The 56,705-nt window shown below is 69.8% G+C and carries 50 protein-coding genes (2 of these 50 running past the window's edge); 24 read left to right on the top strand and 26 right to left on the bottom strand.

The window, feature by feature from the left end; all coding sequences use genetic code 11:
- On the top strand, positions 1-235 hold the 3' portion of the coding sequence (locus tag ACWDR4_RS02215) for a FadR/GntR family transcriptional regulator (RefSeq protein WP_450402756.1). Its footprint begins 497 nt before the window's first position; 235 of the gene's 732 nt are visible here — the last part of the coding sequence; its start codon lies off the left edge, out of view; its stop codon occupies positions 233-235.
- 78 nt (positions 236-313) lie between these two features.
- On the opposite strand, the gene ACWDR4_RS02210 is transcribed toward ACWDR4_RS02215, so the two are convergent.
- Both ACWDR4_RS02210 and ACWDR4_RS02205 read right to left on the bottom strand, forming a co-directional pair.
- Positions 314-1,252 carry a hypothetical protein gene (locus ACWDR4_RS02210; RefSeq protein ID WP_450402753.1) on the bottom strand — a complete coding sequence of 313 codons (939 nt, stop codon included), beginning with the start codon at positions 1,250-1,252 and terminating at the stop codon, positions 314-316.
- A 74-nt stretch (positions 1,253-1,326) separates the two neighbouring features.
- Positions 1,327-1,881 carry a SigE family RNA polymerase sigma factor gene (locus ACWDR4_RS02205; RefSeq protein ID WP_450402751.1) on the bottom strand — a complete coding sequence of 185 codons (555 nt, stop codon included), beginning with the start codon at positions 1,879-1,881 and terminating at the stop codon, positions 1,327-1,329.
- A gap of 103 nt (positions 1,882-1,984) precedes the next feature.
- Between ACWDR4_RS02205 and ACWDR4_RS02200 the strand changes: the two genes are divergently transcribed.
- Positions 1,985-2,428, top strand: coding sequence for a protein-tyrosine phosphatase family protein (locus tag ACWDR4_RS02200; protein ID WP_450402749.1), 444 nt, complete (start codon positions 1,985-1,987; stop codon positions 2,426-2,428).
- A 20-nt stretch (positions 2,429-2,448) separates the two neighbouring features.
- On the opposite strand, the gene ACWDR4_RS02195 is transcribed toward ACWDR4_RS02200, so the two are convergent.
- A complete protein-coding gene (locus tag ACWDR4_RS02195) occupies positions 2,449-2,970 on the bottom strand; it encodes a GNAT family N-acetyltransferase (protein WP_450402746.1) in 522 nt (173 codons plus the stop codon).
- A 75-nt stretch (positions 2,971-3,045) separates the two neighbouring features.
- Here ACWDR4_RS02195 and ACWDR4_RS02190 point away from each other — a divergent pair, with 75 nt between their 5' ends.
- The 7 genes from ACWDR4_RS02190 to ACWDR4_RS02160 all read left to right on the top strand — a co-directional run bounded on the left by ACWDR4_RS02190 (position 3,046) and on the right by ACWDR4_RS02160 (position 13,450).
- On the top strand, positions 3,046-3,843 hold the full coding sequence (locus tag ACWDR4_RS02190; protein ID WP_450402743.1) for an SCO2525 family SAM-dependent methyltransferase: 798 nt from the start codon (positions 3,046-3,048) through the stop codon (positions 3,841-3,843).
- A gap of 39 nt (positions 3,844-3,882) precedes the next feature.
- Positions 3,883-5,724, top strand: coding sequence for an SCO2524 family protein (locus ACWDR4_RS02185; protein ID WP_450402741.1), 1,842 nt, complete (start codon positions 3,883-3,885; stop codon positions 5,722-5,724).
- A gap of 3 nt (positions 5,725-5,727) precedes the next feature.
- On the top strand, positions 5,728-6,645 hold the full coding sequence (locus tag ACWDR4_RS02180) for an SCO2523 family variant P-loop protein (protein ID WP_450402738.1): 918 nt from the start codon (positions 5,728-5,730) through the stop codon (positions 6,643-6,645).
- Positions 6,642-7,598 (top strand): SCO2522 family protein, encoded by a 957-nt coding sequence (locus tag ACWDR4_RS02175; RefSeq protein WP_450402735.1) that lies wholly within the window; start codon positions 6,642-6,644, stop codon positions 7,596-7,598. The genes ACWDR4_RS02180 and ACWDR4_RS02175 overlap by 4 nt, the downstream gene beginning before the upstream one ends.
- Position 7,599: 1 nt before the next feature.
- Positions 7,600-8,550: an SCO2521 family protein gene (locus ACWDR4_RS02170; RefSeq protein ID WP_450402732.1), complete on the top strand. Its 951-nt coding sequence runs from the start codon at positions 7,600-7,602 to the stop codon at positions 8,548-8,550.
- 326 nt (positions 8,551-8,876) lie between these two features.
- On the top strand, positions 8,877-9,656 hold the full coding sequence (locus ACWDR4_RS02165; RefSeq protein ID WP_450402731.1) for a hypothetical protein: 780 nt from the start codon (positions 8,877-8,879) through the stop codon (positions 9,654-9,656).
- Positions 9,563-13,450 (top strand): P-loop NTPase fold protein, encoded by a 3,888-nt coding sequence (locus tag ACWDR4_RS02160; RefSeq protein ID WP_450402729.1) that lies wholly within the window; start codon positions 9,563-9,565, stop codon positions 13,448-13,450. The genes ACWDR4_RS02165 and ACWDR4_RS02160 overlap by 94 nt, the downstream gene beginning before the upstream one ends.
- Positions 13,451-13,463: 13 nt before the next feature.
- On the opposite strand, the gene ACWDR4_RS02155 is transcribed toward ACWDR4_RS02160, so the two are convergent.
- The 6 genes from ACWDR4_RS02155 to ACWDR4_RS02130 all read right to left on the bottom strand — a co-directional run bounded on the left by ACWDR4_RS02155 (position 13,464) and on the right by ACWDR4_RS02130 (position 19,950).
- Positions 13,464-14,498 carry a 2-hydroxyacid dehydrogenase gene (locus tag ACWDR4_RS02155; RefSeq protein ID WP_450402726.1) on the bottom strand — a complete coding sequence of 345 codons (1,035 nt, stop codon included), beginning with the start codon at positions 14,496-14,498 and terminating at the stop codon, positions 13,464-13,466.
- Complete coding sequence (locus tag ACWDR4_RS02150) at positions 14,495-15,529, bottom strand: pyridoxal phosphate-dependent aminotransferase (protein WP_450402723.1); 1,035 nt, start codon at positions 15,527-15,529, stop codon at positions 14,495-14,497. The genes ACWDR4_RS02155 and ACWDR4_RS02150 overlap by 4 nt, the downstream gene beginning before the upstream one ends.
- A 119-nt stretch (positions 15,530-15,648) precedes the next feature.
- Positions 15,649-16,422, bottom strand: coding sequence for a hypothetical protein (locus ACWDR4_RS02145; protein WP_450402721.1), 774 nt, complete (start codon positions 16,420-16,422; stop codon positions 15,649-15,651).
- 634 nt (positions 16,423-17,056) lie between these two features.
- Complete coding sequence (locus ACWDR4_RS02140; RefSeq protein ID WP_450402719.1) at positions 17,057-18,088, bottom strand: ABC transporter substrate-binding protein; 1,032 nt, start codon at positions 18,086-18,088, stop codon at positions 17,057-17,059.
- Positions 18,089-18,134: 46 nt separating this feature from the next.
- The gene (locus ACWDR4_RS02135; RefSeq protein WP_450402716.1) at positions 18,135-18,905 is read right to left on the bottom strand and encodes an ABC transporter ATP-binding protein; all 771 of its coding nucleotides are present in this window, start codon (positions 18,903-18,905) and stop codon (positions 18,135-18,137) included.
- A 4-nt stretch (positions 18,906-18,909) separates the two neighbouring features.
- Positions 18,910-19,950, bottom strand: coding sequence for a FecCD family ABC transporter permease (locus tag ACWDR4_RS02130; protein ID WP_450402713.1), 1,041 nt, complete (start codon positions 19,948-19,950; stop codon positions 18,910-18,912).
- A gap of 255 nt (positions 19,951-20,205) precedes the next feature.
- On the opposite strand from ACWDR4_RS02130, the gene ACWDR4_RS02125 reads away from it, so the two are divergent.
- Positions 20,206-22,398: an acyltransferase family protein gene (locus ACWDR4_RS02125; protein WP_450402710.1), complete on the top strand. Its 2,193-nt coding sequence runs from the start codon at positions 20,206-20,208 to the stop codon at positions 22,396-22,398.
- Between the two features lie 461 nt (positions 22,399-22,859).
- On the opposite strand, the gene ACWDR4_RS02120 is transcribed toward ACWDR4_RS02125, so the two are convergent.
- The gene (locus ACWDR4_RS02120; RefSeq protein WP_450402708.1) at positions 22,860-23,777 is read right to left on the bottom strand and encodes an SDR family oxidoreductase; all 918 of its coding nucleotides are present in this window, start codon (positions 23,775-23,777) and stop codon (positions 22,860-22,862) included.
- 187 nt (positions 23,778-23,964) lie between these two features.
- Here ACWDR4_RS02120 and ACWDR4_RS02115 point away from each other — a divergent pair, with 187 nt between their 5' ends.
- Positions 23,965-24,858, top strand: coding sequence for a LysR family transcriptional regulator (locus ACWDR4_RS02115; protein WP_450402706.1), 894 nt, complete (start codon positions 23,965-23,967; stop codon positions 24,856-24,858).
- A gap of 2 nt (positions 24,859-24,860) precedes the next feature.
- On the opposite strand, the gene ACWDR4_RS02110 is transcribed toward ACWDR4_RS02115, so the two are convergent.
- Positions 24,861-25,610, bottom strand: a complete 750-nt coding sequence (locus ACWDR4_RS02110; protein WP_450402704.1) for a DUF6215 domain-containing protein — start codon at positions 25,608-25,610, stop codon at positions 24,861-24,863.
- Between the two features lie 416 nt (positions 25,611-26,026).
- On the opposite strand from ACWDR4_RS02110, the gene ACWDR4_RS02105 reads away from it, so the two are divergent.
- Positions 26,027-28,303, top strand: a complete 2,277-nt coding sequence (locus ACWDR4_RS02105; RefSeq protein WP_450402701.1) for a M4 family metallopeptidase — start codon at positions 26,027-26,029, stop codon at positions 28,301-28,303.
- Here the strand turns inward: ACWDR4_RS02105 and ACWDR4_RS02100 are convergent.
- Entirely contained in the window at positions 28,293-29,105 is an 813-nt protein-coding gene (locus ACWDR4_RS02100) for an enoyl-CoA hydratase/isomerase family protein (RefSeq protein ID WP_450402699.1), read from the bottom strand. The genes ACWDR4_RS02105 and ACWDR4_RS02100 overlap by 11 nt on opposite strands.
- Positions 29,102-29,902, bottom strand: coding sequence for an SDR family NAD(P)-dependent oxidoreductase (locus tag ACWDR4_RS02095; protein ID WP_450402696.1), 801 nt, complete (start codon positions 29,900-29,902; stop codon positions 29,102-29,104). Before ACWDR4_RS02095 ends, ACWDR4_RS02100 begins: the two co-directional genes overlap by 4 nt.
- 206 nt (positions 29,903-30,108) lie before the next feature.
- On the opposite strand from ACWDR4_RS02095, the gene ACWDR4_RS02090 reads away from it, so the two are divergent.
- On the top strand, positions 30,109-31,200 hold the full coding sequence (locus ACWDR4_RS02090) for a 3-oxoacyl-[acyl-carrier-protein] synthase III C-terminal domain-containing protein (RefSeq protein ID WP_450402694.1): 1,092 nt from the start codon (positions 30,109-30,111) through the stop codon (positions 31,198-31,200).
- Positions 31,201-31,202: 2 nt separating this feature from the next.
- Here the strand turns inward: ACWDR4_RS02090 and ACWDR4_RS02085 are convergent, their stop codons facing one another.
- Both ACWDR4_RS02085 and ACWDR4_RS02080 read right to left on the bottom strand, forming a co-directional pair.
- A complete protein-coding gene (locus ACWDR4_RS02085; protein ID WP_450402691.1) occupies positions 31,203-31,472 on the bottom strand; it encodes a DUF397 domain-containing protein in 270 nt (89 codons plus the stop codon).
- Entirely contained in the window at positions 31,454-32,290 is an 837-nt protein-coding gene (locus ACWDR4_RS02080) for a helix-turn-helix domain-containing protein (protein ID WP_450402690.1), read from the bottom strand. The genes ACWDR4_RS02085 and ACWDR4_RS02080 overlap by 19 nt, the downstream gene beginning before the upstream one ends.
- Positions 32,291-32,410: 120 nt before the next feature.
- Between ACWDR4_RS02080 and ACWDR4_RS02075 the strand changes: the two genes are divergently transcribed.
- From ACWDR4_RS02075 to ACWDR4_RS02060, 4 genes are all read left to right on the top strand, one after another.
- Positions 32,411-32,626 (top strand): hypothetical protein, encoded by a 216-nt coding sequence (locus ACWDR4_RS02075; protein ID WP_450402687.1) that lies wholly within the window; start codon positions 32,411-32,413, stop codon positions 32,624-32,626.
- Positions 32,623-32,874: a hypothetical protein gene (locus tag ACWDR4_RS02070; protein WP_450402684.1), complete on the top strand. Its 252-nt coding sequence runs from the start codon at positions 32,623-32,625 to the stop codon at positions 32,872-32,874. Before ACWDR4_RS02075 ends, ACWDR4_RS02070 begins: the two co-directional genes overlap by 4 nt.
- Positions 32,875-33,019: 145 nt before the next feature.
- A complete protein-coding gene (gene recO, locus ACWDR4_RS02065) occupies positions 33,020-33,769 on the top strand; it encodes a DNA repair protein RecO (protein WP_450402681.1) in 750 nt (249 codons plus the stop codon).
- 30 nt (positions 33,770-33,799) lie between these two features.
- Positions 33,800-34,648, top strand: a complete 849-nt coding sequence (locus tag ACWDR4_RS02060; RefSeq protein ID WP_450402678.1) for an isoprenyl transferase — start codon at positions 33,800-33,802, stop codon at positions 34,646-34,648.
- Between the two features lie 103 nt (positions 34,649-34,751).
- Here the strand turns inward: ACWDR4_RS02060 and ACWDR4_RS02055 are convergent, their stop codons facing one another.
- From ACWDR4_RS02055 to ACWDR4_RS02030, 6 genes are all read right to left on the bottom strand, one after another.
- Positions 34,752-37,187 carry a M4 family metallopeptidase gene (locus tag ACWDR4_RS02055; RefSeq protein WP_450402676.1) on the bottom strand — a complete coding sequence of 812 codons (2,436 nt, stop codon included), beginning with the start codon at positions 37,185-37,187 and terminating at the stop codon, positions 34,752-34,754.
- Positions 37,188-37,401: 214 nt separating this feature from the next.
- Positions 37,402-38,598, bottom strand: a complete 1,197-nt coding sequence (locus tag ACWDR4_RS02050) for an MFS transporter (RefSeq protein WP_450403320.1) — start codon at positions 38,596-38,598, stop codon at positions 37,402-37,404.
- A gap of 119 nt (positions 38,599-38,717) precedes the next feature.
- A complete protein-coding gene (locus ACWDR4_RS02045) occupies positions 38,718-39,137 on the bottom strand; it encodes a Fur family transcriptional regulator (RefSeq protein WP_450402674.1) in 420 nt (139 codons plus the stop codon).
- Positions 39,138-39,195: 58 nt separating this feature from the next.
- Positions 39,196-40,107: a metal ABC transporter permease gene (locus ACWDR4_RS02040; RefSeq protein WP_450402672.1), complete on the bottom strand. Its 912-nt coding sequence runs from the start codon at positions 40,105-40,107 to the stop codon at positions 39,196-39,198.
- A complete protein-coding gene (locus ACWDR4_RS02035; RefSeq protein ID WP_450402669.1) occupies positions 40,107-40,877 on the bottom strand; it encodes a metal ABC transporter ATP-binding protein in 771 nt (256 codons plus the stop codon). Before ACWDR4_RS02035 ends, ACWDR4_RS02040 begins: the two co-directional genes overlap by 1 nt.
- A 28-nt stretch (positions 40,878-40,905) precedes the next feature.
- Positions 40,906-41,862 (bottom strand): metal ABC transporter substrate-binding protein, encoded by a 957-nt coding sequence (locus ACWDR4_RS02030; RefSeq protein ID WP_450402667.1) that lies wholly within the window; start codon positions 41,860-41,862, stop codon positions 40,906-40,908.
- 175 nt (positions 41,863-42,037) lie between these two features.
- On the opposite strand from ACWDR4_RS02030, the gene ACWDR4_RS02025 reads away from it, so the two are divergent.
- The 3 genes from ACWDR4_RS02025 to ACWDR4_RS02015 all read left to right on the top strand — a co-directional run bounded on the left by ACWDR4_RS02025 (position 42,038) and on the right by ACWDR4_RS02015 (position 45,262).
- The gene (locus ACWDR4_RS02025; protein ID WP_450402665.1) at positions 42,038-43,420 is read left to right on the top strand and encodes a glycine--tRNA ligase; all 1,383 of its coding nucleotides are present in this window, start codon (positions 42,038-42,040) and stop codon (positions 43,418-43,420) included.
- Between the two features lie 236 nt (positions 43,421-43,656).
- Positions 43,657-44,574, top strand: coding sequence for a DUF4394 domain-containing protein (locus ACWDR4_RS02020; protein WP_450402664.1), 918 nt, complete (start codon positions 43,657-43,659; stop codon positions 44,572-44,574).
- 76 nt (positions 44,575-44,650) lie between these two features.
- Positions 44,651-45,262, top strand: a complete 612-nt coding sequence (locus ACWDR4_RS02015; protein ID WP_450402661.1) for a LysE family translocator — start codon at positions 44,651-44,653, stop codon at positions 45,260-45,262.
- 41 nt (positions 45,263-45,303) lie between these two features.
- Here the strand turns inward: ACWDR4_RS02015 and ACWDR4_RS02010 are convergent, their stop codons facing one another.
- The 3 genes from ACWDR4_RS02010 to ACWDR4_RS02000 form a co-directional block, all read right to left on the bottom strand.
- Entirely contained in the window at positions 45,304-45,510 is a 207-nt protein-coding gene (locus tag ACWDR4_RS02010) for a hypothetical protein (RefSeq protein WP_235479257.1), read from the bottom strand.
- 99 nt (positions 45,511-45,609) lie between these two features.
- Positions 45,610-46,323, bottom strand: a complete 714-nt coding sequence (locus ACWDR4_RS02005) for a response regulator (RefSeq protein ID WP_450402658.1) — start codon at positions 46,321-46,323, stop codon at positions 45,610-45,612.
- Positions 46,308-47,741: a sensor histidine kinase gene (locus ACWDR4_RS02000; protein ID WP_450402655.1), complete on the bottom strand. Its 1,434-nt coding sequence runs from the start codon at positions 47,739-47,741 to the stop codon at positions 46,308-46,310. Before ACWDR4_RS02000 ends, ACWDR4_RS02005 begins: the two co-directional genes overlap by 16 nt.
- Before the next feature lie 247 nt (positions 47,742-47,988).
- Between ACWDR4_RS02000 and ACWDR4_RS01995 the strand changes: the two genes are divergently transcribed.
- A complete protein-coding gene (locus ACWDR4_RS01995) occupies positions 47,989-48,681 on the top strand; it encodes an ABC transporter ATP-binding protein (RefSeq protein WP_450402653.1) in 693 nt (230 codons plus the stop codon).
- Positions 48,682-48,686: 5 nt separating this feature from the next.
- Positions 48,687-51,062 carry an ABC transporter permease gene (locus ACWDR4_RS01990; RefSeq protein ID WP_450403319.1) on the top strand — a complete coding sequence of 792 codons (2,376 nt, stop codon included), beginning with the start codon at positions 48,687-48,689 and terminating at the stop codon, positions 51,060-51,062.
- 162 nt (positions 51,063-51,224) lie between these two features.
- Here the strand turns inward: ACWDR4_RS01990 and ACWDR4_RS01985 are convergent, their stop codons facing one another.
- Positions 51,225-52,658 (bottom strand): MFS transporter, encoded by a 1,434-nt coding sequence (locus ACWDR4_RS01985; RefSeq protein ID WP_450402651.1) that lies wholly within the window; start codon positions 52,656-52,658, stop codon positions 51,225-51,227.
- 101 nt (positions 52,659-52,759) lie between these two features.
- Between ACWDR4_RS01985 and ACWDR4_RS01980 the strand changes: the two genes are divergently transcribed.
- Both ACWDR4_RS01980 and ACWDR4_RS01975 read left to right on the top strand, forming a co-directional pair.
- The gene (locus ACWDR4_RS01980; RefSeq protein ID WP_450402648.1) at positions 52,760-53,686 is read left to right on the top strand and encodes a helix-turn-helix transcriptional regulator; all 927 of its coding nucleotides are present in this window, start codon (positions 52,760-52,762) and stop codon (positions 53,684-53,686) included.
- A 245-nt stretch (positions 53,687-53,931) separates the two neighbouring features.
- Positions 53,932-54,870 carry an MEDS domain-containing protein gene (locus ACWDR4_RS01975; RefSeq protein ID WP_450402646.1) on the top strand — a complete coding sequence of 313 codons (939 nt, stop codon included), beginning with the start codon at positions 53,932-53,934 and terminating at the stop codon, positions 54,868-54,870.
- On the opposite strand, the gene ACWDR4_RS01970 is transcribed toward ACWDR4_RS01975, so the two are convergent.
- On the bottom strand, positions 54,848-56,705 hold the 3' portion of the coding sequence (locus ACWDR4_RS01970) for a LuxR C-terminal-related transcriptional regulator (RefSeq protein WP_450402645.1). The gene runs 1,361 nt beyond the window's last position; 1,858 of the gene's 3,219 nt are visible here — the last part of the coding sequence; its start codon lies beyond the right edge, outside the window; the stop codon is at positions 54,848-54,850. The genes ACWDR4_RS01975 and ACWDR4_RS01970 overlap by 23 nt on opposite strands.

Raw genomic sequence — 56,705 nt, 5'->3', positions numbered from 1 at the left:
TCTCGGCAACGCCCTCGTGCCGCAGCTGCTCGGCGCCTTCTGGACGGTGTTCCGCCGTGTCTCGGGCGCCCGGGGCTGGCACGACGACCCGGCACCGGAACTGACGGCCCGCCGGCACCGGGACATCGTCACGGCGTTGCGCGCCCATGACGTGGAGGGCGCGCAGCGGGCACTGGCGGTGCACTTCCGGGGGATCGAGGCGCGGGCGGCACAGGAGTCGCGGGGGGTGGGCTGAGGGCGGGTGTGCCGGTACGTGAATGGGGGCGCCGTCCCCTGTGCGGCGCCCCCACTCACCTTCCCGTCGCGCCCCGGCCTACGGCAGCGTCTTCTCGTACTCCGAGTCGTCGTCCGAGTCGTAGACGACCGCGCCCGTGCTGTCGTACCCCTTGACGTGCGGAGCCTGGGTGACCTGCTGGTTCAGGGTGCCGGAGGCCACGAACCAGCCGTGGTCCAGGGCGGCTTCGCTGGTGTCGCCGCCGTACGAGACGGTCACCCGGGTCACGTTCGACTCGATCCGGCCGATGGAGCCCCAGCGGAACGGCAGTTTCCAGTTGCCCTTGTCGATGAACGACTGCTGGTAGAGCTTGCCGCCGTTGATGTCGGGCATGACCGGGCCGCCGTTGTCCAACTCCAGGCCGCCGGTGCCGCTTTGCAAGCCGCTCGCCTCGCCGTCCTTGATGTTGCAGATCACCTGGGTCAGCTGCGGCTGCTCCGTCTGCTGCTTCACGGCGACGACGAAGAAGCCGTCGCCGGGCGAGTTGGAGTCGCCGGTGCTGTTCAGGGCCAGGATGATCCGGTAGTCGGCGGAGTCGCCCAGATCGCTCGGTGCCGCCGCCGACCCGCCCTGCCGGCTCTCACGGTTCCAGTCGAAGCACTTCTCCAGACCGTCCGAGGCCTGCGCCAGCGTGATCCCGTCGAGCAGCTGCCCGGGTGTCGCCGGTCCGGCCGGACCAACGGGCGTCGACTGGACGGGAGTTGGCGTAGCAGACGGCTGCGAGGCGCTGACGGAGGGCAGCGGCGCCGCCAGACGCGTGCCCCCCTCGCCGCTCCCGCCCAGCGCATACGCCCCAACAGGCGCCGCCGCCAGCGCGACCAGGACCGCGCCCGCTGCCGCCACCCGCCGCCGTCGCTCCATCGCGCCTCGACGGCGGATCGTCGGATACGGCGCCGCCGAGGGCCGGATCGTGTAGGCGTCCTCCGCCATCAACTCGCGCACCTGTGCTTCGAAGTCCTTCCCGGGTTCGCTTCCCATGTGCTGCTGCCCTGCTACTTGTGCCTGTTCCGACTGTTCCGACTGATCCGGCTGCTCAGGCCGCTCTTCCCCGCTCACCGGACGCCTTCCCGAACGTGAGACGTGTGACTGGGCTCGGGCCCGGGTCGGCCCACGACCTGCGCCAGCCCCGGATACGTTCGCAACTTCGCCAGCCCCTTGGACGCCTGGCTCTTGACCGTGCCCTGGGAGCAGCCGAGCGTGTCGGCGACCTCTCCCTCGGACAGGTCCTCCCAGTAGCGCAGGACCACCACCGCCCGCTGCTTGGGCGGCAGTTGGGCGAGCGCGCCGAGCAGCGCACTGCGCTCGTCGGCCCAGGAGACGGCCTCGTCGCGGCCCGCCGTCTCGGGCGGTGCGTCGGTGAGCGACTCCCGTACGCGCCGCTTGCGGAACCGGTCGCTGTTGCAACTGACCAGCATCCGGCGGACGTACGCCTCCGGATTGTCGCTCCGCGAGACCCGCCGCCAGGAGCGGTACGCCTTCGCCAGCGCCGTCTGCGTCAGATCCTCGGCGTGATGGGCGTCGCCGGTCAGCAGATACGCGGTGCGCACCAGATGGGACCACCGCGCTCTGACGAAATCATGGAACTGGGCCTCTAGTTCGGCCTGCATCAAGCACCCCCTCGCCCACCAGACCACCGTTTCTCCGGAATCGGTTGCCCGGGAGTCGGAGCCGGGTTCGAATGTACGGACGGGCGAGCAGGGGGACATGCGCATGGGTGAGCGGGCCGACGGCCGATGGGACGAGGGGGACGCGGGTGTGCTGCGGCTGCCCTCCGGGCGCCTGATCAGGGGACGCGGCCTGCGCCGGCCCCTCGATCCGACGGCGCCGGTCCCCTCGTACGCCGTCTATCTCCTCGGCAGCCAACCCCCCGAAGTTCCCTGGGAGTTCCGGTGGCTCCCCTGGCCCGACTTCCGCCTCCCCAAGGACCGCGTGGAGGCCCGCGCGGTCCTGGGCGAGGTGTGGGAGCGGGCGGCGGGGGAGCGGGTCGAGGTCGCGTGCGAGGGTGGGCGGGGGCGTACGGGGACGGCTTTGGCGTGTCTCGCGGTGCTGGACGGGGTGCCGGCGGGGGAGGCCGTGGCGTTCGTGCGGGCGGGGTACGACCGGTGGGCGGTGGAGACGCCTTGGCAGCGGCGGTATGTGCGGCGGTTCGGGTGAGGCAGCCCGGAGGCTGGGGATCAGAGCTGCAGGGTCATGACCAGGCGGTCGGCGTCTGGCCCGAAGTAGCCCTTGCGCGGGGCCGGTTCGGCCTCGAAGCCGAGTGATCTGTACAGCTCTATCGCGGCCGTGTTGGCCGGTTCGATCGTCAGCAGCACCTCGCGCACGGCGTCCTTGCGCAGTCGGCGGAGTACCTCCTCCATCAACTGTCGGCCGTGTCCGCGCCTGCGCTGGTCACGGGGGACCCCGAGGCCCAGTATCCAGCCGCAGCCGACGTCCCGGGGCATGCCGGCCAGGACGTAGCCCTGGAGGCCGCTCTCGCCGCCGTCGAGGACGAGCAGGTGGTCCGGGTACAGGTCGAAGAGCTGGCGGAGCATGAAGAAGGAGTACGGGCTTTCGGGGAACGCCTCCTTGTCCAGCCGGGCCAGCTCGGGCAGGTCGGCCTCCTGGATCTGGCGGATGAATGGTGGTTGAGCCGTGGTCGGCAGGGGCGACGGCAGGGAGGCGAGTGACGGGAATCGATCCTCGGGAAAAGTGCTCATTCATCCCCCTGTTGTGACGAGTTCCGCAGTTCTGTCAGGAGGCTCCCTAGCGCCGTGATGTTGATCCCGTAAATCATGGACTTGGGATCTCCCGGGGAAAAGTACAGGCTGGCCGTACTCAACACAGAGGCATCTTGGGCGGCATTTGACCCGCGTGCATACGTCGATGCCAACTATCGTGTATTGCAACACGAGGACGCCGAGATCATTTCGATCATGCGAGATCACTTCGGTGACTGCTTCCGCGAGCACTACCAGGACCATGACCCGGTTGTCGGGATAGATGTGGCCGCGGGTGCCAACCTCTACCCCGCGCTGGCCATGCTCCCGTGGTGCAAGGAGATCACGCTCGTCGAGCGCTCGCCGGCGAACCTGGCCTACCTGGAAAGCCAGTTGGAATCCTACGACGAGAACTGGGACCAGTTCTGGGCGGCCCTGTGTCAGAACGCCGAGTACCGGGCGTACGACGGGGATCCGCGGGAGATGTCCCGCGAGGTCGTGCGCGTCGAATCCGGCAACCTCCTCGACGTCGACCTCGGCGGACAGCAGGGCCCATGGTCAGTCGGGACCATGTTCTTCGTCGCCGAGTCGATGACGACCTCGTACGAGGAGTTCGGCCGCGTGGTGGCGTTCTTCATGCGCGCGCTGGCTCCCGGGGCGCCCTTCTTCGCGGCGTTCATGGAACACTCGAAGGGCTATCACGTAGGTGATCAATTCTTCCCCGCCTGTGACGTGGGGGAGCTGGAGATCCGCCAAAGCCTGGAGCCATTCGCTGGAAGGGAAGAAAAGCTGCGAATCCGGCGGCTGCCTCATCCGATGAATCTGCGGGAGGGCTATTCGGGAATGATCGTCGCCTACGGGTGCCGGAATTAAACATTCGGGACAGTGCGGCCTGTGTGAGGGGGGCATGGCATGCAGATCAAGCCACGCCAGCATCTGCTGGACGTCTGGCAGGCGGTGGGCCGTCACTCGTTCGACAGTGGCGGCTGGGCCTGGGGCAAGTGGGGTGGGCAGAGCAGTGTGGCCGATACCGAACGGCTGCTGTGCCTGCTCTACCCGGCCACCGAGATTCCCGCGTTCCGGCTCGACGATCCGGACACCACACAGGAAGACGTCCAGAAGGCGCTCCGGAAGGCCGGCGGCCGGCTGGAGATCCCGGTCAACGTGCTGACGGCCACCGCCGAGTTCATGCGCAACCACACCGGCGACGACAAGAGTCCGACCTTCGCGGGCGGTTACTACTTCCACTCCCGGGACAGCGCCCAGGACCTTACCCCCGAACAGCGTGAACTCGGCGTGGTCGACAGCTATTCGATGTCGGTCACCCTCTGTCTCGCCACGCTCGGCTTCCTCAAGGTCTACGAGACCAAGACGCGTCGCACCGAGGTGCTGGAACTCATCCGGGAACTCCGGACGGCCACCAGCACCAGGCTCACCGCGGCCATGGTCAGTCTGCTGCGCTCGTTCACCGTCAACGTCTTCGACATGGACTCCTCGCAGGGCCGGACGCTCTCCGAACTCCTCGGCCAGGGACGGCTGTCCCAGCGGATGGTCATGCAGAGGTTCCAGCGCCGCTTCGCGGCCCTGCGCGCCATCGTCGGCGAGAGCCTCGTCCTCGGAGTCGACGTCGCGGAAGGCCTCGCGGACCCCAACCAGCTTTTCGAATGCGGCTGGGCCTGGAGCCTCGTCGAGGACGCGCCCGAGGTGGAGACCGACGAACCGATCGGCTCCCAGCCGCCCGGCGTGGCCAACGCAGTGCCCTACCTCTACTTCACCGTCGTCGCCCTCGACGGCATCGCGGACCTGTTCTCCGACCGCACCCTCACCCTGGGCCTGCTCAACGCCGAACAGCAGAAGCTCGCCGAGGCGTTACGACTGCGCTGGGAGATCACCCAGCAGTACTGGTCGGCGATCGCCCGCTTCGACTCCGACTGCTGGCCCCTGGAGGACATCCCCTGGCGTACGACAGGACAGCAACTGGAGTCCGAGTACTTCTCCCTCTCCGTCGCCGCCATCCTCGTACACGACTTGGTACGCCGCCGGGCCACCGACGACGACCTGACCCGCACGGTCGGCATCATGGAGCGGCTTGCCGAGCGTGGGCGCATCACCAGCAGGATGACCGGCACCGACAAGGTCGTCGAGCTGCACAACCCGGGGATCATTCTGCCGCTCCAGGGCAGTGAACGCACAGGGCCGCCCATGCAGTGGCGGATGAACGACTTCTCCGCCCAACTCCTCAAGCGGACCATCCAGTTGTGCACGCTCTCCCGCAACCCCGTCTCCCACGACCGGCTGCTGCGGCTGGCCGAGGACATCTTCGGGCACATGTGGAGGCGCCGGATCGGGGGCGGTGACGGCGTCGATCTGTGGGACAACGTGCACGCCGTCTACCCCGAGTCGCCGGCCACCGACCACCCGGTGTCCTGGACCATCACCGAACGCGTCACCGAATGCCTGGTCAGCGCCCACCAGTTGTACTCGCAGTCACCGATCCGCAGCCCTGAACTGGGCGTTCTGGCAAGGGCATTGCTCAGCGAGTCGGCCCATCTGCTGGGCAACGAGCAGATGGAGTCGGCGCCTGCCGCCGACGGCAGGCGCGGTATGGACCTCAGGGGCATCGAGGTCAAACTGCGACGCGCCCGGCAGCTCGTCGACGAACAGCCGGGCACCGCCTGCGCGTTGACCCTCGATGTGCTCGGACAGCTCGACGCCCTTGCCCGCGCCCGCGACGCGGCGACCCAGGGGGAGTGAACCATGCTTGTCCTCGCAGCCTCCGACAAGGGAGGCACGGGCCGCTCGGTCACCAGTGCCAACCTCGCCTACCACCGGGCGATCGCCGGTGACGACGTCTGCTACCTCGACTTCGACTTCGGCTCGCCCACCGCCGCTGCCGTCTTCGACGTGGACATAGCGCAGCGCGAGGCCGGCAGCCGGGGCCTGTACTCCTATCTGGAGGGCGAGGTCGGCGAGCCGGCCCGCGTCGACGTCTGGGCGGAGACCGAACACCGGGTGCTCATCAACCGGCCGGCCGGTTCTGGACATCTCGTGCTCATGCCCGGCGACCTGGGCGGCGGAGAGTTCGCCACCACCGGCGAGAACCTGCGACGCTGCGTCGACCTGCTGCTGCGCCTCAACGCCGAGTTCGACCTGATCATCGTCGACCTGAGCGCCGGACGCAGCTACGCCGTCGACATGGCCCTCAACGCCACTGCGGAACGGCAGTTACGAGGTATCGAGGCCCGCTGGCTGATCTTCCACCGCTGGACCCGCCAGCATGTGATGGCCGCCGCCGGGCTGGTCTTCGGCCCGCGTGGAATCATGGCCGGCGGTGTGGCCCGGGGCCACACGGAGGAGGCGCTGCGCGGCGCCATCCGCTTTGTACGGACCGCCGTACCCGACCTCGAGTCCTCCCTGTGGTCGCAGGTGGCGCCCACCCAGTCGGCGTGGATGCGCGAGTGCGACGCCGGCCTCCAGGCGCTCGCCTCCAACAGGGGCATCGGATACACGCAGGTGCTCGGCTCGGTACCGCTGGATCCCGTCCTCCAATGGCGAGAGCAGCTCATCACCGACGAGGACGTCCTCGACAGCCAGATCGCCAACGTGGAGACCTGGCAGGCGATGAGCGACCTCGCCGGACGGCTCACCGACGACAAGTACTGGGGGCAGTCGTGACCGGCCCGGTGTTCCGCGAGACCGCGGCCGACCCCCGTACCCAGTCCGTACCACTGTCCCATCTCTCCCTGGAACTGGGCCACTTGTACATGGAGGACTTCGAGGCCGGCCCCGGGCGGCTGCGTGAGCACTTCGCGGAGGTACGGGTCTGGGTGGACGCCGCGAAGGCATCCGCCGCCCGGCGGCTGGGCGGCAGACGGCCCCGGATCAGCACCTGCTTCCTCATCGACGACTACTTCAGCCGCTTCTCCACCCCCGCCGAACTGATCCCGCTGGTCCTCGCTGAGGCCGACCGGGCCGGACTCACCATCGACTACCTGGCGCGCGAATCGGGCTGCGCCGTCGCCGACCAGGTCGAACTGGCCGAGTCCGTGATGCACCGCCTCGTCGAGTCCCCGCCGCCGGGCACCTACGGCTCCCGCCCGCCCGTCGGCGACACCGGCTGGCTCGCCAACGGTCGGCGCACCCCGGCCTCGCGCACCGCCATGGCCGACGTCGCCGAGTGGCAGCCACCGCACGAGACCGCGGCCCGGATCCACTCCGTCTTCATGGACGTCGAGCTGTGGTCGGAGAAGGACGGCGGGCGCCTGTGGTCCTGCCCGTTCCTCGCCCCCGTCTGGCAACTGGCCCGCCTCGGCCTGCTGCGTCACTGCGGGGAACCCGTGTTGGTCCCGGGCGCCCGGCCCACCGGGGGCTTCCCTCACGATTGGGACGAACTGCCCCCGCTGCTCCAACTCGCCGACTCCGCACCGCCGTTCTTCGCCTACCGCACCTGCACTCTGGCGGCGAACCGGTTCCTGGCCGTCAAGGACGCAGTCCGGCTCCTCCTCGACCAGGTCGACGTGGACGCCGGTGCGCTCGCCCAGGTCGACGAGTGCTCCGCCCGCGAGGGCGCGCCGGTGCCGGAGGCGGTCGCGCAGCGCGTCGCGTACGTCTTCTACGAGGAGCCCTGAGATGAGGCCCCGGGAAGAGACCGGGCCTCCCGTCCTCGCCTGCGGCGAGGTGCGCACCTGTCTGCTGCCCGCCTTCCAGGCGTTGGACAGCCGCACCGCCGTCCAACTGCTCAGGCTGCGTGCCGACGACCGGGTCCGGGTGTCCGAACGCCCCAACGCGTACGTGCTCTCCCCGGACGTGCTCACCGGCGTCGACTGCCCGCTGCCCACCGCCAACGGTGCCAAGGTCCGCGCCGTCGGTACGGTGGCTACCCGCGCCGCGCTCACCGAGGGGCGCGTCCTGCAGACCACGGCCTACTTCCGTATCCCGGCCACCGGAACCGACGTACGCCGTCCGTGGGGGCACTACCTCGTACGGCCCGGAATGCTGGAAACCTTCGGGAAGCTGCCCGAACAGGCCGTCGTGGAAGGAATTCTGAGGGGCAGTCAGCGAGGGTCGCTGGATCTCGGGATGATCGCCGAGAACCTTCTCGCCCGACTGCTGAGGTATCCGCTGCTCGACCACAAGGTTCCCTTCAAGTCCCGGCACACACACCTGCGTTGGGCGGCACTGCGGGCTGCGGACGGCGCGGGGGCGTCGATCGAGAGCTTCATGGTGTCCGAAGAGGGCCTCAGGACCGTGCGGTTGCGGGTGCCGGAGGGTACGGAGACAGTCGCCGTGGCGGGGCTCTGCGAGGACTTCGCGCTGCACGACTGGCTGCTCACGACCGTGCTCCGCATGCTCGACGGCAGTCGGACCGGGCCGGAGGCGATGCTGGTCCTTCGCCCCGCCGTCGACCATCTGCTGCACGTGTGGATGCCGCGCGCCCGAGTGGACCGGGAACTCGGCCACCTGTGGGACGTGCTTGAACAGGAACCGGGCTTCACCCGCCAGTGGCGGAACCTGGTGCATCGTATCCGGGACCAACTGGCCCTCCAGGCCATTCCGTTACTAACAGAACGCTGGCCTTGAGCTGACTCGGGGACAACGAAACGCCTCACGGGGGAGGCTGAAGTGAACAGAGCAGAACGGGCGCGACCGGCCGCAGCAGGAGCAGTTGTGTGACTCACGCCAGGGAACCCGTGGATCCGCCATCACAGAAACGACAGAGCGTGCTGGGGCCCAGTGACGCCACCGATCGCGTCGCGGCCCCTTCCGCTGGTTCACCAAGATCAGTGAATTGAAGGTGCGGACGGAGGGTATGACTTCCCCGCTCGAACTCGATTCCAGCTCCAGGGGGCGCGGTGGATTCCGAGTCGAATCCGGCGGAGGCAGCCGTCGGCTTGACGATCAGAGAGTTGACAACGGTCGCGGAGTTCGAAGCGGGGGATCGACTGCAGCGGCGGGTGTGGCGTATTGACAGGGGGTCCACGCCCGTCCCCGCCGAAGTACTCAACGCGGTCTCGCACAGCGGCGGATACGTCGCCGGGGCCTTCACCGACGACTGTCTCGTCGGCATCTCGGCGGCGCTCGTCGGCCGGCAGGACACCCGTCGAGTCTTCCTTCTGGAACACATCCTCGCTGCCGAGTACAGGGACGCGGGCATCGGCCATGCGCTCAAGGCCGACCAGCGCTCCTGGTGCCGAGCACGCGGTATCGACTCGGTCCGCTGGACCTTCGATCCGCTGGTGAGTCGCAACGCCTATATCGCCCTGGCCAAGCTCAGGGCCGATGTCCTCAGGTACGTACCCGACTTTTACGGACCGATGGACGACGGAGTCAATCTCTGCGACGAGTCGGACCGGCTGTTGGTGACCTGGCCGCTGGACCGGTCTCACGACCAGGAGCAGACCGGTCGTTCCGGAGACGCCGAGTGCGATCCCCACGAGTGGCGCCCGTTGCTGTCGATCGACGGACGCGGCCGGCCGAAGATACACCCGTGCACCGATGACGTCCGGATGACCTGCGCCGTGCCTGCGGACATCGAAGCCGTACGGCGGCAAGATCCGGTCCTTGCCGGCTTGTGGCGCCGGGCCTTGAGGGAATGTCTCTTCGGAGTCCTGGACAGTGGCGGCCGGATTGCCGGTTTCACCCGCCGCGGACAGTACCTCGTGACCACGAGGGGCACGGAGGCATGACCGTTCCCGTCGTCGCACCGTCCGAGGACGGCACCCCCTGGCTCGATCCGCAGCCCGGCGGCGTTGGGGTGCTTGTGAGCTGGCGCGAGCCCGGCGGAGCCATACGTCTGGCCTCCGCAGGCGCGGACCGCACGGTCCGCGTCTGGGACATGCGCTCCGGCACACCTCTCGGCCCCCCGCTCGTCGGACACACCGCTTGCGTCGGCGCTCTCACTCACTGGACGGACGACACAGGGGCGGCCCGTCTCGCTTCCTCGGGCGAGGACCATACGGTTTGGATTTGGGACCCGGCTCGCGGCACCGCCGTCGCCGGGCCTCTGACCGGACACACCGAGTGGGTCATGGGCCTGACGAACTGGACTGCGGCCGACGGTTCGGTCCGGCTTGCCTCGGCCAGCGCGGATCGTACCGTTCGAATTTGGGAAGCTCGGACCGGAGAGCCCCTCGGAGAGCCGTTGGTTGTCGGCTCGGGCGGCTTGTGGGCGGTGGCCACGCTCACCCTGCCGGACGGCACGGTGCGACTGGCCGCCGGAGGGGACGGCGGCGTCGTCCACTTCTGGGACACACAGACCGGCGAACCTGTAGGCGAGATACCCCAGGCATGTCCCGCGGGCGTGTACTCGCTCTCGGCTTGGCGAAGCGCCGACGGCTCTGCCCGGCTCGCCGTCGGCGGTATGGACGGCACCGTGCAGGTCTGGGACGCCGAGGGCCACTCCGTCTGCGGGCCGATGACAGGTCACACGGCGGCGGTGCGCGCGATCGCGGTGTGGACCGCGTCCGACGGCCGCATACTGCTTGCTTCGGCCGCCGCGGACGGCACGGTTCGAATCTGGGACGCTGCGACCGGTTCCGCCGAGGGCGAGCCCTCCACCGGCCATCTCGGCTGGATGCCCGCAGTGGCCGCATGGTCTGACGATCACCGCACCCCGCGACTGGTCACGGCAGGAGACGGCGGGACGATACGGCTGTGGGATCCCGAGACCGGCGATGACGTGATGCAGCCTTTGATCGGCCACGTCGCCGGTCAATGGGCGTTGACAAGCTGGACATGCGCGGACGGAGCCGTGCGCCTGGCCTCGGCAGGGGACGACGCCGTCATCCGCATCTGGGATCCCGAGTCCGGAACGCCTGTAGGGGCGCCCCTGGTCGGGCACACCGCCGGAATCTGGGCCCTGACGAGCTGGACTCGAGCGGACGGGCGATCGCGGCTCGCCTCAGCCGGGGACGACGGCACCGTCAGGGTGTGGGACCCCGACACGGGCGCCGCGCTGCATGCGCCGCTGCCCGGGCAGGCGGCTTGGCTGCCGGCGCTGGCATCCTGGGCGGGCCCAGACGGCGAATGGTGTCTGGCCTCGGGAGGTACCGACGGGATCGTGCGCGTCTGGAACCCGGAGACGGGCGCGCCAGTGCGCGAGTGGGCATCCGGTGCGCCGTGGATTTTGGCCCTGTCAGCGTGGACGAGCGCCGACGGGGCGCCGCAGCTGGCCTCGGCAGGGGACGACGGTCACGTGCGTGTCTGGGACCCCGCAACGGGGGCGGCAGTTGGTGCGTCGATGGCCGGCCACACCGCTTGGGCGCGAGCGCTGGCGGTATGGACAAGATCCGACGGACGACCCGCGCTCGCATCGGCCGGTTTCGATGCCACTGTCCGCACCTGGGACCCGGAGGCCGGTGTCGCGGTGGGCGGCGCGCTCACCGGTCACACAGCACGGATCGGAGCGCTCACAGGCTGGCAAGGCGCAGACGGCGGCATCCGCCTGGCTTCCGGTAGCGACGACGACACCATCAGGCTCTGGGACCCGCGTACGGGGACTGCGGACGGTGAGCCCTTGGTGGGACACACCTCGGGTGTCTGGGCCCTGACGAGCTGGACCACGGCCTCCGGGGACGCGCGGATTGCGTCGGCCGGATACGACGGCACGGTGCGTCTGTGGAATCCGCGGACGGGTGAAGCCGTGCGGACGATCGAGACAGGTCCGGTGACGCTCTGGGGTATGTCCGACGCCCCGGCTCGAACGGATCTGCTCGGCCGCAGTACTCTCGCCGAAGCCGTGGCGCACCAGGCATTCCGGTCCGGCGACACGGAGATGGACACGGCCGGTCCCACCGTGATCAGTGTGGAGGGCCCGTGGGGAAGCGGGAAGAGCACCCTCATGACCTTGGTGCGCGACCTGGCGCCTGGCCCGAATAGCCCCGCCGCGGCCCCGCTCACCCGTCCGATGACCGTTCGCGAGGCACTGAGGCTGATCCGCGGGTACGGTCGGCCCCGACCGTCACAGCACGCGGACGCCGACAGGACGGGGATCGTCACCGCCTGGTTCAACCCGTGGTTCTACCAGTCGGGGCAGCAGGTATGGGCGGGACTGGCCAGTGAGATCATCGAGGCCGTGGCGCCCGTGCTCTACCCCAGTGACAACGAACGCGAGCGCTACTGGCTCATCCGCAACCTGGACCGCATCGACCGCTTCGCACTGCGGAGGCTGCTGCATCGGCGCACCGTATCGCCGCTGCTCGGGATCGGCTTCGCCGCCGTACTGCTGCCCTTTCTCCTCGGCCTGGCCGCGCTGAATGGGCCCTTGAGCATCCTGGACACCGGCTGGACGGCCGTCGGCCTGCCGTTCGTGGTCGCTGTCACCTTCGTGCTCGTGGCCCTGATCCATTCGCTCTTCCTGTACTGCTTCGGCCGCGCCTCCCGCTACATCCCCGGCGCCATGCTCCGCCTGCCGATACTCGACGGCAGCGACCCCGCCAATGTCCTCGAACGCCCTGATCAGCCGGCCGACCCTCTCCGCCAGGCCACGGCCGGCTCCCTCTACCTGCTTCAGCACGACATCGGTGGACTGCTGGCCGACCTGGCCGCCACGAGGAACGAACTCGTGGTGTTCATCGACGACCTTGACCGCTGCCGCAGCGACACCGCCGCAGAGGTGTTCGAGGCGGTCAATCTTTTCCTGAGCGGCGTCGCGACGAGCCACGGGCTGCGTGCCCGCTTCGTCCTTGGCCTTGATCCGTCGGTGGTGGCCACCCATTTGGACGCTTACACGGAAGCGACCAGGGCCGATTCGGGCGTCTACGAGCAGGACCCGAGTCCTGGCTGGGCGTTCCTGCGCAAGCTTGTGCAACTGCCGGTTGTGCTGCCTCAGGTTTCTGAACAGGGAGTGGCGCGATTCGTGGAGGCTGTGACTCGTCTGTCCCCGGCCCGCCCGGCTCGGGAGCCGGCGACCGCTCCGGGCACGCAGAGCCTCGCGGTCGGGGAGCGGACCGCTGCTGCCGTGCGTGCCGCACAGGGGTCAGGGTCTACCGGCACGACGGCTCGCGGCCCTGGAACGATACACAGGCCCACCCGGACCTCAGTACTGGCCGTTCGTACCCTCGAACAGCACCCCAGGATCCAGCAGTTGCTCAAGGAACGGATCGCAGACCTGGACGAGCCGTCGATCCGCGAGGCGAAACGGTTGCTGAACGTCTGGCAGCTCTACGAGCGAGCGCTGATGGTGGACGAGCCGCTTGCCCGTTCCGAAGAGGCGGTGGAGCGGGCATGCCTGTTGGCGTACGTCGCTGAGATCGTCGTCCGGTGGCCCGCGTTGCAGCGGCGGTTGCACCGCCGGGTGGACGGCAGCCATGGCCTTGGTCTGCTCGCGGCGGCAGCCGAGAACGATGAACTGTGGGCCGTCGGAGTGGAGCGGCTGGGGCTTGGCCAACCCGCACTGGCGCCCGCGTTGAGCGGTCTCAGGCACCTGCTGCGCGAGCACGACGGGGTTGCGATCGCACGGCTGGCGAGCCGGGTCCTGTGAGCCGGCCTCACGTCTATGACCCGAGCAGCCGGTTGCTTGCGAGCCTGGCCTCGCGGTACCCGGGATTCTCGACGGAGGAGCCCGTATCTCTCCCCTCCAAGACGTCGCAGACTGCTCCAACGGCTCGCATGGAAGAACGCAGGTCGGCTGCTGTGGTGTGAAAGCCGGTCTGTGGCAGGCAGAGAAACCGCTCGGGACCGAGTGAGACCAGGCGCTGCCACGGCGGCGTGCGCCGCAGCCCGTCACTTGCCGCCCGGATCCCCCGACGTTCGATGGCATGGTGCAGGGCCACCGGGTCGACGAGATCGGGGTGCCCGGTGTTGATCAACAATGCGCCCTCCCGCATCTGACAGAGCTGGACCTCACCAATCTCCGGTGGCTCCCCACGTGCCGGACCGGGGCGGTGCAGGGTCACCACGTCCGAGGCGGCGAGTAGCTGCGGCTTTTCCAGATAATGTGCGGAAACGGCTGCTTCGAACTCCTTGTTGCGGCGTGGCCCCGTGTAGATGACGCGCATACCCAGCCCTGCCGACGCAATCGCGGCCACCCGGGTGCCGATGCGGCCTGGCCCGATGACACCGAGGGTCAGGCCACGCAGTTCCAGGGCAGCCGGCCCCATGGTTTCGGGAGCTTCGAGCCCGTCCGGTCCTGGCCGCGCCACCGAACCGAGAAATGGCCGCGCCAGTGTCAGCATCAGCAGCGTTGCGAACTCCGCCACGGAGTCGGCGTTCGCACCCGGTGTGCAGGAGAATGCGATGCCGAGTTCGAAAGCACGCCGCCAGCCGGGGATGAAGCCACGGAAGTCGGAGCCGACGAAAGCCACTGCCTCAAGCAGTTCGGCGTTCTCGAAATGCTCTGCCTCGGGCTCTTCGTACCCGCCGACGACGTACCCCGAGACACCACGGAGCGCCGTATGCAGCTCAGCGTTCGTGATCTCGTCCTGACTGAGCTTCCGCAGGGTGAATCCACGCGCCTCCACCTGCTGGAGAGCCTCGAAGGCGACCAGCGAAGTGCCAGTCACCAACACGGTCCGACCGGCGCTGCTCATACTGCTTCTCCTTGGACCTCCATGGACCGCGCGGCGCTGTCCAGGAGGTCCAAGCCTCGGTTGAACAGCTCTTCGTCTCGCAGCAACGGTATTCGTATCCACTCCGCGCCGGGATTGTCCCCGTCATTGAAGGCACGGTCCCAATGGAACCGGTCGCCGGGAAGAACCTCGACCGCCCGGCTCCGGCAGGCCTGGATGATGGCGTCGCGCCGCGGCCCCCAATGCAACCAGCCGACGCTGGGCTGAAAGCCGCGTGGGCCGGGCACTGAGTGCTTGAGACCGTACTGATGCTCCAGACGCGCCAGATTCGCCGCCGCGATGCGTCGGGCGCGGCCGACCTCCCCCTGAGGTCCGTCGTCCTCCAGCAAAGCTGCGAGCATTCTGAGGTTCAGCTCCGAAACATTGAGGAGTATGTCCGAGCAGATCGAGCCGATTCTGTGGGCGAGGCCGCGGGAGGCGGCAAGGATCCCGACTTTGGTGTCGTGCAAGGGGATGGTCTTGCCGGTGTCGTCGACCGTCACCGCGTCCGCGCCGATACCGTCCGCCATCTCGATCAAATCCAGCCGCAGGCCCGGGTCGAACATGCGGAACGACGTATCGAGGACGAGCGTCGTCCCGTGCCGCGCCGCCCACTCCAGCAGGGCAAGTACCTGATCGGGCGGTAGTAATGCGCCGGTCGGATTGTTCGGCGCGACGACAATGAGTGCTCTCAACCGCAGCGAGTCGAGGTAGTCGAGGTCGCACACGGGCAGGACGCGGTGCTCCGAAATCGGGGAGAGCTCCAACCCGCTCCTGGCGAAGAGGGCGGGGACGCTGTCGAAGGTCGGCGTGATCATTCCGATGGGGCCCTGCTGCGGTCGCAGGTGCTTGGCGACCACGTCCAGGGCGACGGAAGCCGAGTAGGTGAGGTGAGAGGAGCCCTCACGGTAGTACTGGCCCGTGTGCTGTGTGAGAGCCTCGCGGAACGTGGCCTCTGCCTCGAAGTAGTCGGATCCGCTGTCGGAGAGGAGGCCGTCGATCGTCTCCGACACGCGGCGGACGGAGGCGGGAGACAGGGACTGGCGTGCGTGCGCGTCGGCCAGATTGAGGGTGCCTCTGGTCAGTGCGGGCCACTCGTGTTCGGTAAGCGTGTGCCGGGGCCGGTGCGTGCTCAAGGACCCACCTCGCAGACGACCAAGGAGAACTGGCCGCGTCGTGAGTAGGCGCCGCACTCGAGGATTTGGAGGCTCTCCACACGACTGCCTAGGTGGTCGAGGAGCATCCGGGCCGTCGCTTCGCGGGCATCGGACCCGTCATCGGCCGGCTCGTGTTCGAGGATCACGGTGACGTTCCTGTGCTTGCGCGCCGCATGGATGGCGACGCTGGTCGCGACGTCCTGGTACGAGGCGAACTTTGTCAGACCGGACGAGGCCCGGGCGGCTTCAGCCGACTTGAGGATCGTCATGGCGTCGGCGTACAACTCGGGAGATGCCTGCGGGCGAGGAGAGCTAAGGCCAAACGGTGGGGAGGTGTACAGGACGGCGTGCCGTGCCTCGACGTGTAGTTCGTCCCAGACGGCCGTCTGCGTCGAATCGGCCCACAGCACGAGCGGGAGGCTGGGCGCCGGGGCGTGGCGTTCCAAGTCATCGAGCATATCGGCGCGGGAGACTGGCCGGTCTGTGTCCGCGTTCAGCCTGTGAGTCACAGCCAGACACGAGACCACCGCCTTGTCCTGGTCGGGTGTTTCGTGACTGACCAGGACCTCTCGCGCGTGCTCCGCAGTGGCTGTGGACTTGGCCAAACAGACGCAGGCCAATACGGGGTCCAGTTCGAGGCCGAAGAACGGCATGCCGAGCAGCCGTGCGGCGTAAGCCGAGCTCCCGCCACCCGCCAGCGGGTCGATGAACAGATCAGCCTCCGGACACAGATCCCGGACGATCCTCATGGTCGTGCGGACATTGGAGGCGTTGCGGGCCTGAAACCATCGATCCACCGGTTCGTGCGGATCAGGAAGATAGTTGATCAGACTCCCAGGTAAACCGTACGGCTTCGGCACGGGTATCACAGAGTCAGCGCCCCTTCCCGAGCCAAGATTCGGGTGCCCACCCCGGTGTAGATACCCATTGGGCCGATGGAATAAGACTACAAATAAGATGTTGAAGGAGACCCGCTCTCGGTGGCGCTGTGTTCGGCCTCCAAGGCGCGGAGGCGGTCGGTGACTTGGGGTCTGTGGCAGGTGTCTCTGTTGCCTGTGCCGGTGCGTTCGCCAGCAGGGTTGCGGCGCCGTAGGCCTTCAGGGAGTGGCGGGGAGCTCCCAACCTTCTGTCCTTCCGCGTCTTCGTGCGACGGTATGGCCCGGTCTGCGACGCCCTGTGCGCGTGCTCGTGGTCGCGTTCCGGGAATCGCGGGGATCATTTCCAACCCGCCGGCCACACCCCCCGCCCACGCCCCCGGCACCACCCAGCTTCTCGTCACCGTTTCCGGATAGAGGCCCTGGTGGACGACGTGCGGGAAGGCGGGTAGGAGCAGCAGTAGCGCGCAGACCGGCGCCAGCAGGTCTGACGCCATGACCACTCCGCCTACGAGGCGGGCCTGGTGTCCGCCACCGAGCGCAGATAGGCGCCGAGTCGAGCGATCGCCGACGGGTTGCGGGGGCTTTCGACGAGGTCCACGTAGTCGAGGACGAAGATGTGCTTGTTCTTGACGGCCGACACGTTCTTCAACGGGGCGTACGACAGGAGGAACTTGCGTTTCTGTTCCGCGCCGACGTCCCCGTAGTTGCAGATGACGATGACGTCGGGGTCGCGCTCGACCACAGTCTCCCAGCCGACCGTCGTCCAGGAGTCGTCGAGGTCGTTCATGACGTTGACGCCGCCGGCCTTGCTGATGACCTCCTCGGGCGCGGCGTACCGGCCGGAGGTGAAGGGCGAGTCCGTGCCGCTGTCGTAGAGGAACACCTTCGGACGCGCGCTGCCGGTCGGCGCCTTCGCCGCCACCGCCGCGACCTGCTTCCTGAAGTCCGCGATCAGCGTGGCCGCGCGCTGCTCGACACCGAAGAGCTTTCCGAGGTTGGTGAGGTCGGTGTAGAGGGCGTCCAGCGGCGGCATGATGCCCCGCGAGGTCTTCGTACGGCCGTTGCGGCAGGACTCGGTGAGGACGTACGAGGGGATGCCGAGCTTCTTCAACGTGTCCGGGGTGAAGCCGTTGTCGTCGCGGAAGCCGTAGTTCCAGCCGGCGAAGACCCAGTCGCCGCGGACGTCCAGGACGTTCTCCTTGGTGAGCTGGTCCTTGGACAGCCACTTGACCTTGGAGTAGCCGTCCTTCCAGGGCACGTCGGTCAGGTCGCCCTTGTCGTCGGGCATGGCGAACCCGGCCATCCGGTCCTCCAGACCGAGCGCGAACATCAGCTCGGTGATCCCGACGTCGTTCGTGACGACCCGCTCGGGCACCTTGTCGTACGTCACCTGCTGGCCGCAGTTGGTGAGGGTGACGGCGGCGGAGGAAGTGGACGCGGAGGCCTTCGCCGAGGGCTTCTCCACGGTCGCACCGCATCCGGCGGTGAGGAGAGAGGTGGTCGCGAGCAGGGCGGCAGCTACAACTGGCTTGCGCATAAGGGAGGTTCCTTACCGGGAAGGCTCTTACAGGGAAGGCTGGCTCTTACAGGGACGACTTGGGGAGCAGATCGAAGAGCAGCTGCACTGCACCCGTCTCCGGATGCCGCACCGGATGCGCGCGCACCCCGAACACCTCGGCCAGCAGCGCCGGTTGGAGTACGTCGTGCGGCGGGCCCGACGCGACGAGGCGGCCCCCGGCGACGACGTACAGCAGATCGCAGTGGGCGGCGGCGAGGTTGAGGTCGTGCAGGGCGGCCAGGACGGTCAGGCCGCTCGTCCGTACCAGGGACAGGACGTCCAACTGGTGGGCGATGTCGAGGTGGTTGGTGGGTTCGTCGAGGACGAGGACCTTCGGCTGCTGGGCCAACGCCCGTGCGATGAGCACGCGTTGCTTCTCGCCGCCGGAGAGGGCGAGGAACCCGCGGTCGGCGAGATGCGCGATGCCGGTCCGTTCCAGGGCCGTGTCGCAGATGTCGCGGTCCCCGGCCGCCGTGCGCCCCTGATGCGGCAGCCGCCCCATCGCGACCACCTCCGCGACGGTGAAGTCGAACTCGGAGGACGACTCCTGGGGCAGCGCGGCCAACACCCGGGCGGTGGCCCGCGGTTCCATGCCGTGCACGTCGACGTCGTCCAGCCGTACCGCACCGCCCGCCGGCCGCAGCGCCCGGTACACGCACCGCAACAGGGTCGACTTCCCGCTCCCGTTGGGCCCGACGAGCCCCACGAAGGCCCCGCTGTCCACCCGCATCGTGATGTCCTCGACGAGCCGGACCGCCCCCGCGTCGACCGACACACCCTCCACATCGAGCCGCATGCCGTCACCGCCCCCCGAACGCGTAGCCGCCGCGCCGCATCAGCAGCAGGAACGCCGGTACGCCGACCACGGCGGTGATCACCCCGACGGGCAGTTCGGCCGGCGCGAGCAGCAGCCGGGACAGTACGTCGGCCCACACCAGCAGTACGGCCCCGGCGAGCGGCGCGACCGCCAGCACCCGCCGGTGATCGGCGCCGACGAGCATCCGTACGACATGCGGGACCATGAGACCGACGAAGCCGATGGCCCCGCTGACGGCGACGACCGTGCCGGTCACGGCGGCGGTGACGAGGAACAACTCCCGCCGGAGTCTGGTGGGTTGGACCCCCAGGGCGGCGGCGGTCTCGTCCCCCATGGCGAGCGCGTTGAGGGACTCGGCGCGCCGGGCGAGCCACGCCCACCCGGCGAGGACGGTCACGGCGGCGATCGGCACCTGCGCCCAGGTCGCCCCGCCCAGGCTCCCGAGCAGCCACATCATCGCCGAGCGCGCCGCCTCGCCCCGGGCGGCCCCGAACACCATCACGGTGGTCACGGCCTCGAAGCCGTACGCCAGTGCCGTACCGGTGAGGATCAGCCGCAGCGGCGTGAGGCCGTGAGTGGCGGAGTGGGCCACGGCGTACACGAGGACCATGGCGGCGAGCGCGGAGGCGAAGGCGGACACGGACAGTGCCCACACGCCGAGTCCGGCGAAGGCCCCCAGCAGGATCACGGCGTTGGCGCCGACGGCCGCGCCGGACGAGATGCCGAGGACGAACGGATCGGCGAGCGCGTTGCGGACCATGGCCTGTACGGCCACCCCGACGGCCGCGAGCCCGGCGCCGACCACGGCGGCGAGCACCACCCGGGGCAGCCGCAGCTCCCAGACGATGGTGTACGAGGCGACGTCCTCGGCGCGGATCGTGCCCCCGGTGAGCCCGTCGCCGAGGAACCGGAAGACCTGCCCCCAGCCGATGCCGGACGCGCCAAGACCGACCCCGCAGAGCAGGGAGAGCAACAGGAGCAGTACCAGCCCAACGGCCAACGGCACGACGGGTGTTCGGCGCACGGGCGGCGTCCTTCGCCTCGGCTCGCAGTCCGCGGCGAGCAGTCACATGGGCACGCGCACCTTGGGTAATCGGGCTCGCACGCCCACCTGCCGGGGGCGTGCATACCGTTGCGGGTCAGCGCCGGAGTCTCACCGGACTTCCCCCACGGGACGCGTCGGCGAGCGTAGCAAACACGCCGGACCGGCCAGTTCTCGCGGGTCCTCCGCTGCTCACGGGCCTCTCTCGCGGACGGCGGGGAAACTTCTGGTGACCGGATGGTGCGGGCCACAACCGTTCGAGCGGGCCGACCGTCTCTGATGGGCGTGAAGACGCGAACCTCCGGACGACCGACCGAAATCCCCGGACGACCGACCGAAATTCCTGGACGACCGACCGAAATTCCTGGACTGCGGCTCGACATCCAAGGGCTGCGAGCCGTGGCCGTGTCGCTCGTCGTTCTCGGCCACGCGGGGGTGGGCGGGTTCGGCGGTGGCTATGTCGGCGTCGACGTCTTCTTCGTCGTCTCGGGCTTCCTCATCACCTCGTTGCTGGTACGTGAGTTGGCCACGGGCGGAAGCGGAATAAAGGGATCAAGCGGCGCGATATCGATCCGCAGGTTCTACGCCCGCCGCGCGCTCCGTCTCCTCCCCGCGTCGACGCTCGTCGTCATCGCCACCCTCGCCGGTTCCTGGCTGTTCCTGTCGAGGGTCCGCTTCGAGGAGTACGCCGGGGACGCGCTGAGCAGCGCGCTCTACGCGGTGAACCTCCGGCTGGCGGCGGGCGGTACGGACTACTTGGCGGAGGGGAGTCCACCGTCCCCGTTCCAGCACTTCTGGTCGCTGGCCGTGGAGGAGCAGTTCTACCTTCTCTGGCCGGTACTGCTCCTGCTCAGCTGGCGGCTCGCGGGCCGGCGGCGCGGACTGGTGGCGGTGCCGCTCGCGGTGCTGTGCCTGCTGTCGTTCGGGCTGAGTGTCACCGTGACGGAGAGCGCCCCGTCGTGGGCGTACTTCGGTTCGCACACCCGCTTCTGGGAACTGGGCGCGGGAGCCCTGCTGGCCCTGTCCGTCGAGCAACTGCGCGACCTGCCACCCAAGTTGGCGGCACCGATGACCTGGACAGGCCTGGCCTGCATCCTCGTGGCGGCGACGCTCTACGGCAACTCCACCCCGTTCCCCGGCTATTACGCGCTCCTGCCGGTGCTCGGGTCAGTCCTGGTCCTGGCGGGCGGCTGCGCCCCGTCGCGCTGGGACGCCCAACTACTCCTCACCAGGCGGCCGTTGGTCCGGCTGGGCGGCCTGTCGTACGGCTGGTACCTGTGGCACTGGCCGCTGCTGCTCATCGGTCCCGTGGCGTTGGGCAGACTCCCGGAGAGTACGGACGTCTGGCTCGCGCTGCTGCTCTGCGCGCTCGCCCTGCCGCTGGCCTGGGCGACCCTGCGCCTGGTCGAGAACCCGGTCCGCTTCCACTCGGCGTTCCGTGGCCGCCCGGGCCGCGCCCTGCGGCTCGGGGCGACTCTGTCGGCGGGCGCGGCACTGATCGCCGTAACGACGGCGTACGCGTTCCCGCCGCCGGTCGACTCGGGCAGACCGGCAGTCCGGCTGAGCCAGGAGATAGCCAAGGCACCGGACCCCCAACTGCGCCTGCGTCAACTCCTGGAGGCGCGGTCGATCCGCCTGCCGAGCAACCTCTCCCCGCCCCTTACCGAGATCAAGTCGGCACGGTCGGCGGTCTACCGGGACGGCTGCCATGTGGCGTACGACAGCACGAGCACCCCGCCGTGCGAGTACGGCGACCCGGCCTCCGACAAGGTCGTGGTCCTGTTCGGCGACTCCCACGCGGCCCAGTGGTTTCCGGCGCTCAACCGCCTTGCCGGGGAACGTGGTTGGAAGCTGGTGTCGTGGACGAAGGCGTCGTGCAAGGCGGCGAAGGTCACGTTGCGGCGGTTCGAGGGTCCGTACGCGGAGTGCGATGTCTGGCGGGCGCGGGCGATCGAGAGGATCGTCGCGCTACGGCCCGACCTGGTGATCGTCTCGTCCTCGGACGCGGGTGAGCCGCTGAACCCGGAGCGCGACCTCGGGGGGCAGTGGACGAACGGCCTCCGTACGACGTACGAGGCGCTCGGGGCTTCGGGGGCGAAGGTTGTTGCGCTGCTGGACACTCCGTGGCCGAGGACGGACGCGGTGGATTGTGCGGCGCTGTACTCCCTCCGCCTGGACCGCTGTACGAACCGGCTGCCCGGGGCGATCAGGGACGGGGCACGGAGGGTGGCGACGCTTGCCGCGGCGAGGTTGTCCGGCGCGACGGTGATCGATCCCGTGCCGTGGCTGTGCACGGGGAGGGGCGACTGCCCTGTCCTGGTGGGCGACACGGTCGTGTACCGCGACGACAGCCATATCGCGGACGCGTATGCGGAGGCGGTGGCGCCGGTCCTGGGCGCCCGGCTGACCGAGGTGGTCGGTACCGGGTGAGTTCTCGCCCCCGCCGCCCTTACCCGTCCCATCCTTCTGGGGGCTGCGCCCCCAGGCCCCCGCTCCGGCCCTGAACGGGCCTTGTCCTCAAGCGCCGGACGGGCTGGGAGTGCGGGCCGGTGCCGAGAGGCCAAGCCCGACTGCCACCATCAGGCCCCGGTCGGCGTTCCAAGCGCCGACCGGAGTTCGGGGACAACCGCGCTCAGCCCACCTTTTCCCCGCCGACCCGCCCCCACCGCACTTCAGCACCGGCCCGCACCACTCAGCCTGTCCGGCGTTTGAGGACAAGCGCGTTCAGCGCGAGCTTTTTCCCACCCACCCCGCCGCACTTCACCACTGGCCGGCACCCTCCACTCAGCCTGTCCGGCGATTGAGGACGAGCGCGTTCAGCGCGACAGGGGAGCTGGGGGCGCAGCCCCCAGAAGGATGGGACGGGTAAGGGCGGCGGGGGCGAGAAAGAGTCAGGAAGCCCCCGTGCCTCCCCCGGCCGAGTCGAAGTAGTGGCCCGCCGCCAAGTCCGCCAGCAGACCCGTCTCCACCGGCTCCCACCCCAACCCCTCCCGCGTCACCGCGCTCGACGCCGGGAGGTCGAGGGCGAAGAAGTTGCCCAGCCAGCCGAAGTGGTTGTTCGTCTCCTCCGCCGGCACCGAAACCACCGGCAGCCCCAACCCCCGTCCGATGGCCTCCGCGATCTCCCGCACCGGGACGCCCTCCTCGGCGACCGCGTGCAGGCGGGTGCCCGCCGGGGCCGATTCCAGGGCCAGCCGGAACAGGCGGGCGGCGTCGAAGCGGTGGGCGGTGGCCCAGCGGTTGGTGCCGTCGCCCGGGTAGGCCGAGACGCCCTTGGCTCGGGCGATGTCGATGAGGAGAGGGACGAAGCCGTGGTCCCCCTTGCCGTGCGTGGACGGCGGCAGGCGTACGACCGATGCCCGCACCCCGCGCTCCGCGAGCCGCATCACCGCCGCCTCGGAGGCGAGCCGGTACATGTGGGACCTCGACGGGTCGCCCGGGTTGTCCTCCGTCGCCAGGACGCCCGGCGAGAACGCGGTCCCGGAGCAGATGAGGAGGGGGTGGCCGGAGCCGGCCAGTGCCTCGCCCAGTGTCTCCACGGCCCGTAGGTCGGTCCGGGCGGCCTCCGCGAAGTCGCGGAAGTCGTGGACGTACGCGGTGTGGACCACGCCCTCCGAGGCCGCCGCCCCGGCCCGCAGACTGGTCAGGTCGTCCAGGTCCCCACGGTGGACCTCCGCCCCGGCCTCCTTCAGCGACGCGGCGGACTCGTCCGAGCGGGCCATCCCGACCACCTCGTGACCCGCGCCGAGCAACTCCCGTACGACGGCGGACCCGACGAACCCGCTCGCCCCGGTGACGAACACACGCATGGTGAACTCCCTCTCACTGCACTCACTACCGGCCCCTTGGTGTCGGGGCGGTGTGCTTTCAGCGTGCGTGCGGAGTCCGCTCCCGGTCCAAGACCTGATCCGGAACGCGCAATGCGTATCAGGCATCACCACAGTTCAGTGAGTGTTTTCGGGAGTGGTCGCCCAACTGGCCAGATACGCTTGGCACATGACAGGGCCCGATCTCGATCTGCGTCTCGTCCGGTACTTCACCGTCGTCGCTGAACAACTGCACTTCGGCCGCGCCGCCGAGACTCTCCGCATCGCCCAGCCCTCCCTCAGTCGGCAGATCCGGCGGCTGGAGAAGGAGTTGGGGGCCCGGCTGCTCGATCGGACTCCGCAGGGCAGTCGGCTCACCGAGGCCGGTGAGGTCTTTCTGCCGCATGCCAGGGCGCTGCTCCGCACGGCCACCCGGGCCGCTTCCCAGACCCGCGCCGCCGCCGAGCCCAGCCGTCTCGTCATCGGCTACACGTCGAACCTCATCGTCACCCCGGCCGTACGGGAGCTGCGCCACCGGCATCCGGACGCCGACGTACGGGCCGTACACCTGAACTGGGACGAACCCGGCACCGCGCTGCTCGACCACCGGGTCGACGCGGTCGTCGCCCGACTGCCGCTTCCCACCGGCGAGTTGGAGTTGACGGTTCTGTACGAGGAGCCCCGGGTCCTTGTCGTCCCGCTCGATCACCGGCTCGTCGGGAAGGAGTCCGTCACCCTTGACGACATCGCCGACGAACCCCTGCCCAGGGTGCGCGAGGACGCGGCCTGGAACTCCTTCTGGCGTATCGATCCGCGTCCGGACGGCAGCCGGGCGCCGGAGGGGCCGCTCGTCCGGGCGCTGGAGGACAAGTTCGAACTCATCGCCGCCGGGCAGGCCGTGGCCATCGTCCCGGGGGGTATGGGTGCGGACCGGCTCCGGCCCGACCTCACCACCATCCCCCTGCACGGCGTCGAACCGAGCCACGTCGTCCTCGCCACCCGCGTGGACGACCGCAGTCGTCTGCTCGCCACCTTCCGCAAGGTGGCGCGGGTCCTGCTGACGGGCGACACCGGTACCGCCTGAACTCAGCTCGCCGTCCACTCCGGGACCGTCGGCAGCACGGTCGCCGCGACCCGGAGCAGGGCCGCATCGTCGGGGGGCACGTCGTCCTGGCGCCAGATGGCGATCTCGTACGAACCGCCGCCGTCCTTCGGGTCCTTGGCGACCAGGAGGGTACGGGCGATGCCGCCGGTGCCGGTGGAGGCCTTGCCGTCGTCGAAGAGGATGCCGATCGTCCGGCCCGGGTAGAGGTACGCCGGGTGGCCCAGGAACGTTCGCCGTTCCGCTGCTTCGGGCAGGTACTCGGCTATGTCGGCGACCGTGAGGTCGTCGTAGGCCGCCGAGAGCTGCACGCTGTAGCCCTCCAACTGGACGGTGGCTTCAGGGTCTTGTGTCGTGATGCCGAGCGACTCGCTGAACTGGGCCTCGTCGCTGTAGGCGCCGAGCGCGTAGTCCTTGGGCGTGCCGAGCAGCGTCGGCAGGTCCGAGCGGTTCAGTGCCGTGCACAGTTGGGTACCGGAGACGGGCTTCGACAGCGGCACGTCGTCGTTCGACCTGGAGCACGAGGCCGGTTTCCGGTCGGCGGCAGCGGAGTCGGGCTGGTACTTCGCCATCACCCAGAAGCCGGCCGTGAGGCAGCCGACCAGCAGCAGCGCCGACGCGATCTGCGCGCCCTCGCTCGCGCCCCTCTCGCTCGCGCCCTTTTCGCGCGTGCCCACTTCGCTCGTGCCCTCTCCGGCTCCGGCCGGTCTGGGTACGTCGATGTCTTCGGTCATGCCCTGTCCCCCCACCCCCTGTCCCCCCACCCCACGCGCCCGTTACGCGCGCGCCGGGCAGCATAACCGCGCGATCTCCGCGCAGCGACTGCCCGGACGGCTGAAAACGTGCGCCCAGCAGGACGACCCCCAGTTGGGCATGGCCATTTCAAGCCGTTGTTTTGGCGATCACATGACAAGGCGAGGCACCCGGTGCCACGCTTCTGCGGAAGTTCACCATTCCTTCACGCAGATCACGCGCATCACGCACATCGCGCCCTTCACGCCCCTCACGCCCGCATCGTGCGGGGCACCCCCACTCACCCCCCACCTCCTGCCACCCCCCTGCCGTGCAGCGCTCCGGACCGGCCACATCCCGTCGGTCCGCCCCCACTTCGGCCCCCACCACGGGCCGACCGCCGCAGAAGGAGAACCCGTTGCCCCGGCGACACAGCCCCACCCTCCGGCGCAGACGCGCCACCGCCCTCGCACTGACCACCATCGGGACCCTGCTCGCCATGGGTGCCCCCGTCGGCACCGCGACCGCCGCCCCGGCCGACCCGGGCCCGAGCCCGGCCAAGATCACCGCCGAGCCTCGCGCGGGGGCCGCCGCCGTACCGCTCTCGGCCGCCCGCCGCGCCTCGCTGATCAAGAGCGCGCAGACCGCGTCCGGCACCACGGCCCGCCAACTCGCCCTCGGCGCGCAGGAGAAGCTCGTCGTCAAGGACGTCGTCCAGGACGCCGACGGCACCACCCACACCCGCTACGAGCGCACCTACGCCGGACTGCCCGTCCTCGGCGGCGACCTGGTCGTCCACCTGAAGGGCAACCGCACCACCGTTTCCGAGGCCAGCGGCGCGACCCTCACGCTGCCGTCCCTCACCCCGAAGCTCTCCGCGGCCAACGCCACCGGCAAGGCTCTCGCGGCGGCGAAGGGCGCCGAGGTCACCGGCACCGAGACCGAGCGCGCGCCCCGCCTCGTCGTCTGGGCCGGCGCCACCAAGCCCGTCCTGGCCTGGGAGACGCTGGTCGAGGGCGTCCAGCCCGACGGCACGCCCAGCGAACTGCAGGTGGTCACAGACGCGAGCACCGGCAAGCAGCTCCTCGCCGCCGAGAAGGTGCACACCGGCGAAGGCACCGGCCAGTACGTCGGCACGGTCCCCCTCGGCAGCACCCTCTCGGGAACGACGTACCAGCTCACCGACCCCGACCGCGCCGGGCAGAAGACGTACGACCTGAACCAGGGCACCTCCGGTACCGGCACCCTGTTCACGGACGACAACGATGTCTGGGGCGACGGTCTGCCGTCCAACCGCCAGACCGCCGGTGTCGACGTGGCCTTCGGCGCCGCCGCCACCTGGGACTACTACAAGGACGTGTACGGCCGCAACGGCATCCGCAACGACGGTGTCGCCGCCTACAGCCGGGCCCACTACGGGAACAACTACGTCAACGCGTTCTGGCAGGACAGCTGCTTCTGCATGACGTACGGCGACGGCTCGGGCAACACGCACCCGCTGACCTCCCTCGACGTGGCCGCCCACGAGATGAGCCACGGCGTCACCGCCGCCACCGCCAACCTGACCTACTCGGGCGAGTCCGGCGGGCTGAACGAGGCGACCTCCGACATCTTCGCCGCGGCCGTCGAGTTCCACTCGGACCTCGCCGCCGACCCCGGTGACTACCTCGTCGGCGAGAAGATCGACATCAACGGCAACGGCACCCCGCTGCGTTACATGGACAAGCCCTCCAAGGACGGCTCCTCGCGCGACAGTTGGAGCTCCACCCTGGGGAGCATCGACGTCCACTACTCCTCGGGCCCCGCGAACCACTTCTTCTACCTGCTCTCCGAGGGCAGCGGCGCCAAGACCGTCAACGGCGTCGCCTACGACAGCCCGACCTCCGACGGTCTGGCCGTCACCGGCATCGGCATCGAGAACGCCGCCGCCGTCTGGTACCGGGCGCTGACGACGTACATGACGTCGTCGACCAACTACGCGGGCGCCCGCACCGCCACCCTCCAGGCGGCCGGTGACCTGTTCGGCGCCTACAGCCCCACCTACCTCGCCGTCGCCGACGCCTGGGCCGCCATCAACGTCGGCGGCCGGATAGCCCTCGGCGTCAACGTCGCCCCGGTCGCCGACCAGATCAGCGGCGTCGGCCAGGCGGTCAGCCTCCAGGTGGACGCCTACACCACCAACTCCGGTGCGGGCCTGACCTACGAGGCCACCGGCCTGCCCGACGGTCTGACCCTCAGCGCGAGCGGTCTGATCTCCGGGACGCCGACCACCCTCGGCACCGGCGAAGTCACCGTCACGGTCACCGACGGCACGGGCTCGTCCGTCACGGACACCTTCAGCTGGCGGATCGCGTACATCTACGCCACCAGCACCCGCGTCGACATCCCCGACGTCGGCGCCGCCGTGGAGTCCCCGATCACCATCGAGGGCCGCGACGGCAACGCCTCCGCCACCACCTCGGTCTACGTCAACATCGTCCACACCTACCGCGGTGACCTGACCGTCGACCTGGTCGGCCCCAACGGCACCGTCTACTCACTCCTCAACCGGAGCGGCGGCTCGGCCGACAACGTCGACCAGACCTTCACGGTCGACGCCTCGGCCCAGCCCGTCAACGGCACGTGGAAGCTCCGCGTGCAGGACCGGGCGGCGATCGACGTCGGCTACATCCAGAACTGGCAGCTCACTCCCTGACCGAATCACCGACTGACAGCAGGCCGGTACCAGTACCCGTACTGGTACCGGCCTGCTGTCCTCGTTTCTGGAAGCTCCGGAAGTGCACCGTGCGCGCTCCGGGTGTGAGCAGCGGGGTGAAGAGGGCCAGTTCGAGGTCCAGGCCGTGGTCGAGGGGGCCTTCGTGGGCGGCGTCCGTCGCGCGCTTGGCGGCTGCCAGGGCGTCGGACGGGCCGGCCGTGTAGCGGAGGGCGCGGGCCCGGGCCGCGTCGATGAGGGTGCCCTCGGGGACGACCTCGTCGACCAGGCCGATCCGTTCGGCCTCGGCCGCGTCGACCTGGCGGCCGGAGAAGAGGATGTCCTTGGCCCGGGACAGGCCGACCAGCCGGGGCAGGCGCTGGGTGCCGCCCGCGCCGGGGATCAGGCCGAGCGGGATCTCGGGCAGGCCGAAGCGCGCGGTGGGTGTGCAGACACGTACGTCGGCGGCGAGGGCGAGTTCGAGGCCGCCGCCGAGCGCGTACCCCTCCACGGCGGCGATCACCGGGACCGGCAGCGCGGCGACCTCGCGGGTCAGACGGCTGATGCGGGCCGCGTACTCGGCGGCCTGTTCCGGCGTCAGCGTGCCCATCTCCGACACGTCCCCGCCCGCCGAGAAGTGACCGCCTGCCCCGATGAACAGCACCGCGCGTACGTCGGGCCGCTCGCGCAGCTCGCACAGGGCCGACTCCGCCCCCAACTGCTGCGCGGAGTCGAACAGGTTGAGGGGCGGGCGGTCCAGCCACACCCATGCGAGCCCGTGCTCGTAGCGGACGGAGACCGTCACAGCACACCCCCGTCGACAGCGAGAACGTGACCGTTGACGTACGAGGCCGCCGGGCCGACCAGGAACACCGCCGCGTCCACCGCCTCCTGCGGGGTGCCCGCCCGGCCGGACAGCAGGCGGGGCCAGTACGACTGCCGCAGCCGTTCGTCGGCCGCCACCGCCTCGCCCATGCCGACGCTCAGGATGCCGGGCGCCAGGCAGTTCACCCGGATACGCCGGGAGGCGAACTCGACGGCACAGCACCGCGTGAACGCCTCGATCGCCGCCTTGGAGGCGACGTACGCGCCCGCGCCTGCCATCGGGTGGGACGTCATCGCGGACGACACCGTCAGGATCGTGCCGCCGTCGGCGCGCTCCAGGTGGGGCAGCGCGGCCCGGACGGTGTGGAAGACGCCGTCGACGTTGGTGCTCATGACCTCGCGCCAGTGCTCCGCGCTGAGCCGCCGCACGGTGCCGTTGCGGGTGATGCCCGCGTTGGCGACGACGATGTCGATCCCGCCGAACCGTTCCGCCGTCGCGTCCATCAGCCGTTCCAGGGACTCGGGTTCCCGCACGTCACAGGCGACGTAGGCGGCCCGGTCCGGATACCGGTCGACGACCTCGCCGACGACGCCGTGCTCCCGCCGCGCTCCGCACACCACCCGCGCGCCCGCCCGCAGAAACCCCTCGGCGAGTTCGCGGCCCAGTCCGGTCGTCCCGCCGGTGATGACGGCGGTACGACCGGCCAGCACCGCCGAGACCGGCAGTTCCGTAGTTGTGGCCGGCGAGCCGTCCGTCGTTTCCGCGATGACCGTCATTGGGCCACGCCCCCTTCGCTGTCCCTGAGTTGTTGGCCGAAAACCGTGGGTGATCGTTTCACCGGTCCCGGCCTGATCGCGCATCGAAGTCCACGCAGGGGTGAACTTCCTTGACGGACCACCCAGTTGGCGCAACCACGGCTCGCTCGGCGAGCCGTTCGAGCCCATGATCCGCACGTCCAGCCCCTTGTACGGAGGTCCCCACCTTGCAAGTCCGCCCCTTCCCCTACGAGATCGGCGGCGCCCGCGCCGACCTCGGCACCGTCGTCGACATCGACTCCTGGGCCCGGCAGGCCCGCGTCCCCGACCGGCGCAAGCCCGGTGAGCACCTCGCCGGGGACACCATCACCCGGATGCTGGGTGTCGAGTCCAAGGCCTGGGATCCCGACCGTTTCGCCGACCTGGAGACCGTCGCCGGGGTGGCACGCGGCGCGTTGGCCGACGCCCGCCTCGACCCCGCCGACGTCACCGGGGTCGTCCTGGTCACGTGCACCCCGTACGAGGTGATGCTCGACCAGGACGCCTTCGCGTTGCTGCGCGTCCTGGGCATCCCGGACCATGTGCCGCCGGTCCAACTCGGCGCGGGGTGCGCGGGATTGGCGCGGGCGGCGGCTGTCGTGGCGGCCACGGGCACCGAACGGGCGCTGGTCGTCGCGTACAACGTCCCGAGCCGGATCAGCACCGGGCCCGACGGCGCCCTGTTGCCCCACTACGCCGACATCAACACCGTGCACCCGTACGGCAAGAATCTTTGGGCGTCCCCGGCGCTCTTCTCGGACGGTGCGGCGGCACTCGTCCTGCGGCGTGACGAGGAGTCGGAGGGGCTGGTGCTGTACTCGCGGGACAGCCAGTCGTTCGGAACGGAGCCGGGGCTCACCGACCCGCTGATCCACTTCCCGGGCGGTGGCAGCAGGCACCCGGCGGGCTCCCCGGGCTCCTGCGAACTCTCGGGGTACGGCATGAACTCACCCGAGATCAGGCGCTATTACAGCCGGGGCATGACCCTCAACCACGAGGCGCTGGAGGAGGCCCGCCCCGGCTACCTCAAGGAGGTGACCCGGCTCTACACGCACCAGGCCAGCCCGCTGCTGGTCGACGCGTTCCGCGAGGAGATGTGCGTCTCCGCCGAGCAGGCGCCGGCGCACGTGCGCACGATCGGCAACACGGCGGCCGTCTCGACGATCGCCCTGCTGCATGCCGACCTCGCAGCGGAAACGATTGCTCCGCAGGAGGAGGTCTGCTTCTCGGTCGTCGGCTCCGGCCCGGAGCGCGGAGCGCTCATCGTCCCGGTGAGCTGACCTCAGACCACGGAACCGACGAACTCCGCCCAGGCGTCGGCCCCGAGGAGCAGCACGGGCCCGTCCGAGACCTTGCTGTCCCGGACGGGCACGATGCCGGGGACTCCGTCGGCTACTTCGACGCAGCTGCCGCCTTCGCCGTTGCTGTACGTGCTCTTACGCCAGCGGGCGGCGCCGATGAAGTCGTGCGCGACCTCGACGCACTCGCCGCCTTCGCCGTTGCTGTAACTGCTCTTGCGCCAGCGGGCGTTGGTCAGGTCGTACTCGCGCATCGTCTGTAGTCCTCAGCGGCCGATTCGATCAGGGCGAGGGACGCCTCCGGCGACAGCGCGACGCCCCTGAGCAGATCGTATGCGCGCTGTGCCCGCTTCACCACTGCCGGATCGTCAAGCAGGTGGCCCGAAAACGAGGTCTCTGTATAGAGGGTTGGCGGAGCGTCCTCGAACTCCATGAGCTGAATCATCCCGCCCATGGAGGCGAATGCTCCCGCCGAGTACGGGACCACGGTCACCCAGACCTTCCGCTCCCGGGCGAGTGCGGCGATGTGCTCCAGTTGCTCGGCCATGGCCGCAGGTCCGCCGACCGGGGTACGCAGGGTGTTCTCGTGCAGGATCGCCCAATACTCGGGCCTTGTAGCGTCCTTGAGGATGCGCGACCGTTCCAGTCGGGCGCCCACCTTTTCGTCCACGTAGTCGTCCGTGACGAACGGGTTGGCCGCGAGCGTGACCGCCCGAGCGTAGGCGGCCGTCTGTAGCAGGCCGGGGACCACCGTCGGCGCGAACTCACAGATCTTCGTCGCCGTCCGCTCAAGCTCCACAACCTCCGCGAAGTAATCCGCGTACCGCTTGTCGTCGATGAGCTTGCGCCAGGTACGCTCGAAAAAACCTGCGGTTTGTAGGACGTCGTCAATCCGCATCGCCACGTCCAACTGCGGCTTACGAATGGCCTGCTCGAACTGTCCGATGTAACCGCCGGAGACGAAGACCATCGCCCCCAACTCCACCTGGGTTAACCCCGCCTCCTCCCGCCGCCGCTTCAACTCCGTCCCGAAGAACTCCCAAGCAGCCTGCCGCTGTGAACCATTGGCCATGGCCGAACCGAACCCCCTTCAACTGCACCGTCGTTGCTGCGCCCAGAGCCTTCCGAGTGTAGGCACAACACGTCACCGTAGAAGTGCGAAGAGTGAAACTCGATTAGCAAGGGGAGCACGGTGACGGCACGACAGACGGCACGTTCGGCGGACTGCGTCGAGGAAGCGGAGGAAACTGTGAAGGAATTGCGGACGGCGTTGGAAAACGCCGGGATTACCTTGCCGACGCTCCGATTGGACGCGGCGAGTGTCGCCCGGGAAGTACCCCGTCCGCTCATCGAATTGGGGCGCTGCAACGTGGAGACGGCGGCCCGGATCGCGGCGGCGCTGCGATGAACGACGTGCGGTCGGCGAGGCCAGGAAAGCCGGGGCGGCCGGAGGTCGGCACGTACGTCATGGACACCCGCACCGGAAAGGTGGGCCTCGTCATGGGGCACGAGGGACCCTACGTCCAGCTCAGATCGTACGGCGGCGGCAGGGAGTGGGACGCGGCCCCGGACGGCCTGCGCCCGGCCACCCCGGCGGAACGCCTCAGCGCGGCCACGGCATACGCGAACGCACGCAGCAGGGGAGAGGTCCCCTGAGGTTCCCCGGCCGGGCCTGGCGCCCCTGAGGGGCGCGGGGAACCGCGCGACCAGCCACAGCGGACCCGCAGGTTCTGCACCCCATATCCAGCGAAGCGCCACCGCCCACGTCCGGGCTCCCCGCTCCGTACGCGACAATGACCCCATGAGCCTGTTCCGTGACGACGGTGTCGTGCTGCGCACCCAGAAGCTGGGTGAGGCCGACCGGATCATCACGCTGCTCACGCGCGGTCACGGGCGCGTACGGGCCGTGGCCCGGGGGGTGCGCCGGACCAAGTCCAAGTTCGGGGCCCGGCTCGAACCGTTCTCCCACGTCGACGTGCAGTTCTTCTCGCGGGGGAGTGAGCTGGTCGGGCGCGGGCTGCCGCTCTGCACGCAGAGCGAGACCATCGCTCCGTACGGTGGCGCCATCGTCACCGACTACGCCCGCTACACCGCCGGTACGGCCATGCTGGAGACGGCGGAACGGTTCACGGACCACGAGGGCGAGCCCGCCGTACAGCAGTATCTGCTGCTCGTCGGCGCCCTGCGCACCCTCGCCCGTGCCGAGCACGAGCCCCACCTCATCCTTGACGCGTTCCTCCTGCGCTCCCTCGCCGTCAACGGGTACGCGCCCACCTTCAGCGACTGCGCGCGGTGCGGCATGGCGGGACCGAACCGGTTCTTCTCGGTGTCCGCCGGAGGCTCCGTCTGCGTCGACTGCCGGGTGGCCGGCAGCGTCGTACCCTCTCCCCAGGCCCTCGAACTGCTCGCCGCGCTGCTGACGGGCGACTGGGCGACCGCGGACGCGTGTGAACCGCGTCACGTGAGGGAGGGCAGCGGACTGGTGTCCGCCTACCTGCACTGGCACCTGGAGCGCGGGCTGCGCTCCCTGCGCTACGTAGAGAAGAACTAGAAACAGAAGTAACAAGGAGACGAGAAGCGCATGGTCGTACGCGGAATCCTGGGGAGCCGGCGCCGCGAGTACAAGACGCCGGAACCGCACCCCTCCGGCGCCACCGCGCCGAAGCTCCCCGGCGAACTGGTACCGAACCATGTGGCGTGCGTCATGGACGGCAACGGACGGTGGGCCAAGGAGCGCGGGCTGCCGCGTACCGAGGGGCACAAGGTCGGCGAAGGCGTCGTCCTCGACGTCCTCAAGGGATGCCTGGAACTCGGCGTCAAGAATCTCTCCCTCTACGCCTTCTCCACCGAGAACTGGAAGCGGTCCCCGGAAGAGGTCCGCTTCCTCATGAACTTCAACCGTGACGTCATTCGCCGTCGGCGCGACGAGATGGACGAACTCGGTATCCGGATTCGCTGGGTCGGGCGTATGCCCAAGATGTGGAAGTCCGTCGTACAGGAACTCCAGATCGCCCAGGAGCAGACCAAGAAGAACGACGCCATGACGCTCTACTTCTGCGTCAATTACGGCGGCCGTGCCGAACTCGCCGACGCCGCCAAGGCGATGGCCCGCGATGTCGCCCTCGGCAAGCTCGACCCCGACAAGGTCTCCGAGAAGACCATCCAGAAGTACCTCTACTACCCGGACATGCCGGACGTCGACCTTTTCCTTCGCCCGAGCGGCGAACAGCGCACCTCCAACTACCTGATCTGGCAGTCGAGTTACGCCGAGATGGTCTTCCAGGACGTGCTCTGGCCCGACTTCGACCGCCGCGACCTGTGGCGCGCCTGCGTCGAATTCGCCTCCAGGGACCGGCGGTTCGGCGGCGCCGTCCCGAATGAGCAACTCCTGGAAATGCAGCGGGACATGAAGGGCAACACGGAGGCCTGAGCACAAGGCAGTGGCACCCGGCGCCGGAAACGCGCCGGGTGCCACTGTCGTTACCCGTGGGGGGATGGTCGGTGATCGGTGATCGGTGATCAGTGATCGGTGATCAGCTGGTCGTTACCGCCGTGTCGTCGATCACGAAGCTCGTCTGGAGCGAGGAGTCCTCGACGCCGGTGAACTTCAGGGAGACCGTCGTACCCGCGTAGGCCGACAGGCTCAGCGACTTCGCCACGTACCCGCTGGCCGCGTTGAGGTTGGAGTAGGTGGCCAGAGTGGTCGTCCCGGCGGTGACCGTCAGCTTGTCGTACTGCGTGCTGGTGGTGGTCTCAGCCGTGTCGATGTGCAGGTAGAACGTGAACGTCGTGCCCGTGCAACCGCTCGGGATCGTCACCGACTGGGAGAGCGTGTCGGTGTGCGTCGAGCCGTAGCCGTCCAGCCAGGCCTTGTAGGAGCCGGTACGGGCCGCCTGGCTGCTGGAGCTGGTGATGACACCGCTCGTCGCCGTCCAGGTGGTGCTGCCGGACTCGAAGCCCTGGTTGCCCAGCAGCTGCGCCGAGGTGCAGGAGCCGCCGCCGGTCGCACTGACCGTCCAGGTGAAGGACGCCGTACCGGTGGCACCCGTGCTGTCGGTCACCGTGACCACGCTGCTGTACGTGCCCGCGGTGGTCGGGGTGCCGGAGATGGTGCCCGTGGAGCTGCTGATCGACAGACCCGTCGGCAGACCGGTCGCCGCGTAGGTCAGCGTGCCGCTGTTGGTGCTGCTGGCGGTGATCGCCAGGCTCACCGCCGTACCGACCGTCGAGGACTGGCTACCGGGGTTGGTGACCGTGACGCCCGTCGTCGGGACGGTGATGTGGCTGCCCACGTTGATGCCGGCGAAGGCGTTGCCGACACCCGCGTACTGCGCGGAGCTGCTGCCGTAGAGGTCCGCGGCGGCGTTCAGCGCGGCGGTGCGCGCCTGGGCGTACGTCGTGCTGGACGTCATGTACGTCGTCAGCGCCCGGTACCAGATCTGCAGCGCGGCGGCCCGGCCGATGCCCGCGACGGCGACACCGTCGGAGGTCGGGCTGTTGTACGTGACGCCGTTGATGGTCTTGGAGCCGCTGCCCTCGCTCAGCATGTAGAACATGTGGTTCGCCGGGCCCGAGGAGTAGTGGACGTCCACACTGCCGATGCCGGAGTACCAACTGTCGTAGGAGGAGCCGTCCTTGTCGGGCTCGTCCATGTAACGCAGCGGCGTACCGTCGCCGTTGATGTCGACTTCCTCGCCGACCAGGTAGTCGCCGACGTCGGACGAGTTGGCCGCGTAGAACTCGACGCCGGTGCCGAAGATGTCGGAGGTCGCCTCGTTCAACCCGCCCGACTCACCGGTGTAGTTGAGGTTCGCGGTGTTGGAGGTCACGCCGTGCGTCATCTCGTGCCCGGCGATGTCGAGCGAGGTGAGCGCCTTCGTACCGCCGTCACCGTCGCCGTACGTCATGCAGAAGCAGTCGTCGTCCCAGAAGGCGTTGACGTACGCCGTGCTGTAGTGGACGCGCGAGTACGCGGCCACGCCGTCGTTCTTGATGCCGCTGCGGCTGAACGTGTTCTTGTAGAAGTCCCACGTCGTCTGTGCGCCGAAGTGCGCGTCCACGCCCGCGGTCTGCGTGTTGGACCCGGAACCGGTGCCCCACGTGTCGTCGGAGTCGGTCATCAGGGTGCCGGTGCCGGACGTGCCGTTGTTGAGGTTGTACGTCTTCGCGGCGCCGCGCGTGGTGTCGTTCATCTGGTACGTCGAACCGGACAGCGTGGTCCCGATGGTGACCGTGCCGCTGTACTGGCTGTTGCCGGTGCCGGTCTTGATGTCCTCGAACTGGAACAGCTCGGCGCCGGTCGTGGCGTTCGTGATGACGTGCAGCCGGCTCGGGGTGCCGTCGTGCTGGAGACCGGTGACCACGGTCTCCCAGGCGAGGGTGGGGGTGCCCTGCCCGGCCCAGATCACCTTGCGCGCGCTGTCGGCGGCGGGCTTGGCGGAGGCCGTGTCCTCCACGTGTTCCGCGGCGGCCTTGAGCGCCTTGGTCTCGGCGGTCGCCTTGGTCAGCGCCGGGGTGGTCGACGCGACCTTGATGGCGCGCTTGGTGTTGAACGTCGTACCGACCGTGCCGGTGCTGCCCGCCGGGGTGTGCACGACGAGGTCGCCGCCGAGGACCGGGAGGCCGGCGTACGTGCGCTCGTAGCGGGTGTGGAGGGTGCCGTCGGCGTCCTTGGTGACGTCCTTGACGACCAGCTTCTCCTGGGCGCCGAGGCTCAGTGCCCCGGCGGTCTGCGTCACCTTCTGCTCGGCGCTCCTGATCAGCGCGGTGCGCTGGGCGGGCGTGAGGTCCGCGGCCAGGGCGCCGGCGCGCAGGGGACTGGGCGCCGCGGGCGCGGGCTTGGCGGCGGCCGGGACCGTTTGGACACCGACGGCGAGCAGGGTCGCGGTGGCGACCAGAGCGCCGGCCGCGGTGGCCTTGCGGGAGCGGAGGGTGGATCTGTGGGGGGTGTTGCTGGACGTTCGTCTCACTCGTGACTCCTCCTGCGACGGCCGCGCCTTCAACGGCCGGAAACAGAACCGGGCGGACGGGGGTGTGCTGCCCGGGATGAGCTGAGCAGTGCGTGATGTGCGCCAGAGACGTGGGGGATGGCTGCCGGAAGAGTGGCATCATTGAGGAGTTCATGTCAGCAAAAGGTAAGAGGTCGAGGGTTATCCCTCTGCGAGCCGAGGGGCCCTTCCGGGGCTACGCGCGGGGCAGCAGCAGGGGAGTCGCGAGGATCAGGACGCCCGCGGCCCCGATGGCGGTCAGGGGTGTGGTGAGGGCCGCCAGCAGCCCCCACAGCGCGGTGAGCGCGGCGACGGTCAGCTTGCTGGACACCGACCAGGCGGAGAGGGTGCGGGCGACCCGGTCCGCCGGTGTGTGCTGGAGCCGGTAGGTGGCGTACACCGGGTTGAAGACGCCCATGCAGGCGATCAGCCCGAACTGCACGACCATCACGAGGACGAGCCCGGTCGTACCGCCGTGCAGGAACGCCATCCCGACCGGCCAGCACACCCGCAGCGTTCCGAAGGTGAGCATGATCCGGCGCTGCCCGTACCGCGCCACGAGCGGCCGGGACAGTCGCGAACCGATCAGACCGCCGAGGCAGGGCACGGCGAAGGCGAGGGCGTACTGCCAGGGCGCGAAGCCGAGGCGCCCGAGCATGAGGACGGCGACCAGGGGCGCGGTCGCCATGATCAGCCCGCTGACCAGCACGGTGTTGAGGAACAGGGGCCGCAGCACCGGATCGGCCAGAACGAACCGCCACCCGTCGAGCAGATCACCGACCCGCAGCCCCGCCTTCCGTGTCCCCTCGGGACGAGGCTCCTGCCCGCCCATCGCCCGGATACCGACCGCCGACAGCAGAAAACTCACCGCGTTCGCGACCACCGTGACCACCGGCCCGAGCAGCCCGATGGCGGCCCCGCCCAGCGGCGGCCCGAGCACACTCGCCGTCCACATCGTGGACTCGAACCGCCCATTGGCGACGAGGAGTTGGGAGGGCGGCAACAGCCCCTTGAGACAGGCCCCGCTGGCGGCGGTGAAGGTGATGTCGGCAGCGGCGACAACGACGGCCACCACCACAAGCTGTCCGAAGGACAACACCCCGAGCGCGTAGGCAACGGGCACGGTGAGCAGCGCCCCACACCGCACGAGATCCATCGCGACCATCACGGGCCGCTTCCGCCGAAACTCCACCCAGGGCCCGAGCGGCACAGCCACCAGAGCCCCCACGGCAACCCCGACGGCAGCAAGCAACGACACCTGAGCGGGCCCGACATGCAACACGAGCACAGCGATCAGGGGAAACGCGTCAAAGGCAACCCAGGTCCCGAACAAACTGGCGGCGTAGGCCCCCCAAAGCCACCGAAACGGCACTCCGAGAGAGACGTCGCTCAGCTGCTTGTCTGTTTCCTCGACATGACCCACGGCGAGAAACTATCGGACGCGAGCCTTTCAGGGGCGCGGGGAACTGCGCGACCAGCCACGACGGCGCAGCACCCGACAACGCACCGCACCTACTTCTGCACAGTCGCAGCGCACTCCACACAGGTCCCGAAGATCTCCACCGTATGAGCCACGTTCACATACCCGTGCTCAACAGCGATCGCCTCGGCCCACTTCTCCACCGCGGGCCCCTCCACCTCCACAGCCTTGCCGCACACACGGCAGACCAGGTGGTGATGGTGATCGCCGGTCGAGCACCGCCGATACACCGACTCCCCGTCCGACGTCCGCAGCACATCCACCTCACCCGCGTCCGCCAGGGACTGCAACGTGCGGTAGACGGTCGTCAGACCGACCGAGTCTCCCTTGTGCTTGAGCATGTCGTGGAGTTCCTGCGCACTGCGGAACTCGTCGACCTCGTCCAGCGTCGCCGCCACAGCGGCACGCTGGCGGGTGGATCGTCCCTTAACGGGCGGGCCGGCCGTCGTCACCGTTGTCTCCTTACGTCTGCGCTTGCCGGGCCATTGTGCCAGCCCGGACTGTGCGCGGTCAGACGCCCGCCTTGCCGGCGGCCTCCCTGCTGGCCGGAATCACGCACTCCGCCGGGTCCCCGGCGGACTGCGAGGCACCCTCGGCAGCCGCCGCACGGGCCCGGCGCCGGGCCAGCGGTGTCGCGAGCGCGGTCAGCGCGATGAACGCGCCGATGGTCAGCAGGACGATCGTCGCACCCGGCGGCACATCCTGGTAGTACGAGGTCACGGTCCCGCCGATCGTCACGGACACCCCGATCGCGACGGCGATCGCGAAGGTCGCCGCGAAACTCCGGGTGAGCTGCTGCGCGGCGGCCACGGGAACCACCATCAGGGCGCTGACCAGCAGCAACCCGACGACCCGCATGGCGACCGTCACGGTGACGGCCGCCGTGATCGCGGTGAGCAGATTCAGTGCGCGCACCGGCAGGCCGGTCACCCGGGCGAACTCCTCGTCCTGGCTGACCGCGAAGAGCTGCCGGCGCAGCCCGATGGTGACCAACACCACGAGGGCCGCGAGGACGCAGATCGCGGTCACGTCGGACTCGCTGACCGTGGACAGGGACCCGAAGAGATACGAGGTCAGGTTGGCGTTGGAGCCCGTGGGCGCGAGGTTGATGAACATGACGCCGCCGGCCATACCGCCGTAGAACAGCATGGCGAGGGCGATGTCGCCGCGCGTCTTGCCGTACCAGCGGATGAGTTCCATCAGCACCGCGCCGACGACGGAGACGCCCGTCGCCATCCACACCGGTGAGGTGTTCAGCAGGAAGCCGAGGCCGACGCCGGTCATCGCGACATGGCCGATGCCGTCGCCCATGAGTGCCTGGCGGCGCTGGACGAGGTAGATGCCGATGGCGGGGGCCGTGATGCCGACGAGGACCGCGGCCAGCAGGGCCCGCTGCATGAAGGCGTAGTCGAGGAATTCCATCAGCTCAGCAGTCCCGTCCGGATCGGTTCGGCGTCGTGAGCCGCGTGCGGGTGTACGTGGTCGTGACCGGGCAGCGCGTGCTGTCCGACCGCCTGCGGGGGCGGCCCGTCGTGCAGCACGCAGCCGTCGCGCAGGACGACGGCCCGGTCGATCAGCGGCTCCAGCGGCCCGAGTTCGTGCAGCACGAGCAGCACCGTCGCACCCTGCGCCACCTGCTCCCTGAGCGTCCGCGCCAGCACCTCCTGGCTCGCCAGGTCGACGCCCGCCATCGGTTCGTCCATGATCAGCAGCTCGGGTTCGGCGGCGAGGGCGCGGGCGATCAGTACGCGCTGATGCTGGCCGCCGGAGAGCGCGTTCACCGAGTCCTTCGCGCGGTCCGCGAGGCCGACGAGAGCGATGGCACGCTGGACGGCCGCGTGGTCGGCCTTGCGCAGCATCCCGAAGCGGGCCCGGGACAGTCGCCCCGACGCGACGATCTCCGTGATCGTCGCGGGCACGCCTCCGGCCGCGGTCGTCCGCTGCGGTACGTAGCCCACGCGCCGCCAGTCGTTGAAGCGGCGCCGGGGGACGCCGAACAGCTCGATCTCGCCCTCGCTGACCGGCACTTGGCCGATGACCGTGCGGATCGCGGTCGACTTGCCGGAGCCGTTGGCGCCGAGCAGCGCGACGACCTCACCGCGGCCCACGGTGAGGTCGATGCCCCGCAGAACCGGGCGCGAGCCCAGCTCGGCGCGTACGCCGCGCAGGGAGATGACCGGCTCGCTGCTCATCCCTCGTACCTCCGTGATGTGGCTGGTGTCACTTGGCGCCCAGAGCTGTCTGGAGGGCCTTGAGGTTGGCCTCCATGACCGCGATGTAGTCGTCGCCCCGGGACTTCTCGGTGATGCCCTCCAGCGGATCGAGGACGTCCGTCCTGAGGTTCGCGTCCTCGGCGAGGGTCTTCGCGGTCTTGTCGGAGACCAGTGTCTCGTAGAAGACGGTCGTCACTCCGTCCGCCTTCGCCTCCTCCTGAAGCTCCTTCATCCGCGCGGCACTCGGCTCGCTCTCCGGGTCCACTCCGGTGATGGCCTCCTGGGTCAGGCCGTAGCGCTCGGCGAGGTAGCCGAAGGCCGCGTGGTTGGTGAAGAACACCTTCGACGCCGTGTTCTTCAGGCCGTCCTCGAACGAGGTGTCGAGCGAGGTCAGCTTGGCGGTCAACGCCTCGGCGTTCTTCTTGTATTCCGCCGCGCCCGCCGGATCGGCCTTCTGGAAGGCGGCGCTCACACCGTCGGCGATCTCGGCGTACTTCACGGGATCGAGCCAGACGTGCGGGTCGAGAGCGGACTCCTCCTCGGCGGGCGCTTCCTCGCCCTCGTGGCTGTGCTCGGTGCTGCCGTGGTCCTCAAGGCTGGTGAGTGTCGCCGCGTCGATCTTCGTCTTCGCCGCGGATTGTGACACCGCCTCGTCGACGGCGGGCTGGAGGCCCTTGAGGTACAGGACCGCGTCGGTCTCCTGGAGCTGGGCGGTCTGCTTGGCGCTGATCTCCAGGTCGTGCGGCTCCTGGCCGGGCTCGGTCAGCGTCGTGACGGAGACACGGCCGCCGCCTATCTGCTCGGCGAGGTACTGCATCGGATAGAACGACGCCACGACGTCGAGCTTCCCGTCGCTGTTCCCGTCGGCCGCGCTCGAGTCCGAGGAGCAGGCGGACAGGGTGCCGAGGCCGAGCGCGGTGGCCGCCGCGATCGCGGTGCCCGATATGAGTCGTCGTACGTTCATGACAGTCATTTTCAATGATTCTGGAAACGATTGTCAACAAGCGGGCAAAAGGCCTGGCCCGGAGCGCGGCTCGGAGCGTGGTCGAGGGCTTCGGCCGGAACCGATTTGATTGGGGGGCGGCCCCCGCCGGTAACCTGAAGCATTCGCGCCGTCCGTTCGTAATGAAGAGAGCATCGTGGCCGCCGACAAGATCGACACCATCGTCAGCCTGAGCAAGCGCCGTGGCTTCGTTTTCCCCTGCAGTGAGATCTACGGCGGCCAGCGCGCCGCCTGGGACTACGGACCACTGGGTGTCGAGCTGAAGGAGAACCTCAAGCGCCAGTGGTGGCGCTACATGGTGACGTCGCGCGAGGACGTCGTCGGCATCGACTCGTCCGTCATCCTGGCCCCCGAGGTCTGGGTGGCCTCCGGCCACGTCGCCACCTTCTCCGACCCGCTCACCGAGTGCACCTCCTGTCACAAGCGCTACCGCGCCGACCACCTGGAGGAGGCGTACGAGGCCAAGCACGGCCGTACGCCCGCCAACGGCCTCGCCGACATCAACTGCCCCAACTGCGGCAACAAGGGCCAGTTCACCGAGCCCAAGGAGTTCTCCGGGCTGCTGTCGACGCACCTCGGCCCGACCCAGGACTCCGGCTCGGTCGCCTATCTGCGCCCCGAGACCGCCCAGGGCATCTTCACCAACTTCGCGCTGGTGCAGACCGCTTCGCGCAAGAAGCCGCCGTTCGGCATCGCCCAGATGGGCAAGTCCTTCCGCAACGAGATCACGCCCGGCAACTTCATCTTCCGCACCCGCGAGTTCGAGCAGATGGAGATGGAGTTCTTCGTCAAGCCGGGCGAGGACGAGAAGTGGCAGGAGTACTGGATGCAGGAGCGGTGGAACTGGTACACCGGCCTGGGTATGCGCGAGGAGAACATGCGGTGGTTCGACCACCCGCAGGAGAAGCTCTCCCACTACTCCAAGCGCACCGCCGACATCGAGTACCGCTTCCAGTTCGGCGGCAACGAGTGGGGTGAGCTTGAGGGCGTAGCCAACCGCACCGACTACGACCTCAAGGCCCACTCCAAGGCGTCGGGCCAGGACCTCTTCTACTTCGACCAGGAGGCCGGCGAGCGCTACACCCCGTACGTCATCGAGCCCGCCGCCGGTGTCGGCCGTTCGATGCTGGCGTTCCTTCTCGACGCGTACATCGAGGACGAGGCGCCGAACGCCAAGGGCAAGATGGAGAAGCGGACGGTGCTGCGGCTCGACCCGCGCCTGGCGCCGGTCAAGGTGGCGGTGCTGCCCTTGTCCCGCAACCCGGAGCTGTCTCCGAAGGCGAAGGGTCTTGCTTCTGCGCTGCGTCAGAACTGGAACATCGAGTTCGACGACGCGGGGGCGATCGGTCGGCGTTACCGGCGTCAGGACGAGATCGGTACGCCGTTCTGTGTGACGGTGGACTTTGACACGTTGGATGACAATGCGGTGACTGTTCGTGAGCGGGACACGATGAAGCAGGAGCGGGTTTCGTTGGATCAGATCGAGGGGTACCTGGCTCAGCGGCTTATCGGCTGCTAGGGGTTCGTTGGGTTCGTTGTCGGCTGCGGGTCCGGTGGGGGGCTGGTCGCGCAGTTCCCCGCGCCCCTAAAAACGGGCGCTGTAGTTGGCCGCGATTTCTAGATGCCCCGGTTTCGTTACCGTCGTAACAGACGTAACGAAACCGGGGTTTCGCCCATCCGGGACACATGGGGCTCCGAAGGACAGGTCATACGCGGCTCGCAGGGTGCGGGCGGCGCTGACCTTTCGGGGGCACCATGCGTAAGCAGGCAGTGATCGGCGTTGCCACGATGGCTCTGGCGATCGGGGTGGTCGGGTGTGAAGCCGCGGATGAGGCGGCCTCGTCGTCCGCGGTCGGTGTTCAGTCCGCCGGAGTGAGCGGGCAGGCAACGGGTGGGCGGCTCAACGCTGTTGGGCTCACCGCCGACCAGCGGCTCGTCACCTTTCGGGTCGACCGGCCCGGGCGGGCCGTTCCGCTCGGCAAGGTGGACGGGCTGCACGGCGACACCCGGCTCATCGGCATCGACTACCGCGTCCAGAACAACAAGCTGTACGGCGTCGGCGACCGGGGTGGCATCTACACCGTCCGGGAGATCGGCGCCAAGGCGACCAAGGTCTCCCAGCTGAGCGTTCCGTTGCAGGGGAGCAGCTTCGGCGTCGACTTCAACCCCGCCGCCAACCGGCTCCGGGTCATCAGCGACACCGGCCAGAACCTCCGCCACAACATCGACGACCCGGCGGGCGCACCGGCGGCCGGTACGACGGCGACGGACGGCATCCTGACCAACCCGCCGGTCCCGCCCGCGACTTCGGGTGTCACGGCCACCGGCGTCACGGCAGCCGCGTACACGAACAACGACCTCGACGCGACGACGGCCACCACCCTGTTCGACGTCGACACCGTCAACGACCAGGTGTCGATCCAGTCCCCGGCGAACGCCGGCAACCTCGCCCCCACGGGCAAGCTGGGCGTCGACGCGGGTGCGGCGGGCGCCGGGTTCGACATCTACAGCTCCGCCCGCTCCGGCACGAACACCGGGTACGCGGTCCTGCGCGTGGGCGGCGCCCAGCGTCTCTACCAGGTGAACCTGTTGGGCGGTTCGGTGCAGCGGGCGGGCACCTTCGACGCCGGGCGGCCGGTGGTGGACCTGGCGCTGCCGTTGCGGCAGGGCTGAACGCCGTAAGTGGTCCTCTTGAGGGGCCGGACATTGGACCTGTAGGTCCGGCCGCACCGGCGGCAGGCTGGCCCCCATGAGCCTCGCTTTTCTGCTGACCACCCTGGTCGTGGTCGTCACGCCCGGTACCGGTGTCGTCTACACGCTCGCCGCCGGGCTGTCCCGGGGGCGGCGGGCCAGCGTCGTCGCGGCCTTCGCCTGCACCCTCGGGTGTGTTCCGCACATGCTGGCCACGGTGACCGGGGTCGCCGCCCTGCTGCACACCAGCGCGACCGCCTTCCAGATCCTCAAGTACGCAGGTGTGGCCTACCTGTTGTACATGGCGTGGGCCACGCTCCGGGAGAAGGGGACGATCGCCGTCACGGAGGAGACGGCACCCCGGTCCACCTGGCGGGTCATCGTCCGGGGCGTGCTGATCAACTTCCTCAACCCGAAGCTGACCGTCTTCTTCTTCGCGTTCCTGCCCCAGTTCGTGAGCCCCGACGACCCCAACTCGGTCGTCACGATGCTCGTCCTGGGCGGGGTCTTCATGCTGGCCACGTTCGTGGTCTTCGCCGCGTACGGCATCCTCGCCGCCTCCGTACGCAGCCAGGTCATGGCACGGCCCCGCGTGCTGACCTGGCTGCGGCGGGCCTTCGCGGGGTCGTTCCTCGCGCTGGGGGCGAAGCTGGCCACGACGAGTGCGTGATCGAGTGCGTGGTCAGGTGTGTGAGCGGAAGCTGCGGTCGGTCAGCCCGCCGTCGGGTCGACCGTCGCCTGGTGTTCCTCGGCGAGGTGTTCCTCCGCCTTCAGCCAGGGCAGGAACTGGACCTTCTTCCGCCAGCCGCAGGTGTCGCAGCTCATGACGCGATGCGCTCCGGTTCGCTGGACGTGGACGACGTGTTCGCGCCCGTGCTGGTCCCAGCGGCTCACCTTGCTCGTGTTGATCTGCAACATGACCTCTCCGGCGTCCAAGGTGCGTGCAGGTGTGAGTGTGCAGCAAGAGGAACATCAACGGGGGTCGACTGTGTGAAGAGTTGACAGGATCCTGGCGGCTCAGGCCTCGGCTCCGGGCGCGATCAGGCCTGTCTCGTAGGCGAGTACGACCGCCTGGACCCGGTCGCGCAGCTCCAGTTTGGAGAGGATGCGGCCCACGTGCGTCTTGACCGTGGTCGGGCTCAGGAACAGCCGTTCCGCCAGCTCGGCGTTGCTCAGGCCCGTCGCCAGCAGGCGCAGGACCTCCAGTTCACGGGGTGTAAGACCCGACAGGTCGGCGTGCCGGGTCGTGGTCTGCGAGGGCGCCTCGCGGTGGGCGAAGCGTTCGATGAGGCGGCGGGTGATCGCCGGTGCGAGCAGGGCGTCGCCGGACTGCACCAGGCGTACGGCGGCCACCAGATGCTCGGGGGTGACGTCCTTGAGGAGGAAGCCACAGGCGCCGGCGGTGAGGGCGGCGTAGACGTAGTGGTCGAGGTCGTAGGTGGTGAGGATCACGACGCGGGTTCTCGCCGCCTCCGGGGCGTCGTCGGCGAGGATCCGCCGCGTCGCCTCGATGCCGTCCATGCCCGGCATCCGGATGTCCATGAGGACGACATCGGGGCGGGTTCGGCGTACGGCGGCCACCGCCTCGGCCCCGTCGGCCGCCTCGGCCGTCACCTCGATGCCGTCGGCGGCCAGGATCATCCCGAAGCCCGTACGGACCAGGGCCTGGTCGTCGGCGATGACCGCCCGGAGGGGTGGTGGTTGTTGATTGTGGGTCACGGTGTCCGCCACGGGACGGTGGCTCTGATGCGGTAGCCGCCGGCGAGGGTGGGGCCTGCGATCAGCTCGCCGCCGTAGACCGCCAGGCGTTCACGCAGGCCGATGAGACCGCGACCCGTCCCGTTGCTCGTGCTCTGGCTGTCGCCTTCCAGCGGTGGGGAGTTGGGGATGGTGGCGGTCGTGGGGGTGGTGGTGGCGCTCGTGTTGGCCACTTCTATCTGGAGGCGGTCGTCGGTCCAGCCGATCAGTACGGAGGCCTCGGCGCCCGGCGCGTGCTTGATCGTGTTGGTCAGCGCCTCCTGCACCACGCGGTACGCCGTCAGGTCCACCCCGGGCGGCAACGGGTCCGGCGGCAGCGACACCGCGACGGACACCGGAGTCCCGGCGCCGCGCACCCGTTCCGTCAGGGCGTCGAGCCGGTCCAGGCCGGGCTGCGGCTCCAGACCGTCGGCGGGAGTGTCGTGGAGGCCGGTGTTCGGGGCGGCCAACAGGCCCATCACATGCCGGAGTTCGGCCATCGCGGCCCTGCCCCCGGCCTCGACCGCGAGCAACGCCTCCTTCGACCGTTCGGGCGCCGCGTCCATCACCTTGCGCGCCGCCCCGGCCTGGATCACCATCACGCTCACATTGTGGGTCACCACGTCGTGCAACTCGGCGGCGATCCGGGCCCGTTCCTCCGCCACGGCCCGCCGCATCGCCTCCTCCTGCGCACGCTCCAACCGCGCGAACCGGTCCCGGCCCGCCGCCAGCCGCCGCTGCCCGAACCGGACGAGCCCGGCCAGCACCCCGGCGACCAGCAGCACGACCCCGGGACTCGACCAGCCGGGCAGAATGGGCTCCGCCCGCTGGAACGCGACCCCGGCCAGGACCGCGCCGACGACCAGCGCGGCCAGGGATCCCGCCCGGTAACGGCTGTGCACGACCGCGCTGTAGGCGCCGATGACGCAGGTCAGCACGGTGATCCAGGAAGCGCGGTCGCCGGTGGCCAGCCCCGCGACCAGCACCACTCCGAACACGGCCAGGGGATACCGGCGCCGGGCCAGCAGCGGCAGCGCCGACAGGACGACCAGCGGCCAGGGCGCGACGGAGCCCTCGTCCTCCGGCAGGACCGGCGGACGGGGAGGGGCCGGGGGCTGCGGGCGCTGCGGGTCCACCGGCACGGTCTCGGCTCCGGTTCCGTACCCGGTCCCGTATCCGTAGTCGGTCTTCGGGAAGAAGCGCACCGGGCCGTCGCCGGGGTAGCGCGCCGCGACGATCAGTGCGACGACGGTCAGTACGACCGCCAGCGCCAGGTCGGCGCGTACCGCCCGCCGTGACAGCGGAGCGGGCTTCGGCTCCGGCCGCAGCGCGTCCCACAGCTGCTGACGCCAATGAGGCCAATGACGCCAATGCCGGGCGCGCCGGTACTCCGTCTCCGTCGGCGTTTCCATCGGCTCATTGTGGGGGCGGGCCGCCCGGCCCCGCGTCCCTCCGTGCCGAACAGATCAACAAGCCGTTCCTCAGGCGTACTTCGCAGGGATGACCTCACGGCCGGGTCCTCCGCGGGGAGGGCCGGACGTCGGTGTCGCGGCCGACGCGCGGCCAGGGCGCCCGCCCCTACGTTCGCCGAGTCCAGCAAGTTCTCCTTCGAAACTCTCGATCGAGTCTTTCCAACCAACGGTAGGGGCAGGCGAGTTCATGACCCAGGTGATCCAACTCGACGACGTGGCCAAGCGCTACGACAGCGCGGGCAGGCCCGCGCTCGGGCCGCTCACGCTCTCGGTCGAACAGGGCGAGGCCCTCGCCGTGACCGGCCCTTCCGGCAGCGGCAAGTCCACCCTGCTGAACCTCGTCGCGGGCCTCGACCGGGCGACCGAGGGCAGCGTGTCCGTGGCCGGCCGACGGCTCGACGACCTGACCGAGCACGCGCTGGCCCGGTTCCGCCGCGAACAGATCGGCATGGTCTTCCAGTTCTTCAACCTCCTCGACGACCTCACCGTCACCGACAACATCCAGCTCCCCGCCCAACTGAGGGGAACCGCGCGGCGCGAGACGGCCGCCCGCGCCGGGGAACTCATGGAGGTGCTCGGCATCCAGAAACACGCCCGCGCCTATCCGGGCCGGCTCTCCGGCGGCGAACGCCAGCGGGTCGCGGTCGCCCGCGCGCTGGTCAACCGTCCCGCGCTGCTGCTGGCCGACGAGCCGACCGGCGCCCTCGACACCGCGTCCGGTCAGGACGTACGGGAGTTGCTCGTCGAGCTGCATCGGGGCGGGCAGACCATCGTGCTGGTCACCCACGACCTGGCGCTCGCCGAGTCGTGCGCGAGCCGCACGATCCAGCTCGTCGACGGTCATCTCGCCCTCGACACCCGGGCGGAGGCCGTCCGTTGACCCGCCTGACCCGCTTCGGGGGCGGTGCGCTCGGCCGGGTCGTACGGTCCGGGGTGGGCCGGCGCCGCGTGCAGACCGTGGTGATCGCCGTGGCCACGCTGATGGCCGTGGCGTCGGCGGTGGTCGCCGGGTCGCTCGTCGTCGCCGCGAACAGGCCCTTCGACCGCGCGTTCGCGCAGCAGCACGGCGCGCATCTGACCGTCCAGTTCGATCCGGCCAAGGTGACCGCGGCGCAGATCGAGGCCACCGGGGAGCAGAAGGGCGTCACCGCGACCGCCGGGCCCTACCCGGCCACGACGATCCAGCCGATGGACTCGGAGGGCGGACACCTGCCGACGCTGACGCTCGTCGGACGGTCCGCGCCCGGGGCCGACGTGGACGAGCTGGACCTCAAGTCCGGCCGGTGGGCGGCGAAGCCGGGCGAGATCGTGCTGAACGCGGAGTTCAACGGCCCTCACCTCGGACTCGGCTCCACGCTCAGGGCCACGGAGGCTGGGGACAGCCCGACCCTGACGATCGTCGGCTTCGCCATCTCGGTCAGCAGAACCGCCGACGTCTGGACAACCCCGGCCCAGGCCAAGGCACTTGCGTCGGCGGACACACCGCTCACGAGCCAGGTGCTCTACCGCTTCGACGAGGCCGGTACGGACAGACAAGTGACCGCCGGCCGCAAGCGGATCGCCTCCGCCGTGCCCTCCGGCGCGCTGCTGAGCAGCCGCTCCTACCTGGAGACCAAGCGCGACGCCGACCAGGGAGCGGCACCGACCATCCCCTTCCTCGTGGCCTTCGGCATCCTCGGCATCGTCATGTCGGTGATCATCGTCTCCAGTGTGACAAGCGGCGCGGTCGGATCGAGCCTGCGCAGGATCGGCATCCTCAAGGCCGTCGGCTTCACCCCGCGCGAGGTCGTCCGCGCCTATGTGGCCCAGGCGTTGATCCCGGCGGCCGTCGGCATCGCGCTGGGCGTCGTCCTCGGCAACCTGCTCGCCGTACCGCTCCTCGACGACACCGAGCAGGCGTACGGCACCGCCACGCTGAGCGTCGCCTGGTGGGTGGACGTCGTGGTGGCGGGCGGCGCGCTGCTGGTCGTCGGGATCGCCGCGCTGATCCCCGCCCTGCGCGCCGGACGGCTGCGTACGGTCGAGGCCATCGCGGTGGGCAGGGCGCCACGCACCGGACGCGGCCAGTGGGCCCACCGGGCGGCGGGACGGCTGCCGCTGCCGCGCGCGGTGACGTACGGCCTTGCGAGTCCCTTCGCGCACCCGGTCCGCACGGTCGCGATGCTGCTCGCGGTGGCCTTCGGCACGGTCGCGGCGACCTTCGCGGTGGGCCTGACGGCGTCGCTGACGGCGGTCGGTACGGCGGCCGACCCCGAGGACCGCGCCGAGGTCACCGTGTTCGCGGGTGGACCGACGCCCGGCCCCGGCGGCACCCGGCGTACGGAGAACGAGACGTCCGAGGCCCCTGCCGCCGACCCGGCCGGCATCCGCGCGGCCGTCGAGGCCGAGGCGGGCACGGCCTCGTACTACGCCATGACCAAGAACGACGCCTCCGTGGCCGGGATCACCGGCTCGGTCCCGGTCAGCCTCTACCAGGGGGACACCCGTACCGGCCGCTACGAGATGATCTCCGGGCACTGGCTCGACGGCGCGGGTCAAGTGGTGGTGGGCTCGGGCTACCTGAAACGGACAGGCACCGAGCTCGGCGATCCACTGCGGGTGACCTACGAGGGGCACACCCGCACCCTCCGGATCGTCGGCGAGGCCTTCGACACGTCGGACGGCGGGCTCCAACTCCACGCGAACATCGCCGACTTCCCCGGGACCCAGCCCCGCATGTTCCTCGTCGAGGTGAAGCAGGGCGTCTCTCCCGGCGAGTACGCCGAGAAGCTCGCCGAGGCCGTTCGGCCCCTGGGCGGCGACGCCATGGCCAACTCCCCTTCGGGGCAGGACAACTTCGTGATCATCCTGGAGTCGATGGCGGCTCTGCTCACCCTGATGCTGGTCTCCGTGGCGGGCATGGGCGTCCTCAACTCGGTCGTCCTCGACACCCGGGAGCGCGTCCACGACCTCGGCGTCTGCAAGGCCCTCGGCATGACCCCACGCCAGACGGTGACCCTCGTACTGGCCTCGGTGACCGGCATCGGCGTCCTGGGCGGCCTGATCGGCGTACCCGTCGGCTTCGCCCTGCACGGCATCGTCCTACCGATGATGGGCCACGCGGCGGGCACCGAACTACCACCGTCCGTCCTGGACGTGTACGACCTGTGGCAGCTCGCCCTGCTGGGCCTGGCCGGCATCACGATCGCCCTGCTGGGCGCGCTGCTCCCGGCGGGCTGGGCAGCGAGGGCACGAACGGCGACGGCGCTGCGGACGGAGTGAGTGAGGGGGGAGGACGAGGGCGGGAGGACGAGGGCGGGAGCAGCCCCGAAGGGGCGCTCCCGCCAGGGGCGCGGGGAACTGCGCGACCAGCCACAACGCACCCGCACCCGACACCAAACCGTCCGCCCCGAGCTCTTAGTCACTGCTCAGCCGATCAACCGATCAACCGATCACCCGAGGCAGCCGCAGGCTGAGCAGAGTCGTCAACACAATGCCCCCCAACTGCACCACCAGCGTCGTCACCAACGCATCCCCCATCCCCATCCCCGGGGACAGAGACAGGAACAACGTCCCCAGCGTCGCCACCCCCAGCGCCAGAGCCGACTGCTGGGTCGTGATCATGACCCCGCTGCCCACACCCGCCCGCGCCGGCTCGATCTCCGACAGGATGATCCGGAAGAGCACAGGCAACTGCAACGCCTGCCCCGCGCCGGCGACCGCCGCCCCCGGCAGCAACTCCACCAGCCCCAGATCCGGCCAGGACCGCCACGCCGCGACGGCGATGAGAGCCACGCCCAGCCCCTGGACCATGCCGCCGACCGTGACGACCCGGGTGCCGTACCGGGTGACCAGCCGCGGCCCGGCGAGGGAGACGCAGAAGAACGTCACCGCCATCGGCGCCAGCGCCAGCCCCGCCCGCACCGGGCTCAGGTCGGCACCCCGCTGCAGAGCCACCGCGATCACGAACATGAACCCGCTGAAGCCGATCGCGAACGGCACGATCATCACCAGCCCCCGCCGCAGCGACGTCAGCGCGAAGAGGGTCGGCGGCACGAGTGGAGTACGCCCCTTGCGGTCCGCGCCCCGCTCGACCGCGTAGAACGCCGCCGCCGCGAACGGGAACGCGGCCAGCGACAGCCAGGTCCACAGCGGCCACCCCGCCGCCCGGCCCTCGGTCAGCGGGGCCAGCAGCGTGATCAGGGAGATCGCCAGGAGGAACGTGCCGGGGACGTCCACCGGCTCCGGGTGCTGCGAGCGGGTCTCCGGGACCGTCCGGGCCGCCAGGACCAGGCCGAGCAGCACCACGGGCACGTTCACCAGGAACACCGAGCGCCAGCCGGTGCCCGCGATGTCGGCGGCGACGAGCACACCGCCCAGGATCTGGCCCGCCACCATCGACAGTCCCGCCGTCGCGCCGTACAGGCCCATCGCCCTCGCGCGGCGCGGTCCTGCCGTGGCCGACTGGATCGTCGCGAGCACCTGCGGCAGCATCGCCGCCGACGCCGCGCCCTGCGCGATCCGGGCCGCGACCAGGGTCCAGGCGGTCGGCGCGAGCCCGCAGGCCAGCGAGGTGATGCCGAAGGCCACCATGCCGCCGAGGAAGAGCCGGCGTCGGCCGAAGAGGTCGCCGAGCCGCCCGCCGAGGACGAGCAGGACGGCGTACGAGACCCCGTACCCGGCGACCACCAGTTCGAGGACGGCCTCGCTCGCCGCGAGATCCCGGCCGATGGTGGGCAGGGCGACGTTGACGATGAAGAAGTCGATCAGGGGAAGTGCCGCACCGAGCAGCACGGTGAACAGGCCGAGCCCGCCGAGGACGGGTGACCCGGCGGGGGAGCGGACGGAGGCGGTGGGTGAGGTGCTTGTTTCGGTCACGTCGACCAGCGTCCGCCTCTCCTGAGGGTGGTACCAGAGTGACTTTATCCTGGTAGTAGAAGTACCTGGAAACAGGGTCCGCGCGGAGAGAAAATGGAACGGTGACCACCATCACCCAGGAAACCATCGCCCAGCAACAGCAGGAGCAGAGCCGGGAGCAGCACCGGCAGGCGCAGCGGCCGGGCGGGCGCGGCTCGGAGATCCGGCGCCACGAACTCGCCGTCTTCCTGCGCAGCCGCCGCGAGCGCATCACCCCCGAGCGGGTCGGCCTGCCGCGCGGCAGGCGCCGCCGTACGCCGGGTCTGCGCCGTGAGGAGGTCGCCCAGCTCTCCGCCGTGGGCGTGACCTGGTACACCTGGCTCGAACAGGCCCGCGCCATCCAGGTCTCCGAACAGGTGCTCGACGCCCTGGCCCGCACCCTCCTCCTCGACCCGAGCGAACGCGCCCACCTCTTCCAGCTGGCCGGAGCGGTCGATCCGACCCCCGCCGCGAGCTGCCCGACGATCACCCCCGCCATCCGCGAACTCCTGCGCGCCCTCGATCCCATCCCGGCCTGCATCCAGAACGACCGGTACGACATCCAGGCGTACAACCGCACGTACAGCCGTCTCATGGGTGACCTGGACGCCGTACCGCCCGAGGACCGCAACCTCATGCTGCTCGTCTACACGAACGAGGAGTGGCGGTCGTCCGTCGTCCTGCTCGAAGAGACGCTGCGGGTGATGGCGGCCAAGCTCCGGGTCCAGCAGGCCGCCCATCTCGGCGACCCCGCCTGGAAGTCGATGCTGAGGCGGCTGCGTGCGGAGTCCCCGGAGTTCTGTGAGTTCTGGGAGCTGTACGAGGTGGTCAACGTCCGTGGCAAGAGGAAGCAGTTCCGCAATCCGCACGTCGGACTGCTCACCGTCGACCACACCGACCTGTGGCTCGCCCCGGAGCTGGGCACCCGCCTGGTGACGATGGTTCCGGCGGACCAGGAGACGCGCGAGCGCCTGGAGAAGCTGTACGCGATGTTCCCGGGCGGGGAGTAGTCGCGAAGAGGCGGAAGCTGATCCATTCCGGTCGGACATCTGATCGCTGGTGGTCAATTCCGTTCGTAATGAGGGGCGTTGGTGGTGGCGGCAGTGGTGCGTGCAGGCGTTTCCCTACCGTCGTACTGAGTGGATCATCAGCACCTGGGGAGGCGCCCTCGATGACGGAACACGCACCTGAGCACGCACACGCAACTGCCCGAAGCGTCCCCGTGGAAGCGTTGCGACCGGGCGACCACGCCTGCATGGACGTGCCCGACGCCCAGGCCCACTGGCAGGTCCTGACCGCCTACACCCGCACCGGACTGACCCGGGGCGAGCGGGTGATGGTCGTCCTCGACCCGGCCGACGTGGGCGACGACGACGCCCTCGCCCGTCTCGACGGCGGCACCGGCCAGGCCCAGGACGCCTGGCGGAGCGGCCAGTTGGAGATCGCACGCAACAACGCCGTGTACGTCCTCGACGGCGACTTCTCCAAGGAGCGCCAATTCCGGCTCTACTCCGACGAGTTGGAGCGGGCGCGGGCCGACGGGCTGACCGGGCTGCGGGTCGGGGCCGACATGGCCTGGGGGCAGCGGACCGGCGTCAGTGACGACCAACTCCTCGACTACGAGGCGTTCATGGAACCGCTGTTCGTGGATCCCCGCCTCACCGCGATGTGCTGGTACAGCCGTCACCAGTACACCGACCACCTGGTGGCCGCGATGCGGACCGTCCACCCGCTCCAGGTGATGACCCACCTCGACGCGCTCGAAGTGACCCGCACCGACGGCGGCGCACGTATCGCGGGCTCCGCCGAGCCCGGCACCCGCGAGGAGTTCACGGCCACCCTGCGTGCCCTGCTGAGCCGCCGCTCCGCCATCGGCTCAACGCCCCTCCGGTACGAACTCGACCTCACCGACCTCTTCTACATGGAGGCCCACGCCGCCTGGCAACTCCTCGGCTTCGCCCGGGGCCTGCCCGACGGCGACACCCTCGACGTCCGCTGCGGCCCGATCCTCGAAGCGGTCCTGAGGGGCCTCGGCTCCGACGACGTACGCCAGCTGAGGCTCCGCACAGAGGCGGGAGGAGGGACGGAGGCGGTAAGAGGGACGGGGACGGTAAGGGAGACGGGGACGGTAACGGGGGCGGGGACGGGAAGGGAGACGGAGAGGGGAACGGTCAGCGGGAGGGCGGGCCGCTGAACCAGGCCGCCACCTGACTCCGGCCCGCGAAACCCAGCTTGGCGAGGATGCGCTCGACATGCCCCTCGGCCGTACGCCGGGAGATCACCAGCCGCTCGGCGATCTGCCGGTTCGTCATGCCCGACGCGATCAGCGCGGCGACTTCCAGCTCGCGACGGGTGAGGCCGGTGTCGGGGGCGGGGGGTACGGGAGGCGCGGGAGGTGTCGGGGATGCGGCCCGTGCGACGCGCCCGGCTCCCGCTGAGGTGAGTCCGGGGCCTGCTGTGGTGCGTCCGGTTCCTGGTGCGGTGCGCTCGTTTCCTGCTGAGGCACGCTCGTTTTCTGCCGAGGTGGGTCCGGGTTCCGCTGTGCCGCGCCCGGCTCCCGATGGGCCGCGCCTGTTTCCCGCTGAGGTGAGTCCGGGGCCTGCTGTGGTGCGCCTGGTTCCTGGTGTGGTGCGTCCGTTCCCCGCTGAGGCGCGCCCGGGTTTCGACGCGGCGCGCTCGGTCCCTGCCGAGGTGCGCCCAGTTGCTGGTGCAGGGCGCTCGTTCTCCGCCGAGGCCCGCCCGGTTTCCGCTGCGGTGTCCGCCTCGCCCAGCGCGTACGCGAGAGCCTCCTCAGCCGACAGCTCGTAGCCCCGCCGGTGGGCCTCGCCGTACCCGTACTCGTATCCGTGCCCGTACCGGCCGTCGCCGAGCGTCTCGCGGGCCTGGTGTTCGGTCGCCGGGGGGCGCCCCGGCTGCCGTTGGCCGGCCAGTGGGTCGTGGCCGAGGTCGTACCAGATGCGGTGCGCCGCGCCCCGCAGCACGGCGGCCCGTTCCGCGTCGCCCCGGGCGGCGGTGGCGACGGCCAGTATCTCCAGGGTGCCGCCGACGGCGTGCGGCTCGCCGGTGACGTACGGCAGCCGCAGACAGCGCCGGGCACTCTCGGCGGCGGCCTCGTGCTCGCCGAGAGCCCAGCGGGCGGTGGCGAGTGCGCCCAGGACGTACGAGCGCACCCACTGCTCGCCGTGCGCCTCGCACACCGCGAGGGCGTCCAGGCACAGCGGGACGGCGTGCTCGGGCCGGCCGTGGAAGGTGAGTGTCGTCGCCATCTCGACGCGGCTGAGGATGTGGAAGGCGAGCAACGGTCCGGTGTCGTCCCCGGTGTGCTCGCCCAGGACGTCGGCCAGGGGTCTGACGTCCGGTATCTCGTGCGGGGCCAGGGTAGGGGGGTGCGGGGCGCCGGCCAGGAGGACGGCGTTCGTACGGCTGCGGACCAGCGGGATCAGGGCGGCGGCCCAGTGCGCCCGGGTCAGCTCGGGCGACGGGCGCCCGCCCTCGCGCAGGGCGAGCCGCTGCCACCAGTGCCGCAGCTCCGCCCAGGCGCCGCGCGCGATCCAGTAGAACCACAGGCTGCCGACCAGACGCAGCCCGCGCGGTGACTCGCCGGGGGTGGTGAGACAGAAGTCGAGCGCCGCCCGCAGATTGTCGTGCTCGGCACGCAGCCCGGCCAGGGTCCCGGGCTGGTCCGGCCCGAACCAACCCCGCTCATGCTCCTCGGCGACCCGCACGAAGTACGCACACAACCGCCGCCGGGCGTCCCCGGCCTCCCCACCCGCCTCCAACTTCCCCAGCCCGTACTCCCGAAGCAGCCCCAGCATCCGATACCGGGTCCCGCCCTCACCCCCACCGTCCTCCCTGACCAGCACGGACTTCTCCACCAGCCCGGTTACGGCATCCAGTACGGCGGCTCGGGCGGCGCAGGAGCACATACCGACCGTTTCGGCTCTGGCCACGTCTCCGGCGTGGGCTCCGGGCCCTGGCTCGCCGTATGGGCGGGTCGCATTCGGCCGGCCTGTCCTGCCGTCGGCGCGT

Source organism: Streptomyces sp. NPDC000878 (assembly GCF_053599695.1).
The sequence above is the reverse complement of the archived record's forward strand: the minus strand, read 5'-3'. Positions and strand labels throughout refer to the sequence as shown.

Bases quoted from the DNA above. Each gene is read 5' to 3' on its own strand.
- ACWDR4_RS02210 (WP_450402753.1), bottom strand. From the start codon at position 1,252: ATGGGAAGCGAACCCGGGAAGGACTTCGAAGCACAGGTGCGCGAGTTG.
- ACWDR4_RS02205 (WP_450402751.1), bottom strand. From the start codon at position 1,881: ATGCAGGCCGAACTAGAGGCCCAGTTCCATGATTTCGTCAGAGCGCGG.
- ACWDR4_RS02200 (WP_450402749.1), top strand. From the start codon at position 1,985: ATGGGTGAGCGGGCCGACGGCCGATGGGACGAGGGGGACGCGGGTGTG.
- ACWDR4_RS02195 (WP_450402746.1), bottom strand. From the start codon at position 2,970: ATGAGCACTTTTCCCGAGGATCGATTCCCGTCACTCGCCTCCCTGCCG.
- ACWDR4_RS02190 (WP_450402743.1), top strand. From the start codon at position 3,046: ATGGACTTGGGATCTCCCGGGGAAAAGTACAGGCTGGCCGTACTCAAC.
- ACWDR4_RS02185 (WP_450402741.1), top strand. From the start codon at position 3,883: ATGCAGATCAAGCCACGCCAGCATCTGCTGGACGTCTGGCAGGCGGTG.
- ACWDR4_RS02180 (WP_450402738.1), top strand. From the start codon at position 5,728: ATGCTTGTCCTCGCAGCCTCCGACAAGGGAGGCACGGGCCGCTCGGTC.
- ACWDR4_RS02170 (WP_450402732.1), top strand. From the start codon at position 7,600: ATGAGGCCCCGGGAAGAGACCGGGCCTCCCGTCCTCGCCTGCGGCGAG.
- ACWDR4_RS02160 (WP_450402729.1), top strand. From the start codon at position 9,563: ATGTCTCTTCGGAGTCCTGGACAGTGGCGGCCGGATTGCCGGTTTCAC.
- ACWDR4_RS02155 (WP_450402726.1), bottom strand. From the start codon at position 14,498: ATGAGCAGCGCCGGTCGGACCGTGTTGGTGACTGGCACTTCGCTGGTC.
- ACWDR4_RS02145 (WP_450402721.1), bottom strand. From the start codon at position 16,422: ATGAGGATCGTCCGGGATCTGTGTCCGGAGGCTGATCTGTTCATCGAC.
- ACWDR4_RS02140 (WP_450402719.1), bottom strand. From the start codon at position 18,088: ATGCGCAAGCCAGTTGTAGCTGCCGCCCTGCTCGCGACCACCTCTCTC.
- ACWDR4_RS02135 (WP_450402716.1), bottom strand. From the start codon at position 18,905: ATGCGGCTCGATGTGGAGGGTGTGTCGGTCGACGCGGGGGCGGTCCGG.
- ACWDR4_RS02125 (WP_450402710.1), top strand. From the start codon at position 20,206: ATGGTGCGGGCCACAACCGTTCGAGCGGGCCGACCGTCTCTGATGGGC.
- ACWDR4_RS02120 (WP_450402708.1), bottom strand. From the start codon at position 23,777: ATGCGTGTGTTCGTCACCGGGGCGAGCGGGTTCGTCGGGTCCGCCGTC.
- ACWDR4_RS02115 (WP_450402706.1), top strand. From the start codon at position 23,965: ATGACAGGGCCCGATCTCGATCTGCGTCTCGTCCGGTACTTCACCGTC.
- ACWDR4_RS02110 (WP_450402704.1), bottom strand. From the start codon at position 25,610: ATGACCGAAGACATCGACGTACCCAGACCGGCCGGAGCCGGAGAGGGC.
- ACWDR4_RS02095 (WP_450402696.1), bottom strand. From the start codon at position 29,902: ATGACGGTCATCGCGGAAACGACGGACGGCTCGCCGGCCACAACTACG.
- ACWDR4_RS02085 (WP_450402691.1), bottom strand. From the start codon at position 31,472: ATGCGCGAGTACGACCTGACCAACGCCCGCTGGCGCAAGAGCAGTTAC.
- ACWDR4_RS02080 (WP_450402690.1), bottom strand. From the start codon at position 32,290: ATGGCCAATGGTTCACAGCGGCAGGCTGCTTGGGAGTTCTTCGGGACG.
- ACWDR4_RS02070 (WP_450402684.1), top strand. From the start codon at position 32,623: ATGAACGACGTGCGGTCGGCGAGGCCAGGAAAGCCGGGGCGGCCGGAG.
- recO (WP_450402681.1), top strand. From the start codon at position 33,020: ATGAGCCTGTTCCGTGACGACGGTGTCGTGCTGCGCACCCAGAAGCTG.
- ACWDR4_RS02060 (WP_450402678.1), top strand. From the start codon at position 33,800: ATGGTCGTACGCGGAATCCTGGGGAGCCGGCGCCGCGAGTACAAGACG.
- ACWDR4_RS02040 (WP_450402672.1), bottom strand. From the start codon at position 40,107: ATGGAATTCCTCGACTACGCCTTCATGCAGCGGGCCCTGCTGGCCGCG.
- ACWDR4_RS02035 (WP_450402669.1), bottom strand. From the start codon at position 40,877: ATGAGCAGCGAGCCGGTCATCTCCCTGCGCGGCGTACGCGCCGAGCTG.
- ACWDR4_RS02030 (WP_450402667.1), bottom strand. From the start codon at position 41,862: ATGAACGTACGACGACTCATATCGGGCACCGCGATCGCGGCGGCCACC.
- ACWDR4_RS02020 (WP_450402664.1), top strand. From the start codon at position 43,657: ATGCGTAAGCAGGCAGTGATCGGCGTTGCCACGATGGCTCTGGCGATC.
- ACWDR4_RS02015 (WP_450402661.1), top strand. From the start codon at position 44,651: ATGAGCCTCGCTTTTCTGCTGACCACCCTGGTCGTGGTCGTCACGCCC.
- ACWDR4_RS02010 (WP_235479257.1), bottom strand. From the start codon at position 45,510: ATGTTGCAGATCAACACGAGCAAGGTGAGCCGCTGGGACCAGCACGGG.
- ACWDR4_RS02000 (WP_450402655.1), bottom strand. From the start codon at position 47,741: ATGGAAACGCCGACGGAGACGGAGTACCGGCGCGCCCGGCATTGGCGT.
- ACWDR4_RS01995 (WP_450402653.1), top strand. From the start codon at position 47,989: ATGACCCAGGTGATCCAACTCGACGACGTGGCCAAGCGCTACGACAGC.
- ACWDR4_RS01975 (WP_450402646.1), top strand. From the start codon at position 53,932: ATGGACGTGCCCGACGCCCAGGCCCACTGGCAGGTCCTGACCGCCTAC.